This window comes from Streptomyces sp. W1SF4 (assembly GCF_003950035.1).
Taxonomy (GTDB): domain Bacteria; phylum Actinomycetota; class Actinomycetes; order Streptomycetales; family Streptomycetaceae; genus Streptomyces; species Streptomyces racemochromogenes.
In genome coordinates, this window is record NZ_CP034350.1 from 5,907,843 (window position 1) to 5,964,170 (window position 56,328).

Annotated in this window: 52 protein-coding genes, 1 tRNA gene and 1 pseudogene (2 of these 54 running past the window's edge); 23 read left to right on the plus strand and 31 right to left on the minus strand. The window is 75.0% G+C overall.

All coding sequences use genetic code 11. The annotated features are described in order from the left end of the window. Positions 1–137: the final stretch of a hypothetical protein gene (locus D1J60_RS27595; RefSeq protein ID WP_125822900.1), read on the plus strand. The gene continues 991 nt to the left of window position 1, outside the view; 137 of the gene's 1,128 nt are visible here — the last part of the coding sequence; the start codon falls outside the window, past its left edge; its stop codon occupies positions 135–137. On the opposite strand, the gene D1J60_RS27600 is transcribed toward D1J60_RS27595, so the two are convergent. From D1J60_RS27600 to D1J60_RS27615, 4 genes and pseudogenes are all read right to left on the minus strand, one after another. Continuing rightward, positions 111–1,175, minus strand: a complete 1,065-nt coding sequence (locus tag D1J60_RS27600; RefSeq protein ID WP_125822901.1) for a hypothetical protein — start codon at positions 1,173–1,175, stop codon at positions 111–113. The genes D1J60_RS27595 and D1J60_RS27600 overlap by 27 nt on opposite strands. After that, a complete protein-coding gene (locus D1J60_RS27605; protein ID WP_125822902.1) occupies positions 1,172–2,089 on the minus strand; it encodes an N-acetylneuraminate synthase family protein in 918 nt (305 codons plus the stop codon). The genes D1J60_RS27600 and D1J60_RS27605 overlap by 4 nt, the downstream gene beginning before the upstream one ends. An 84-nt stretch (positions 2,090–2,173) precedes the next feature. Beyond that, positions 2,174–2,866: pseudogene (locus D1J60_RS27610) on the minus strand (acylneuraminate cytidylyltransferase family protein); the annotation flags it as partial. A 37-nt stretch (positions 2,867–2,903) separates the two neighbouring features. Further along, positions 2,904–4,181, minus strand: a complete 1,278-nt coding sequence (locus D1J60_RS27615; protein ID WP_125822904.1) for a DUF6716 putative glycosyltransferase — start codon at positions 4,179–4,181, stop codon at positions 2,904–2,906. Between the two features lie 273 nt (positions 4,182–4,454). On the opposite strand from D1J60_RS27615, the gene D1J60_RS27620 reads away from it, so the two are divergent. Beyond that, on the plus strand, positions 4,455–5,429 hold the full coding sequence (locus D1J60_RS27620) for a glycosyltransferase family 2 protein (protein ID WP_241253413.1): 975 nt from the start codon (positions 4,455–4,457) through the stop codon (positions 5,427–5,429). Then, complete coding sequence (locus D1J60_RS27625) at positions 5,426–7,165, plus strand: polysialyltransferase family glycosyltransferase (protein WP_125822905.1); 1,740 nt, start codon at positions 5,426–5,428, stop codon at positions 7,163–7,165. The genes D1J60_RS27620 and D1J60_RS27625 overlap by 4 nt, the downstream gene beginning before the upstream one ends. 104 nt (positions 7,166–7,269) lie before the next feature. Here D1J60_RS27625 and D1J60_RS27630 read toward each other — a convergent pair whose 3' ends face one another. From D1J60_RS27630 to D1J60_RS27650, 5 genes are all read right to left on the minus strand, one after another. Then, positions 7,270–9,408, minus strand: a complete 2,139-nt coding sequence (locus tag D1J60_RS27630) for a 3-hydroxyacyl-CoA dehydrogenase NAD-binding domain-containing protein (protein WP_125822906.1) — start codon at positions 9,406–9,408, stop codon at positions 7,270–7,272. Then, complete coding sequence (locus D1J60_RS27635) at positions 9,405–10,631, minus strand: acetyl-CoA C-acyltransferase (RefSeq protein WP_125822907.1); 1,227 nt, start codon at positions 10,629–10,631, stop codon at positions 9,405–9,407. Before D1J60_RS27635 ends, D1J60_RS27630 begins: the two co-directional genes overlap by 4 nt. Before the next feature lie 230 nt (positions 10,632–10,861). After that, positions 10,862–12,148, minus strand: a complete 1,287-nt coding sequence (locus D1J60_RS27640; protein WP_125822908.1) for a ribonuclease D — start codon at positions 12,146–12,148, stop codon at positions 10,862–10,864. A gap of 125 nt (positions 12,149–12,273) precedes the next feature. After that, a complete protein-coding gene (locus D1J60_RS27645; RefSeq protein WP_007267191.1) occupies positions 12,274–12,936 on the minus strand; it encodes a response regulator transcription factor in 663 nt (220 codons plus the stop codon). A 287-nt stretch (positions 12,937–13,223) separates the two neighbouring features. After that, positions 13,224–13,880 (minus strand): DUF3000 domain-containing protein, encoded by a 657-nt coding sequence (locus tag D1J60_RS27650; RefSeq protein WP_125822909.1) that lies wholly within the window; start codon positions 13,878–13,880, stop codon positions 13,224–13,226. Between the two features lie 91 nt (positions 13,881–13,971). Here D1J60_RS27650 and hemE point away from each other — a divergent pair, with 91 nt between their 5' ends. Beyond that, entirely contained in the window at positions 13,972–15,036 is a 1,065-nt protein-coding gene (hemE, locus tag D1J60_RS27655) for a uroporphyrinogen decarboxylase (protein WP_125604838.1), read from the plus strand. A 223-nt stretch (positions 15,037–15,259) separates the two neighbouring features. Here the strand turns inward: hemE and D1J60_RS27660 are convergent, their stop codons facing one another. Then, positions 15,260–16,642 carry an FAD-dependent oxidoreductase gene (locus D1J60_RS27660; protein ID WP_125822910.1) on the minus strand — a complete coding sequence of 461 codons (1,383 nt, stop codon included), beginning with the start codon at positions 16,640–16,642 and terminating at the stop codon, positions 15,260–15,262. Between the two features lie 62 nt (positions 16,643–16,704). Further along, entirely contained in the window at positions 16,705–17,712 is a 1,008-nt protein-coding gene (locus D1J60_RS27665; RefSeq protein WP_125822911.1) for a DUF4349 domain-containing protein, read from the minus strand. Between the two features lie 139 nt (positions 17,713–17,851). Between D1J60_RS27665 and hemG the strand changes: the two genes are divergently transcribed. Next, entirely contained in the window at positions 17,852–19,330 is a 1,479-nt protein-coding gene (gene hemG / locus D1J60_RS27670; protein ID WP_125822912.1) for a protoporphyrinogen oxidase, read from the plus strand. A 23-nt stretch (positions 19,331–19,353) separates the two neighbouring features. Next, entirely contained in the window at positions 19,354–20,067 is a 714-nt protein-coding gene (hemQ, locus tag D1J60_RS27675) for a hydrogen peroxide-dependent heme synthase (protein WP_125822913.1), read from the plus strand. 111 nt (positions 20,068–20,178) lie between these two features. Here hemQ and D1J60_RS27680 read toward each other — a convergent pair whose 3' ends face one another. From D1J60_RS27680 to D1J60_RS27700, 5 genes are all read right to left on the minus strand, one after another. Continuing rightward, positions 20,179–21,912 carry an alpha/beta hydrolase gene (locus D1J60_RS27680; protein ID WP_241253414.1) on the minus strand — a complete coding sequence of 578 codons (1,734 nt, stop codon included), beginning with the start codon at positions 21,910–21,912 and terminating at the stop codon, positions 20,179–20,181. Between the two features lie 113 nt (positions 21,913–22,025). Continuing rightward, positions 22,026–22,766, minus strand: a complete 741-nt coding sequence (locus tag D1J60_RS27685) for a TIGR04222 domain-containing membrane protein (RefSeq protein WP_125822914.1) — start codon at positions 22,764–22,766, stop codon at positions 22,026–22,028. 84 nt (positions 22,767–22,850) lie between these two features. After that, a complete protein-coding gene (locus tag D1J60_RS27690) occupies positions 22,851–23,882 on the minus strand; it encodes a TIGR04222 domain-containing membrane protein (protein ID WP_206436580.1) in 1,032 nt (343 codons plus the stop codon). Beyond that, entirely contained in the window at positions 23,879–25,159 is a 1,281-nt protein-coding gene (locus tag D1J60_RS27695; protein ID WP_125824213.1) for a DUF692 domain-containing protein, read from the minus strand. Before D1J60_RS27695 ends, D1J60_RS27690 begins: the two co-directional genes overlap by 4 nt. A gap of 165 nt (positions 25,160–25,324) precedes the next feature. Then, the gene (locus D1J60_RS27700) at positions 25,325–26,074 is read right to left on the minus strand and encodes a peptidyl-tRNA hydrolase (protein WP_206436581.1); all 750 of its coding nucleotides are present in this window, start codon (positions 26,072–26,074) and stop codon (positions 25,325–25,327) included. 71 nt (positions 26,075–26,145) lie between these two features. Between D1J60_RS27700 and D1J60_RS27705 the strand changes: the two genes are divergently transcribed. The 3 genes from D1J60_RS27705 to D1J60_RS27715 are packed head-to-tail and all read left to right on the plus strand — an operon-like array spanning position 26,146 to position 28,300. Continuing rightward, on the plus strand, positions 26,146–26,820 hold the full coding sequence (locus tag D1J60_RS27705; RefSeq protein WP_125822916.1) for an AIM24 family protein: 675 nt from the start codon (positions 26,146–26,148) through the stop codon (positions 26,818–26,820). Beyond that, positions 26,817–27,647 carry an ATP-binding cassette domain-containing protein gene (locus D1J60_RS27710; protein WP_125822917.1) on the plus strand — a complete coding sequence of 277 codons (831 nt, stop codon included), beginning with the start codon at positions 26,817–26,819 and terminating at the stop codon, positions 27,645–27,647. Before D1J60_RS27705 ends, D1J60_RS27710 begins: the two co-directional genes overlap by 4 nt. Then, positions 27,644–28,300, plus strand: coding sequence for an ABC transporter (locus D1J60_RS27715; protein ID WP_125822918.1), 657 nt, complete (start codon positions 27,644–27,646; stop codon positions 28,298–28,300). Before D1J60_RS27710 ends, D1J60_RS27715 begins: the two co-directional genes overlap by 4 nt. A 25-nt stretch (positions 28,301–28,325) precedes the next feature. Here the strand turns inward: D1J60_RS27715 and D1J60_RS27720 are convergent, their stop codons facing one another. The 4 genes from D1J60_RS27720 to zapE form a co-directional block, all read right to left on the minus strand. Continuing rightward, positions 28,326–29,231, minus strand: a complete 906-nt coding sequence (locus D1J60_RS27720; protein WP_241253415.1) for a polysaccharide deacetylase family protein — start codon at positions 29,229–29,231, stop codon at positions 28,326–28,328. Positions 29,232–29,303: 72 nt separating this feature from the next. Continuing rightward, the gene (locus tag D1J60_RS27725) at positions 29,304–30,644 is read right to left on the minus strand and encodes an alkaline phosphatase PhoX (RefSeq protein ID WP_125822919.1); all 1,341 of its coding nucleotides are present in this window, start codon (positions 30,642–30,644) and stop codon (positions 29,304–29,306) included. A gap of 158 nt (positions 30,645–30,802) precedes the next feature. Continuing rightward, positions 30,803–31,228, minus strand: coding sequence for an OsmC family protein (locus D1J60_RS27730; RefSeq protein ID WP_125604412.1), 426 nt, complete (start codon positions 31,226–31,228; stop codon positions 30,803–30,805). 62 nt (positions 31,229–31,290) lie between these two features. After that, the gene (zapE, locus tag D1J60_RS27735; RefSeq protein ID WP_125822920.1) at positions 31,291–32,397 is read right to left on the minus strand and encodes a cell division protein ZapE; all 1,107 of its coding nucleotides are present in this window, start codon (positions 32,395–32,397) and stop codon (positions 31,291–31,293) included. Positions 32,398–32,433: 36 nt separating this feature from the next. Here zapE and D1J60_RS27740 point away from each other — a divergent pair, with 36 nt between their 5' ends. The 4 genes from D1J60_RS27740 to msrB all read left to right on the plus strand — a co-directional run bounded on the left by D1J60_RS27740 (position 32,434) and on the right by msrB (position 35,757). After that, complete coding sequence (locus tag D1J60_RS27740; RefSeq protein ID WP_125822921.1) at positions 32,434–33,237, plus strand: pyrimidine reductase family protein; 804 nt, start codon at positions 32,434–32,436, stop codon at positions 33,235–33,237. Between the two features lie 144 nt (positions 33,238–33,381). Next, positions 33,382–33,849, plus strand: coding sequence for an indole-3-glycerol phosphate synthase (locus D1J60_RS27745; RefSeq protein ID WP_125604418.1), 468 nt, complete (start codon positions 33,382–33,384; stop codon positions 33,847–33,849). 90 nt (positions 33,850–33,939) lie between these two features. Continuing rightward, the gene (gene murC / locus D1J60_RS27750) at positions 33,940–35,334 is read left to right on the plus strand and encodes a UDP-N-acetylmuramate--L-alanine ligase (RefSeq protein WP_125822922.1); all 1,395 of its coding nucleotides are present in this window, start codon (positions 33,940–33,942) and stop codon (positions 35,332–35,334) included. A gap of 15 nt (positions 35,335–35,349) precedes the next feature. Beyond that, positions 35,350–35,757 carry a peptide-methionine (R)-S-oxide reductase MsrB gene (gene msrB / locus D1J60_RS27755; RefSeq protein WP_125822923.1) on the plus strand — a complete coding sequence of 136 codons (408 nt, stop codon included), beginning with the start codon at positions 35,350–35,352 and terminating at the stop codon, positions 35,755–35,757. On the opposite strand, the gene D1J60_RS27760 is transcribed toward msrB, so the two are convergent. The 6 genes from D1J60_RS27760 to D1J60_RS27785 form a co-directional block, all read right to left on the minus strand. Beyond that, complete coding sequence (locus D1J60_RS27760) at positions 35,738–36,643, minus strand: NAD-dependent epimerase/dehydratase family protein (RefSeq protein WP_125822924.1); 906 nt, start codon at positions 36,641–36,643, stop codon at positions 35,738–35,740. The genes msrB and D1J60_RS27760 overlap by 20 nt on opposite strands. Then, positions 36,640–37,347: a hypothetical protein gene (locus tag D1J60_RS37735; protein ID WP_206436582.1), complete on the minus strand. Its 708-nt coding sequence runs from the start codon at positions 37,345–37,347 to the stop codon at positions 36,640–36,642. The genes D1J60_RS27760 and D1J60_RS37735 overlap by 4 nt, the downstream gene beginning before the upstream one ends. A 378-nt stretch (positions 37,348–37,725) precedes the next feature. Next, a complete protein-coding gene (locus D1J60_RS27770) occupies positions 37,726–37,995 on the minus strand; it encodes a hypothetical protein (RefSeq protein WP_125822925.1) in 270 nt (89 codons plus the stop codon). Next, the gene (locus D1J60_RS27775; RefSeq protein WP_125822926.1) at positions 37,992–39,470 is read right to left on the minus strand and encodes a class I adenylate-forming enzyme family protein; all 1,479 of its coding nucleotides are present in this window, start codon (positions 39,468–39,470) and stop codon (positions 37,992–37,994) included. The genes D1J60_RS27770 and D1J60_RS27775 overlap by 4 nt, the downstream gene beginning before the upstream one ends. Beyond that, positions 39,470–40,216 (minus strand): glycosyltransferase family 2 protein, encoded by a 747-nt coding sequence (locus D1J60_RS27780; protein ID WP_241253416.1) that lies wholly within the window; start codon positions 40,214–40,216, stop codon positions 39,470–39,472. The genes D1J60_RS27775 and D1J60_RS27780 overlap by 1 nt, the downstream gene beginning before the upstream one ends. Next, positions 40,213–41,235, minus strand: a complete 1,023-nt coding sequence (locus D1J60_RS27785) for a ketoacyl-ACP synthase III (RefSeq protein ID WP_125822927.1) — start codon at positions 41,233–41,235, stop codon at positions 40,213–40,215. The genes D1J60_RS27780 and D1J60_RS27785 overlap by 4 nt, the downstream gene beginning before the upstream one ends. 179 nt (positions 41,236–41,414) lie before the next feature. Here D1J60_RS27785 and D1J60_RS37450 point away from each other — a divergent pair, with 179 nt between their 5' ends. Further along, complete coding sequence (locus tag D1J60_RS37450) at positions 41,415–42,947, plus strand: hypothetical protein (RefSeq protein ID WP_164720977.1); 1,533 nt, start codon at positions 41,415–41,417, stop codon at positions 42,945–42,947. 34 nt (positions 42,948–42,981) lie between these two features. Beyond that, on the plus strand, positions 42,982–43,311 hold the full coding sequence (locus D1J60_RS27800; RefSeq protein ID WP_125822930.1) for a hypothetical protein: 330 nt from the start codon (positions 42,982–42,984) through the stop codon (positions 43,309–43,311). Here D1J60_RS27800 and D1J60_RS27805 read toward each other — a convergent pair. Continuing rightward, complete coding sequence (locus tag D1J60_RS27805) at positions 43,289–45,796, minus strand: GTPase-associated protein 1-related protein (protein WP_125822931.1); 2,508 nt, start codon at positions 45,794–45,796, stop codon at positions 43,289–43,291. The two genes, D1J60_RS27800 and D1J60_RS27805, sit on opposite strands and share 23 nt — an antisense overlap. Positions 45,797–46,127: 331 nt before the next feature. On the opposite strand from D1J60_RS27805, the gene D1J60_RS27810 reads away from it, so the two are divergent. From D1J60_RS27810 to D1J60_RS27825, 4 genes are all read left to right on the plus strand, one after another. Further along, entirely contained in the window at positions 46,128–48,188 is a 2,061-nt protein-coding gene (locus tag D1J60_RS27810) for a phospholipase C, phosphocholine-specific (RefSeq protein WP_125822932.1), read from the plus strand. Positions 48,189–48,248: 60 nt separating this feature from the next. After that, positions 48,249–48,380 (plus strand): hypothetical protein, encoded by a 132-nt coding sequence (locus tag D1J60_RS38725; protein WP_277607517.1) that lies wholly within the window; start codon positions 48,249–48,251, stop codon positions 48,378–48,380. After that, a complete protein-coding gene (locus D1J60_RS27820) occupies positions 48,377–48,715 on the plus strand; it encodes an XRE family transcriptional regulator (protein WP_125822933.1) in 339 nt (112 codons plus the stop codon). Before D1J60_RS38725 ends, D1J60_RS27820 begins: the two co-directional genes overlap by 4 nt. Before the next feature lie 87 nt (positions 48,716–48,802). Continuing rightward, a complete protein-coding gene (locus tag D1J60_RS27825) occupies positions 48,803–49,558 on the plus strand; it encodes an alpha/beta hydrolase (RefSeq protein ID WP_125822934.1) in 756 nt (251 codons plus the stop codon). A 63-nt stretch (positions 49,559–49,621) separates the two neighbouring features. On the opposite strand, the gene D1J60_RS27830 is transcribed toward D1J60_RS27825, so the two are convergent. Both D1J60_RS27830 and D1J60_RS27835 read right to left on the minus strand, forming a co-directional pair. After that, positions 49,622–49,694: transfer RNA gene (locus D1J60_RS27830), tRNA-His, on the minus strand. A 74-nt stretch (positions 49,695–49,768) separates the two neighbouring features. Next, positions 49,769–50,509, minus strand: a complete 741-nt coding sequence (locus D1J60_RS27835; RefSeq protein WP_125824217.1) for a hypothetical protein — start codon at positions 50,507–50,509, stop codon at positions 49,769–49,771. A 177-nt stretch (positions 50,510–50,686) separates the two neighbouring features. Between D1J60_RS27835 and D1J60_RS27840 the strand changes: the two genes are divergently transcribed. After that, a complete protein-coding gene (locus D1J60_RS27840) occupies positions 50,687–51,535 on the plus strand; it encodes a LysR family transcriptional regulator (RefSeq protein WP_125822935.1) in 849 nt (282 codons plus the stop codon). Continuing rightward, the gene (locus tag D1J60_RS27845; protein WP_125822936.1) at positions 51,532–52,683 is read left to right on the plus strand and encodes an aminopeptidase P family protein; all 1,152 of its coding nucleotides are present in this window, start codon (positions 51,532–51,534) and stop codon (positions 52,681–52,683) included. The genes D1J60_RS27840 and D1J60_RS27845 overlap by 4 nt, the downstream gene beginning before the upstream one ends. Before the next feature lie 22 nt (positions 52,684–52,705). On the opposite strand, the gene treZ is transcribed toward D1J60_RS27845, so the two are convergent. Continuing rightward, complete coding sequence (treZ, locus tag D1J60_RS27850) at positions 52,706–54,457, minus strand: malto-oligosyltrehalose trehalohydrolase (protein WP_125822937.1); 1,752 nt, start codon at positions 54,455–54,457, stop codon at positions 52,706–52,708. A 135-nt stretch (positions 54,458–54,592) separates the two neighbouring features. Between treZ and D1J60_RS27855 the strand changes: the two genes are divergently transcribed. After that, on the plus strand, positions 54,593–55,165 hold the full coding sequence (locus D1J60_RS27855) for a DUF1707 and FHA domain-containing protein (protein ID WP_125604699.1): 573 nt from the start codon (positions 54,593–54,595) through the stop codon (positions 55,163–55,165). 96 nt (positions 55,166–55,261) lie between these two features. Then, entirely contained in the window at positions 55,262–55,720 is a 459-nt protein-coding gene (locus D1J60_RS27860; RefSeq protein WP_306463798.1) for a GNAT family N-acetyltransferase, read from the plus strand. Here D1J60_RS27860 and D1J60_RS27865 read toward each other — a convergent pair. Beyond that, on the minus strand, positions 55,702–56,328 hold the 3' portion of the coding sequence (locus tag D1J60_RS27865; protein ID WP_125822938.1) for a M14 family zinc carboxypeptidase. 597 nt of this gene lie beyond the right edge of the window; the window shows 627 of its 1,224 coding nt (coding positions 598–1,224); its start codon lies beyond the right edge, outside the window; it ends in the stop codon at positions 55,702–55,704. The two genes, D1J60_RS27860 and D1J60_RS27865, sit on opposite strands and share 19 nt — an antisense overlap.

A 56,328-nucleotide genomic window follows, 5' to 3' on the forward strand; every position in this document is an offset into this window, starting at 1 on the left:
GGCCGGGCTCCCCGGCGCTCGCCCTCGACGCCCGCGGGCTGCTCGTCATCGCCTGCGTCAGCGCCCGGGGGGAGCTGCTGGTCAGCCGGCAGAAGGACAACTCCGGGCTGTCACTGGGCCGCTGGCAGCGCCTGTGACGGCTCGGGCCGCCGCTGGCCCTGCGGCGGGATCCTCGTCAGGTTGTGCCGGTCCACCGCCAGCGCCGATATCCGCCGCAGGAAGTCCACCGACCGCTCCGCGGTGTCCGGGGTGATCCAGGCGTCGTCGATGTCGCACAGCTCCACCCGCACGGGCGAGCCGCCCAGCACGATGGGCAGGGTGTAGGCGATGGTGGACGCGAAGGTCAGCAGGGACCGGCCGATGGGCTCGGTGAGCGCGGTCAGTTCGAGCGGCAGCTCGGGGTGCACGATCTCCATGCCGGTGAGTGCGGCGATCCGCTCCAGCTTGGGACCGCTCTCCCTGCGGTGCGCGAAGTAGCGGCCGGCCGCCCGGTGGCGGGCGATCCAGCCGACCGCGTCGACGTACCGGTCCTCGTCGACGACCCCGGTCTCCACCAGGGAGCTGCCCGCCAGGTCGGCCCCGGAGCGTACCCGCACCGGACCGAACGTGGCGCGGCTCCAGGCGTAGTCGTTGGGCCGGACCTCGGTGCCGGGCGGCGCGGTGACCGGCATGCAGGTGAAGAAGACGGCGCGCTCCAGCTCCTCCCGGGCCAGCCAGCGGTTGACCGGGCCGCCCTTGGCGGAGGGCTTGAGCTCGCCCTGGTGCCAGCGGGTCAGCTGCCCGCCGTTGGTCAGCAGGCTGACCAGCTCGGTGGTGGCGGTGCCGTCGTCCACGACGACCACCTCGCGGGCCTTGGAGCGGGGCAGCAGCAGCTGGATCGTCCGGGAGAACAGGTCGCCGATCACCAGCCGCCGGGCGGCCGCGACCGCGCGGCCGAGGCGGACGAGTTCCCCGGCCCGCCCCAGATAGCCGGCGCGGACCTCGTAGCGCCGCCAGACCACCTTGGACTGGGAGGCGAACCGGCACAGCCGGCGGACCTGCGCGCGCGAACGCGGGTCCACCGGCTGGAGGACGGCGATGGTGAGGGACGCTGCCTCGCCCGGGTGGACGTACGCCCACTCCAGGACGTTCAGTAGTTGAGCCGGGCTCTCCACCAGGGCGAGGGTTTCGCTCATGCCGAGGCCGTCACGCCCTCGGCGGGGAGGGTGCCCTGGATGCGGCGGAGCTTCTTCATCGGCCCGAGCTCGGAGGCGTAGACGCGCTTGACGCCGTCGCCGAGGGCGGTCTCGATGGTGCGGATGTCGCGGACCAGGCGGGCCAGGCCCCCCGGCTCGACGGAGGCGGCCTGGTCGGAGCCCCACATGGCGCGGTCCAGGGTGATGTGCCGTTCCACGGCGCAGGCGCCGAGGGCGACGGCGGCGACGGTGGTCTGCAGGCCCGTCTCGTGGCCGGAGTAGCCGATGGGGACGTTGGGGTACTCCTCCTGGAGCGTGTTGATGACGCGCAGGTTGAGCTCCTCGGCCTTGGCCGGGTACGTCGAGGTGGCGTGCAGCAGGACGACGTTCGCGCTGCCCAGCACCTCCACGGCGTGCCGGATCTGCTGCGGGGTGGACATGCCGGTGGACAGGATGACCGTCTTGCCGGTGGCGCGCAGGGCGAGCAGCAGCTCGTCGTCGGTCAGCGAGGCGGAGGCCACCTTGTGGGCCGGGACGTCGAACTTCTCCAGGAAGGTCACGGCCTCGGTGTCCCACGGGGAGGCGAACCAGGCGATGCCGCGCTCGGCGCAGTGCTCGCCGATGGCCCGGTACTCGTCCTCGCCGAACTCGACGCGGTGGCGGTAGTCGATGTACGTCATCCGGCCCCAGGGGGTGTCCCGCTCGATGCCCCACTGGTCGCGCGGCGTGCATATCTCGGGGGTGCGCTTTTGGAACTTGACGGCGTCGCAGCCCGCGTCGGCGGCCGCGTCGATCAGCGCGAGGGCGTTGGCGAGCTCACCGTTGTGGTTGATCCCGATCTCGCCGATCACGTAGGTGGGCCGGCCGGGGCCGACCTCCTTGTTCCCGATCCGGCGGATTCGGCTGCTGTGCACCACTGTTCAGAGTTCCTTTCCGGGGTACTGCGAGGGGTTTCGCGAGGGGACCGGCGACGGCGTGGCCGCCGGGGTCCGCGGGGCGTCGAGGAGGGGGGCCAGGGCCCGGGCCCGGGCGAGGTCGCCGGGCTCGTCGATCTCGACGGCCCGCTCGGGGGCGGTGGGGACGAGCTGGGTCCGGCCGAAGAAGCGGTGGCCGTGCCGGCGGAAGCCTTCGGCGCGCATGGCGTAGACGGCGCCCGACTCCAGGTACTCGGGGGTGCGGTCCTGGCGGCGCAGGCGTACGGAGCTGTCGTGGTTGATCCCGTGCGCGTGGTGGCCGGGCTGTGCCCCGGCGGGCCCGGTGCCCCAGAGGAAGCCGTGGAAGGGCACGGCGGTGAAGGCCGAGTCGGCGCCGTCGCGCAGCACGGCCAGGACGGTCTCCTCGACCTCCTCCGGGGTGGTGAAGGGGCTCGTGCACTGCACGAAGACGAGGACGTCCACCGGCTCGCAGTGACGTTCCTCCAGCACGTCCAGGGCGTGCAGCAGAGCGGACTCGCTGGACGCCCGGTCCGAGCCCAGCTCCGCCGGCCGGTCGACGACCTCCGCGCCCGCCGCGACGGCGGCGCGGGCGATCGACGCGTCGTCAGTGGAGACCACCACCCGGCCGACGTGGGCGGCGCCCCGGCAGGCGAGCACGGCCCGGGCGACGAGGGGTACCCCGCCGACCTCGGCGGTGTTCTTGCCGGGGATGCCCTTGGAGCCGCCCCGGGCGGGTATGACGGCGGTGACGTTCACGAGGCTTCCCCCTGGGGTGCCGGTACGACGGGGGCGGTCACACGCCGCCCCACTGCTGGATCTTCGGGGCCACGCGCTGGACCCCGAACTGGTAGGCGACCTTGAGCACGCGGCGGGAGGTGCGCCGCATGGGGCCGCTCGGGCGTCGGGCGGCGGCCGCCGCGCCGGGGGAGCCGTCCGGGTTCAGCCCCCGGCGGCGCAGCAGCGCCCCCACGTATTCGGGTGCGCTGTCGGCCGTGTAGTACGGGGATATCGGCGGCAGCGCGGTGCCGCGCAACTGCTCGATGCGGCGGCGCAGTTCCCCGTACGGATTCACCGCGCGGATTCCCTGGTCGGCCGTCCAGGATTCGTCCGCGAGCGGGGCGGCGCCCTCGTCTATCGCGGTCCAGTCGGTGACGCATCCGGAACCGGTGAAATAGTGGTTTCCGTGGACTTCCCGGACTCCGAGGTCGCTGAGGATCGCGGTCGGCATTCCCCGGTGCATCGATTCCAGGGCGGCCGTGGAACTGACCGTCACGAGCAGGTCCGTGCGGTCGAGAGTGTCCGACATGTTCCCGTAGACGAAATGCAGATTCGGCGGCAGCGGCTCTTCCAGCTGTTCCGCGAGCACCTGGTAGTGGAAGGCCTCCACATGGGTGGTCGCCTCACCGGGCCTGCTGCGGAGTTTGACCAGTACGTCGCGTCCCGGGCGCAGCCGCGCATGGGATATCGCGCGGCGCAGCAGGTAAAGGCGGCCGCCGCGGTCGGCGGGCACCGACGGCTGGACGGCGAAGCACACCGTATAGGGGTGGGCCGCGTGCGTGCGGTTCGCGTCGTAAGGCCTCTGGTCGAGGAAGGGGAGCGCCGTCTGGACGATGCAGGAAACGGGAATTCCGAGCGGCTCGTACACCTCGGTGAATCGGCGCCGGTCGAACGGACTGTTGGCGAGGACGATGTCGGCGCCGGCCCGCAGCAGGAGGCCGTCGGCCATCTTCTCGTAGACGACGCCCACGTAACCCGTCATCAGTACCGGCCGCCGCGGCGCCCCGGCGAACCGGCGGGCGAGCGCGTGCAGGGCGGCGTGGGTGGCGCCGCCGACCGTGCCCAGGATGATCAGATCCGCTCCGTCGAGTTCCGGTGCCGCCGCGAAACCGGCGAGCGTGGCCTCGGTGATCGAGGCGGGGGTGATGCCGACCTCCGCCAGCTGGCGCGCCGTCGGCGTGCTGCGGCCGCGCAGCATGTGGGCGTGCACCTCGCTGCCCGGTGCCAGGCCCACGGCCAGCCCCGCGCCCCATTTCCAGCGGGTGTCGGAGTCTGCGAGCACGTGGATGCGCACTTGGTGATTCCCGGTCGGTCGGCGGAGCCCAACTGCCGTCGGCGTGCCCGCGGCCGGCGCGGGCCAGGGGCGGGACTGCCGCCGGGCCCCATAGACCCTACATGCTCACCTGAGCCTTATGTGTCACGGAAAGGCTTCGACGGCCGGGGGAGTTGTACGTCACACCCGGAGGATCCGGGTGCCTCTCCGGGCGCTCCTATCATGATGTCCGGTCCGTCCGTGCGGCTCCGGCGGACGTGTGTGGGCAAGGGGGAGAAGGTGAGTGCTCCGGTGGTGACCCTTTCGGTAATCGTCGCGATGTGTGACGTCCGGGAGTTCTGCCGGACGGCGCTCAAGTCCTTGGCGCTCAATGCCCGGGAGGACTTCGAGTTCATCGTCGTGGACGACTGCTCCGTCGACGGCACGTCGGAGATACTGCGGGAGATGGTCCCCGGGATTCCCGGCGCCGTACTGATCCGCAACGAGCGGAACCTCGGCATTTCGGCCACCCGCAACATCGGCCTGGCCGCCGCCCGCGGCCGTTTCTTCACCTTCCTCGACGGCGACGACTGGTACGCCCCCGGATATCTCGCGCAACTGGTCGGCTGGATGAGCGAGTCCGGTGTGGATTTCCTGCGCACCGGCCACGTCCGCGTGTACGGAAGAAAGCGGAAGATCGTCATGGCGCCGCTCGCGCCGAGGGCCCTCCCGCTCGATCCCGCCGACTACATAGGCCCCGTCGACGCCTCCACCTTCATGGACTACCCGCAGTCCTGGGCCGGCATCTACGACCGTGAACGGCTGCGGCAGGCCGACGCCCTCTTCTTCGACGAGAGCCTGCGCACCGCCGAGGACCGCCCCTGGTTCTACAAGCTGCACCTGCGGATGCGGTCCTTCGGAGTGGTCGACCTCCACGGCGTCTTCTACCGCCGCGACGTGTCCACTTCCCTCACCAAGGTCCCCGACGAACGGCAGCTGGACTTCCTCCCCGCCTTCCGGATGATTTTCGACGAGCTCTCCCACCACCCGCGCGGATACGAACTGTCCTTCAAGGCCATGCGGACCCTGTGCGCGCTCATCGTCATCCACCTGGGCCGCGAGGAGCAGTACGAGGAACTCACCCGGGACCTGCTGCGCGCACGCGGCGCGCAGATCCTCTTCGACCTCCCCCAGGACATCCTGGAAGGAACCCTGGCGGGAATGGACTCCGCACGCGTGACCAAGCTCAGGGAACTCATGTCGCAGCACCAGGGCGCCGCCGCCCGATGACCCGGATATTCGCCGCCTCCACCCTCTACGGCGCCATGACGGTGGCCGCCGCCATCGACGCCGGGCAGTTCGGCCGGGACGACCGCGAGCGGGTCCTGCTCGTCTGCAACAACGTCGACATCCCCGAAGTCGCCACCCCGCTGCACCACATGCCCGGCGCCGCCGCCGTCCTCAGGCGCTTCCACCGGGTCGTCTACTGGAACGACCTCATCTACCCCTTCCACCCCGCGGTGTGGGCCCCCCGCGACGAGGACGCCCCCCTGTGGCGCACCGTCATGGCGGAGAAGATGGCCATCCGGCCCGGGCCCCTGGAACTCGTCGTCGAGTCGATCCAGGTCAAGCCCGCCCAGACGCTCTGCAAGATCTTCTCCGACGCCACCCTCGCCGTGTACGCCGACGGCGTCATGAGCTACGGCCCCACCCGCGACGACCTGCCCCGTCCCCTGCACGGGCGGATCGCCCAGGTCCTCTACCTCGACCTCGTCCCGGCCCTGCTGCCCATGCTCCTCACCGAGTACGGGATCCCCTCGCGGCCCGTGCACACCGGCGCCGTGCTCGAACTGCTGGCGGAGCTCACCGAGGAGTGCCGTCCGATCCTCGACCGGGCGATCCCACGGCAGCTCGCCCGGGGAGGCCCGGGGACCGCGCTCCTCCTCGGCCAGTACCTCTCCCCGCTCGGCATCCTCACCGAGGAGGAGGAAGAGGACCTGCACCGGCGCATGTTCGAGCACGCCGTACGGCTCGGCCACACCGCCGTCGTCTTCAAACCCCACCCCTCCGCCCCCTCCGCCCTCTCCGACGCCCTCGCCGGCGCGGCCCGCGAGGCAGGCGTCCCCTTCCTCGTGCTGGACGTCCCGGTCCTCGCCGAGACCGTCTTCGCGTACCTGCGCCCCGGCCGGGTGATCGGCTGCTTCTCCACCGGCCTGTTCACCGCCCGCGCCCTGTACGGGATCCCCGTCGCCCAGACCGGCGCCCTGGAGGTCGTCCGGCGCATGCGGCCCTACGCCAACAGCAACCGGATCCCCGCCACCCTCACCCACGCCCTGGTCCCCGACCTGGAGGACCCGGCGGCCGCCCCGGTGGACCGGATCCTCGACGCCGAACACGTCCGGACCGAGGTCACCCCGTACGTCCAGGCCGTGGGCTACTGCATGCAGCCCAAGCGGTTCGGCTTCCTGCGCCCGGTGGCCGAGGCGTACATCGCCGCGGCCGTCGACCGGTGGGAGGAGCGCCCCGAGCTGGCCATGCACTTCAACGAACGCACCCGCACCCGCCTGGAACTGCCCGGCCCGCGCACCTGGAAGTGGCGGCGCGGCCTGGGCTGGACCCTGCGCAGCACCGGGGAGCGTCGCGAGCCGGAGGAGGCGCCCGTCACCGACGTCTCGATGAGCGGCTTCGCCTCGCTCGTCGAGGCCAAGGACGACCAGGGCGTCCTGGAGGTCGGCGCGCGCCTGCTCGCCGAGCAGGAGAACCTGGAACTGCTCCTCGGCATGGCCCAGGCCCACATCCGCCGCAAGGAGACCGACCGGGCCAGGCAGCTGATCGAGCGGGCCGCCGAGGTCTGCGCCGACAGCGGGCGCGCCATGGTGTGGCTGCGGATCGCGGAGACCGCCGCCAAGCTGGGCAAGCGCGGCGACGACCTGCGCCTGACGGCGGGGCGGCGGGCGCTCGGCATCAACCCGGACTCGCCGGCGGCCCAGCGCCTGGTCAAGACCGGCCGGCTCGGCCGCCGGTAGCTGGGAGCCGTAGCCGCCACGCGGCGGGCATACGGGGAAGGCATACGGGAAAGGGCCCGTCCGCACCAGGTGCGGACGGGCCCTTCGCGTTGCTGCCCGCGGTGTTACGCCGGGACGCTGGCGACGCCCGGGGCGAGGAACTTCTTGCCGTTCACCCGCTCCGAGACGCCCTCACGGTCCAGGTACGGGGTGATGCCGCCCAGGTGGAAGGGCCAGCCCGCACCGGTGATGAGGCAGAGGTCGATGTCCTGGGCCTCGGCCACGACACCCTCCTCCAGCATCAGGCCGATCTCCTGCGCCACCGCGTCCAGGACGCGGTCGCGGACCTGCTCCTCGGTGAGGACGGAGTCGCCCTGCACCAGGAGGGCGGCGACCTCGGGGTCCAGCTCCGGCTTGAACCCGTTCTCGGCGGAGTAGACGTAGAAGCCGCGCTTGCCGGCCTCGACCACGCGCTTGAGGTTCGGGGAGACGGTGAAGCGCTCCGGGAAGGAACGGTTCAGCGTCTCGGAGACGTGCAGGCCGATCGCCGGGCCGACGAGCTCCAGCAGCACCAGCGGGGACATCGGCAGGCCGAGCGGCTCGATGGCCTTCTCCGCCGTGGCGACCGGGGTGCCCTCGTCGATGACGTTCTGGATCTCGCCCATGAAGCGGGTCAGGATGCGGTTCACGACGAACGCCGGGGCGTCCTTCGTCAGGACCGCGGTCTTCTTCAGCTTCTTGGCGACGCCGAAGGCCGTGGCCAGGGAGGCGTCGTCCGTCTGCTCACCGCGGACGATCTCCAGCAGCGGGAGGATCGCGACCGGGTTGAAGAAGTGGAAGCCGACCACGCGCTCCGGGTGCCGGAGCTTGGAGGCCATCTCCGACACCGACAGCGAGGAGGTGTTGGTGGCGAGGATCGCGTGCGCCGGGGCGACCGCCTCGACCTCCGCGAACACCTTCTGCTTGACGGACATCTCCTCGAACACGGCCTCGATGATGAAGTCCGCGTCCGCGAAGCCCTCGGCCTTGTCCAGGACACCGGTCACCAGGGCGGTCAGGCGGTTGGCCTTGTCCTGGTTGATGCGGCCCTTGCCGAGCAGCTTCTGGATCTCGGCGTGGACGTAGCCCACGCCCTTGTCCACGCGCTCCTGGTCGATGTCGGTGAGGACCACCGGCACCTCCAGGCGGCGCAGGAACAGCAGCGCCAGCTGCGAGGCCATCAGGCCCGCGCCGACGACGCCGACCTTGGTGACCGGACGCGCCAGGGACTTGTCCGGGGCACCGGCCGGGCGCTTGCCGCGCTTCTGGACCAGGTTGAAGGCGTAGATGCCCGAGCGCAGCTCGCCGCCCATGATGAGGTCGGCCAGAGCCTTGTCCTCGGCGTCGAAGCCGGCCTGGAGGTCGCCGTCCTTGGCCGCGGCGATGATCTCCAGCGCGCGGTAGGCGGCCGGAGCGGCGCCGTGCACCTTGGAGTCCGCGATGGAGCGGCCCTTGGCGACGGCCGCGTCCCAGGCCTCGCCGCGGTCGACCTCGGCGCGTACGACCTCGGTCTCGCCCTTGAGGACCTTCGCGGTCCAGATGAGGGACTGCTCCAGGAAGTCGGCGCCCTCGAAGATCGCGTCGGCGATGCCGAGCTCGAAGACCTGCTTGCCCTTCAGCTGTCGGTTCTGGTTGAGCGAGTTCTCGATGATGACCGAGACCGCGCGCTCCGCGCCGATCAGGTTCGGGAGGATGGCGCAGCCGCCCCAGCCCGGAACCAGGCCGAGGAAGACCTCGGGCAGCGAGAAGGCCGGGATGGCCTTCGAGACGGTGCGGTACGAGCAGTGCAGGCCGACCTCGACACCGCCGCCCATCGCCGCGCCGTTGTAGTACGCGAAGGTGGGGACGGCCAGCGCGGAGAGGCGCTTGAAGACGTCGTGGCCGCCCTTGCCGATGGCGAGCGCCTCGTCGTGCTTCTTCAGCAGCTCGACGCCCTTGAGGTCGGCGCCGACCGCGAAGATGAACGGCTTGCCGGTGATGCCCGCGCCGACGATGGAGCCGGCCGCGGCCTCCTGCTCGACCTGGTCGATCGCCGCGTTCAGGTTGGCGAGGGACTGGGGGCCGAAGGTGGTCGGCTTGGTGTGGTCGAAGCCGTTGTCCAGCGTGATGAGGGCGAAGCGCCCGGCGCCGAACGGCAGGTCCAGGTGGCGGACGTGCGCGGACGTGACGACCTCGTCCGGGAACAGCTCGGCCGCACCCTTCAGGAGCTCAGCGGTGGTGCTCACTTGGAGTCTCCCTCGGCGTTGAAGTTCGGGTTCTCCCAGATGACCGTGGCGCCCATGCCGAAGCCGACGCACATGGTGGTCAGGCCGTAGCGGACGTGCGGCTGCTCCTCGAACTGGCGGGCCAGCTGCGTCATCAGGCGGACGCCGGAGGAGGCCAGCGGGTGACCGAAGGCGATGGCGCCGCCGTACTGGTTCACACGGGCGTCGTCGTCGGCGATGCCGTAGTGCTCCAGGAAGGCCAGCACCTGCACGGCGAAGGCCTCGTTGACCTCGAACAGACCGATGTCGTCGATCGTCAGGCCGGCCTGGGCCAGGGCCTTCTCGGTCGCCGGGATCGGGCCGTAACCCATGACCTCCGGCTCCACGCCCGCGAAGGAGTAGGAGACGAGGCGCATCTTGACCGGGAGGTTGTTCTCGCGGGCGAAGTCCTCGGACGCGATGATCGCGGCGGTGGCACCGTCGTTGAGACCGGCGGCGTTGCCCGCGGTGACCCGGCCGTGCGTACGGAAGGGGGTCTTCAGGTTCGCCAGGTTCTCCAGCGTGGTGCCCGGGCGCATCGGCTCGTCGGAGGTGACCAGGCCCCAGCCCGTCTCACCGACCTCCGCGTTGGTGTTGCGCACCGAGATCGGGACCAGGTCCTGCTGGATCTTGCCGTCGGCGTACGCCTTGGCGGCCTTCTCCTGCGAGCGCACGGCGTACTCGTCGGCGCGGAGCTTGGTGATCGTCGGGTACCGGTCGTGCAGGTTCTCGGCGGTCATGCCCATGAACAGGGCGGACTCGTCGACCAGCTTCTCGGAGACGAAGCGCGGGTTCGGGTCGACGCCCTCGCCCATGGGGTGGCGGCCCATGTGCTCGACACCGCCGGCGAGGGCGACGTCGTACGCACCGAAGGCCACACCGCCCGCGACGGCGGTCACGGCGGTCAGCGCGCCGGCGCACATGCGGTCGATGGAGTAGCCCGGGACGGACTGGGGGAGGCCCGCGAGGATGCCGGCCGTGCGGCCCAGCGTCAGGCCCTGGTCGCCGATCTGCGTGGTCGCGGCGATGGCGACCTCGTCGATCTTCTTGGGGTCCAGGTCCGGGTTGCGGCGCAGCAGCTCCCGGATCGCCTTCACGACGAGGTCGTCGGCGCGGGTCTCGTGGTAGATGCCCTTCGGGCCCGCCTTGCCGAACGGGGTGCGGACGCCGTCGACGAAGACGACGTCCCTGACGGTACGAGGCACGTTGGCTCTCCTCCAGGTACGGGATGGCGCTGCTGCGCGGGGGCGACCCGGCCGGTATGGCTGAGCGCCCGCTCACCCGGCCCATGCTACTTGCGGGTAACCAATGTGCACACCCCCTCCCCGAGGAGCGGCGAAGGTCACACTCCCGCGGGGCGCGCGGGGACAGCGCGAAAGCCCCCGGCCGGGGGCCGGGGGCTTTCGGGGGTGCCGGGGTTTTCGTGGTGCCGGGGTCAGGCGGTCGCGGCCAGGGCCGTGACCAGCACCGGGGTCACCTGCTCGATCTGCCAGGGGCGGGCGCCGTGGCCGGCCAGGGCCTGCGCCACCGTGTCCGCGTCGAGCCGCTTGGGGGGCTCCCAGCACAGCCGGCGCACGGTGTCCGGAGTGATCAGGTTCTCCTGCGGCAGGTTCAGCCGCTCGGCCAGCGTCGAGACGGCGGTGCGGGCCGCCGCGAGCCGGGCCGCGGCGGCCGGGTCCTTGTCCGCCCAGGAACGCGGCGGGGGCGGGCCGGAGGGGGAGGCCCCGGGCTGCGGCAGCTCGCTCTCGGGCAGGGCCTTCGCCCGGTCCACGGCCGCCATCCACTGGTCCAGCTGGCGCCGGCCCATCCGCTGCCCGTACCCGGGCAGGGAGGACAGGGCGTGCACGTTCGCGGGGAGGGCCAGGGCCGCCTCCACGATCGCGGCGTCGCCCAGCACCTTGCCGGGGGAGACGTCCCGGCGCTGCGCGATGCGGTCGCGGGACTCCCACAGCTCCCGGACGACCGCCATCTGCCGGCGGCGGCGCACCTTGTGCATGCCGGACGTGCGGCGCCAGGGGTCCTTGCGGGGAGGGGCGGGCGGGGCCGAGGCGATGGCGTCGAACTCCTGGCGGGCCCACTCCAGCTTGCCCTGCCGCTCCAGTTCCTTCTCCAGCGCGTCCCGCAGGTCCACCAGCAGCTCCACGTCGAGCGCCGCGTAGCGCAGCCAGGGCTCGGGGAGCGGCCGGGTGGACCAGTCGACGGCGGAGTGCCCCTTCTCCAGGGCGTAGCCGAGCACGCTCTCCACCATCGCGCCGAGTCCGACCCGGGGGAAGCCCGCCAGGCGGCCGGCCAGCTCGGTGTCGAAGAGCGAGGTGGGCACCATGCCTATTTCCCGCAGGCACGGCAGGTCCTGGGTGGCGGCGTGCAGGATCCATTCGGTACCGGACAGCGCCTCGCCCAGCGCGGACAGGTCCGGACAGCCCACCGGGTCCACGAGCGCGGAGCCCGCGCCCTCGCGGCGCAGCTGTACGAGGTAGGCGCGCTGGCCGTACCGGTAGCCGGAGGCGCGCTCGGCGTCGACGGCCACGGGCCCGGTGCCGGCGGCGAAGGCCGCGACGACCCGGGCGAGGGCGTCGGCGTCGGCGACGACCGGCGGAATGCCCTCACGGGGCTCCAGCAAGGGGATCGGCGTCGGCTGCCCATCGGACGGAACCTCGGCGTCCGGGGGGCCGCCCCCGGTGGTGGTGCGCAGGTGTGCTGCGGTCTCTTGGGCGTCGGTCACCGGTCAAGGGTATCCGTGTATGTGACGCGCCCGTCGCCGGAACGTTCCGTCGACGGGCGCGAGGGGGAGAACGGCGGCCGGTTCCCGGGGCCTCCCGGCGGTTCGCCCGGGAGCCTCGGGGCGGATCAGTGGATGATCCCCGTCCGCAGTGCGACGGCGACCATCCCGGCCCGGTCGCCGGTGCCCAGCTTGCGGGCGATCCGGGCGAGGTGGGACTTGACGGTCAGGGCGGACAGACCCATCGAGACGCCGATGGCCTTGTTGGACTGGCCCTCCGCGACGAGGCGCAGGACCTCGACCTCGCGGCCGGAGAGCTCTCGGTAGCCGCCCGGGTGGCTCGGGGCACCCGGGGGGCGGCGGTGCATGCGTGCGGCGGCGGCACCGATGGGGGCGGCGCCGGGCCGGGTGGGGAGCCCGATGTTGGTCCGCGTACCGGTGACGACGTAGCCCTTCACTCCGCCCGCGAGGGCGTTGCGCACGGCACCGATGTCATCGGCGGCGGACAGGGCCAGGCCGTTCGGCCAGCCCGCGGCGCGGGTCTCGGAGAGCAGGGTGAGACCGGAACCGTCGGGCAGGTGTACGTCGGCCACGCAGATGTCGCGCGGGCTGCCGACGCGGGGGCGGGCCTCCGCGATGGACGACGCCTCGATCACGTCACGGACTCCGAGGGCCCACAGATGGCGGGTCACGGTGGAACGGACGCGCGGGTCGGCCACGACGACCATGGCCGTCGGCTTGTTCGGGCGGTAGGCGACCAGGCTTGCGGGCTGCTCGAGAAGAACGGACACCTAGGCCTCCTGGGGGAGTGGCGGGACGGCCGGCTCGGGGAAGGAAGCCGGTTCGCACCGTGCGGATGGTCACTGACTCCTTCGGCACGTCACCCACCCGGCTTTAGGGAATGATCACGATTTGGTGAGTAACAATTCGGGCAATTCGGACGCACGATCGATCAAGGGATGATCAGAAGGCCGCCCGGCCCGCGTCGTTCTGACGCGCCGTTATGACAACGAGCGGTCGTCACGGGTACGCACGCGGGCAGCGGAACGCGCCCGTACGGCCCCCTCGGAACGCCCGGCTACGGGTGGTGCGGACCGCGCCGCTGTGGCAGGGACACCACGCCCGTGACGTTGTCCGTCGGCCCCACCGGCGGCAGCCCCGCGATCTGGCACAGCAGCTCGCACCAGGCCGCCAGGTGCGCGGTCGTGTCCGGCACCCCGCCCGCCCCCTCGCGCGGCGTCCACGAGGCCCGGATCTCGATCTGCGTCGCCGGACGCCGCTCCGAAAGCCCGCCGAAGTAGTGCGAGGCCGCCATCGTGACGGTGCCGCTCGCCTCCCCGTACCCCAGCCCGCGCGCCTCCAGCGCACCCGTCAGCCAGGACCAGCACACCTCGGCCAGCAGCGGGTCCGCCGCCATCTCCGGCTCCAGCTCCGCCCGCACCAGCGTCACCAGCCGGAACGCTCCCTGCCAGGCGTCGTGCCCGGCCGGATCGTGGAGCAGGATCAGCCGGCCGTCGGCCAGGTCGTCCTCCCCGTCCACGATCGCGGCCTCCAGCGCGTACGCGTACGGCGCCAGCCGCTGGGGCGGCTTCACCGGCTCGATCTCGATCCCGGGCCGCAGCCGCGCCTTGCGCAAGCCGTCGACCGCCCGCCGGAACGGGAGCGGGACCGAACTCTCCTTCGCGCTGTCCGTACCCTCGGCGCCATCTGAAAATCGTCCCTGAGCCGCAGCCATGCCGGGAAGACTAGGCGGAACGAGCGTCCGTACGGCGCAGGGACACCCGCGCCGGGCCGGGCACTTCTTCATACGTGCGAAGATTTGGGTCGTGAGCGCCAACGACCGCCCCCAGGGCCCGCCGAGCCAGACGTACGATTCCGCCTTCCTGAAGGCGTGCCGGCGGGAGCCGGTGCCCCACACGCCGGTGTGGTTCATGAGGCAGGCCGGCCGCTCACTCCCCGAGTACCGCAAGGTGCGCGAGGGCACGGCCATGCTGGAGTCCTGCATGCGCCCCGACCTGGTCACCGAGATCACCATGCAGCCCGTGCGGCGGCACGACGTGGACGCGGCGATCTTCTTCTCCGACATCGTGGTCCCGCTGAAGGCCATCGGCGTCGACCTGGACATCAAGCCGGGCATCGGCCCCGTCGTCGCCCAGCCGATCCGCCGCCGCGAGGACCTCGCACAGCTGCGCGACCTCACCCCGGAGGACGTCGCGTACGTCACCGAGGCCATCGGCATGCTCACGGGTGAACTCGGCGGCACGCCGTTGATCGGCTTCGCCGGCGCGCCCTTCACCCTCGCGAGCTACCTCGTCGAGGGCGGCCCGTCCAAGAACCACGAGCACACCAAGGCCCTGATGTACGGGGACCCCGGGCTGTGGGCGGACCTGCTGGACCGCCTCGCCGAGATCACCTCGTCCTTCCTCAAGGTCCAGATCGAGGCCGGCGCCTCCGCGGTCCAGCTCTTCGACTCCTGGGTCGGCGCCCTGGCCCCGGCGGACTACCGCCGCTCGGTCATGCCGGCCTCCGCGAAGGTCCTGGAGTCCGTCGCCTCGTACGGCGTCCCGCGGATCCACTTCGGCGTGGGCACGGGCGAGCTGCTCGGCCTGATGGGCGAGGCCGGCGCGGACGTCGTGGGCGTCGACTACCGCGTCTCGCTGGACGAGGCCGCGCGCCGCGTCGGCCCCGGCAAGGCGCTCCAGGGCAACCTGGACCCCGCCGTCCTCTTCTCCACCCCGGAGGCCGTCCAGGCCAAGACGGACGAGGTCCTGGCGGCCGCCGCCGGCCTGGAGGGCCACGTCTTCAACCTCGGCCACGGTGTCCTGCCGACGACCGACCCGGACGCGCTGACCCGCCTGGTGGACTACGTCCACACCCGCACGCAGCGCTAGCCGTACGCGGCGGGCCGGGGGCGGTGCCTGCGGCGCCACTCCCCGCCCCGCCCTTCCTCCGTTCCTTGGGGCTCCGCCCCAAACCCCGCGCCTCAAACGCCGGCGGGGCTGGATCCTCCAGCCCCGCCGGCGTTTGAGGCGCGGGCGCGCAGCGCCCGTACGGGGTCCGGGGCAGAGCCCCGGGGAACGGTGGAAGGGCGGGTAGGGGACCGGCCCCGCAGGGCTACACCCCCGCGGAGCGGACGGCGGAGACGGCCTTGCGGGCCGCCACCAGCACCGGGTCCCACACGGGAGAGAACGGCGGGGCGTAGCCCAGGTCCAGCGCGACCACCTGCTCCACCGTCATCCCCGCCGTCAGCGCGACCGCCGCCACGTCCACCCGCTTCGCGGCCCCGGCACCGCCGACGATCTGCACGCCGAGCAGCCGGCCCGTGCGCCGCTCCGCCAGCATCTTGACCGTCATCTCCCGGGCCCCCGGGTAGTAGCCCGCCGTGTTCGTCGAGCGGATGGCGGCCGTCACGTACCGCAGGCCCGCCTCCCGCGCGTCCTTCTCGCGCAGCCCCGTACGGGCGATCTCCAGGTCGCAGACCTTGCTGACCGCCGTCCCGACGACACCCGGGAAGGTGGCGTAGCCGCCGCCCGCGTTCGAACCGATCACCTGGCCGTGCTTGTTGGCGTGCGTGCCCAGCGGGATGTGCCGCGTCCGGCCCGCCACCAGGTCCAGGACCTCCACGCAGTCGCCGCCGGCCCAGATGTCCTCGTGGCCCCGGACCCGCATCGACAGGTCCGTCAGCAGGCCCCCCGACTCGCCGAGCGGCAGCCCGGCGGCCCGGGCCAGCGCCGTGCGCGGCTCCACGCCGATGCCGAGCACGACCACGTCCGCCGGGTACTCGCGCCCGTCCGCGGTGGCCACCGCGCGGGCCCGGCCCTCCTCGTCCGTGAGGATCTTCGCCACGTCCGCGCCGGCGACCGTCACGATGCCCATGGCGTTCATCGCGGAGTGCACCAGACCGCCCATGTCCGGGTCCAGGGTGGACATCGGCTGCGGCCCCCGGTGCAGCACCGTGACCTCGAAGCCCCGGTTCACCAGGGCCTCGGCCATCTCCACGCCGATGTAGCCCGCGCCGGCCACCACCGCCCGGCGGCCCGGCGTCCGCTCCAGGTCGTCCATCAGGCGCTGGCCGTCGTCCAGCGACTGGACCCCGTGCACCCCGTGCGCGCCGATCCCCGGCAGCTTCGGCCGGACCGGGCGGGCACCGGTCGCCAGGACCAGCTTGTCGTAGCCCGTCCAGGACTCGGCGCCGCTCTCCAGGTCCCGGGAACGCACCCGGCGGCCCGCCACGTCGAGCTCCACCACCTCCGTGCGCGTGCGCAGGTCGATGCCCCGGGCGCGGTGCTCCTCGGGGGTGCGGGCGATCAGCTCGTCCCGGCCGCCGACCTGCCCGCCGACCCAGTACGGGATCCCGCACGCGGAGTACGAGGTGAAGTGCCCGCGCTCGAACGCGACGATCTCCAGCTCCGCCGGGCCCTTCAGCCGCCGCGCCTGTGACGCGGCGGACATCCCCGCCGCGTCACCGCCGACCACCACCAGTCGTTCCACCGCCATCGTCCGCCCCGCCTCCTGCCGCATCCTGCGCCTACGGGGACACGCTACGGGCGGACCCGCCGTCAGTCCTGGAGATCCGCTCCAGGGGCGTCGGACCGCCCGGGCGCCGCGGCGGGGGCCGCGGCCTGCGCGGGCGCCTGCCGGGGCACCAGGGTGCGGGCCGGGCCCGTCTTCGGCTTCGCCGGGCGGAGCCTGCGGTACGCCTTGAACCCGAGGACCAGCAGGGCCGCGGCGATCCCGAACGGCAGCACCGCCGCGAGCGCCAGCGCGAGGTAGCGCACCAGCGTCACGAACACGCCCCAGCCGCCGCCCAGCGCGTCACCGAGGCCCGGCTCCTCGTCCTCGCGCTCCACGGCGGCGGGCGCCGGCTCCGAGACGGACACCGTGACCGTGCCCATCGCCGTCTGGTCCTTCAGCGCGTTCTGCTGGGCCAGCAGCGACTCCAGGTCGGACTGACGCCGGCTCAGCTCGCCCTCCAGCATCACCACGTCGCTCAGCGCCGAGGCCTTCTCCATCATCTCCCGCACCCGGGCCACGCTGGCCTGCTGCGACTTCACCCGGCTGTCGACGTCGGCGACCTTCTCGGTCACGTCCTGCGCCTCGACCTTCCGGTGCAGCAGCTTCCCGCTGCCCTCCAGCGAGCCGATCACCGAGTCGAACTTGTCGCCCGGCACCCGCAGCGTCAGCGTCGAGGTCATCCGGCCGTCCCCGCCGCGCTCGGTGGACTCGTTGCCGACGTAGCCGCCCGCGCCCTCCGCCGCCGTACGGGCCGCCGCCAGGGCCTTCTGCGGCTCGGACGTCTCGATGCCCAGCTTCCCCGTACGGATGACGTGCGGCCGCACCGGCGCCTGCGTCCCGGCCTTGGCGTCCTGCGCCGCCGACGGGGGCGCGGCCGCCCCGGCCCCCGGCTTGCCCTGCGCGGCCCCGCCCTCCCGGGGCCCGGCGACCGCCGCCCGGTCCGAGGAGGGCTTCGCGCCGCCGTCGGCCCCGCAGCCCGTGAGCGCGAGGGCCCCCGCGAGCGAGAGGCCGGCCAGCGCCACGGCGCCGCGGTGTCTGTGGAGCGTGTACATCGTCAGTACCCCCGGAGGATCGGCTGATGTCCCCGTTTCGACGCCCGCGGACCCCCCGCGGGTTTCGCCCGCCAGGTCCCGAGCCGGTCCCGATGCGGTCACGTTCAGGCCTCACCACCCGGTCTGAGACGATGTGTTCATGCACGAAGCGGACACACGTACGGACCGGCCGGGCTCCCCGCGGCACGTCGTCGTCATCGGCGGCGGCATCTCCGGCCTCGCGGCCGCCCACCGGCTCCTCGGCGACGGGCTCCGCGTCACCCTCCTGGAGGCCGGCCCGCGCCTCGGCGGCAAGCTGCACGCCGGAGAGCTCGCGGGACTCCCCGTCGACCTCGGCGCCGAATCCGTGCTCGCCCGCCGCCCCGAGGCCCTGGAGCTGGCCCGGGCCGTCGGCCTCGGCGACGCCCTCCAGCCCCCGGCCACCGCCACCGCCCGGCTGTGGACCCGCGGCGCCCTGCGCGACATGCCCAAGGGGCACGTCATGGGCGTCCCCGGCGACACCGCCCCGCTCGCCGCCTCCGGCGTCCTGTCCGCCGAGGGCCTCGCCCGCATCGCCGCCGACACCGCGCTGCCGCCCACCGAGGTCGGCGAGGACGTCGCCGTCGGCGAGTACGTCGCCGCCCGCATGGGGCGCGAGGTCGTCGACCGGCTCGTCGAACCGCTGCTCGGAGGGGTCTACGCGGGCGACGCCTACCGCATCTCGATGCGCGCCGCCGTCCCCGCCCTCTACCAGGCCGTACGCACCCACCCCACGCTCACCGACAGCGTCCGCTCCCTCCAGAGCGGCGCCGCGGCCCGCGCGGCCGCCGAGCGGACCACCGTCACCGGCGCGGCCGCCACCGGCGCCTTCTTCGCCGGGATCGCCGGCGGCATCGGCCGGCTCCCGCTTGCCGTCGCCGACGCCTGCCGGGCGGCCGGGGCGCGGATCCTCACCGGCACCCCCGTGCGCGGGATCGCCCGTACGCCGGGCGGCTGGCGGATCACCGCCGACGGCGAGGTACTCGACGCCGACGCCGTCGTCCTCGCCACCCCCGCCGGACCCGCCGCCCGCCTGCTCGCCGGCCCCGCACCGGCGGCCGCGGCCGCGCTGCGCGAGGCCGAGTACGCCTCCATGGCCCTGGTCACCATGGCCTTCCGGCGCTCCGACCTGCCCGCCGCCGTCGCCGACGGCGGCGCCAGCGGGTTCCTCGTACCGCCCGTCGACGGCCGCACGATCAAGGCGTCCACCTTCTCCAGCAACAAGTGGGCCTGGGCCGGCGCCGACCCGGAACTCTTCCTGCTGCGCACCTCCATCGGCCGGCACGGCGACGAGGGCGACCTGGAACGGGAGGACTCCGAGCTGGTCGACGCCTCCCTCGGGGACCTCGGCGAGGCCGTCGGGCTGGCCGCCCGCCCGGTGGCCGCCACCGTCACCCGCTGGGAGGGCGGACTGCCCCAGTACCCCGTCGGCCACCTCGCCCGCGTCGAGCGGATCCGTACCGCCGTGGCCGCCCTCCCGGGCCTCGCGGTCTGCGGAGCCCTCTACGACGGGGTCGGCATCCCCGCCTGCGTCGCGAGCGCCGGGAAGGCGGCCGACGCGGTGCTCGCCGCTTCGGCCACCCCTGGGACAGACCACTGATCAGCACACGGGACAATGGACACATGACTGCACCAGAGAAGATTCCCAACGCGGGGAAGAAGGCGAAGGACCTCAACGAGGTCATCCGCTACACCCTGTGGTCCGTCTTCAAGCTGAAGGACGTCCTGCCCGAGGACCGCACCGGCTACGCCGACGAGGTCCAGGAGCTGTTCGACCAGCTGGCCGCCAAGGACATCACGGTCCGCGGCACCTACGACGTCTCCGGCCTGCGCGCCGACGCGGACATCATGATCTGGTGGCACGCCGAGACCGCCGACGAGCTGCAGACCGCCTACAACCTGTTCCGCCGCACCAAGCTGGGCCGCGCCCTGGAGCCGGTGTGGTCGAACATGGCCCTGCACCGCCCGGCCGAGTTCAACAAGTCGCACATCCCGGCCTTCCTGGCCGACGAGGTCGCCCGCGACTACGTCAGCGTCTACCCCTTCGTGCGCAGCTACGACTGGTACCTGCTGCCCGACGAGGACCGCCGCCGCATGCTCGCCGACCACGGCAAGATGGCCCGCGGCTACCCCGACGTGCGCGCCAACACCGTCGCCTCCTTCTCGCTGGGCGACTACGAGTGGCTGCTGGCCTTCGAGGCCGACGAGCTCTACCGCATCGTCGACCTCATGCGCCACCTGCGCGCCTCCGAGGCCCGCATGCACGTCCGCGAGGAGGTGCCCTTCTACACCGGGCGCCGCAAGTCCGTCGCCGATCTGGTCGCCGGGCTCGCCTGATACCTCCCCTGGGGGGAAGGACCGGAGGAACACCCGTGACACAAGGGTGGCCTCCGGGGATCGGGAGGCCCTGCCCCCGAAACGACGCAGCCGGAGATCCCGCCCGGAAGTTCAGACGGCCGGAGGCAGCAGCGCCCTGGAGGCGCCGGCTGCCCGGTCGTCCAGCGACACCGGTGCGGGCTCCGGATGCGGCGCACACGTGACGCGCCACCCCGGGGTGGCGCCCGTCAGCAGGTACCGCTCCACATGCCGGTCCACGCACGCGTTGCGTCCGCCGGCCACCCCGTGGGTGCCCGCCCGCCGCTCCGTGACCAGCGCGGCCCGGGCGCCGAGCCGCCCCTGCAGTTCCAGCGCGCCCGCTTGGGGCGTCGCCCCGTCCCGCTCCGCCGCGACGATCAGCGTCCCCGGCAGCCGGCCCGGCGCCGCCCCGACGGCCCCGACGTTGACGGGGTGCTGCCGCTCGGACACCGGCCAGGAGGCGCAGGGCAGGTTCAGGAAGGCGTTGGCCCAGGTCTCGAAGGGGGCCCGGCGGGCCAGCGCGGTGTTGTCGCGGTCCCAGGTCTCCCAGTCGCCGGGCCAGGGGGCGTCGTTGCACAGCACCGCCGTGTAGACGGCGGTCGCGTTGGCCGCCCGCCGCGCCGTGCCCGGGTCGCGGGCCGCCTGCCGGACGAGCGGGGCCTCGTCCCCGCGCAGGTACGCGGCGAGGGCCGCGGCCCGCTCGGGCCAGACGTCGTCGTAGTACGCGGTCTGCAGGTACGCCGCGTGCAGCTCGCCCGTCCCGACGAGCCCGCCCGCCGGGGTACGGGCCACGGCCGCGCGGACCTTCTCGTAGCTCTCCCGCACGGCCCCCGCCGTGGTGCCGAGCCCGTACACGGAGTGGTGGCGGGCCGCCCAGGCGCGGAAGTCGGCCCAGCGGCGCTCGAAGGCCGGGGCCTGGGCGAGGTTGTTCGCGTACCAGACGCGGCGCGGGTCCGGGTCGACCGCCGAGTCGAAGACCATGCGGCGCACCCGCTCGGGGTGGCGGGTGGCGTACACGGCCCCGAGGTAGGTGCCGTACGAGGCCCCCATGAAGGTCAGCCGCGGCTCGCCGAGGGCGGCCCGCAGCACGTCCAGGTCGCGGGCGTTGTTCAGGGTCGTGTAGTACCCGAGCGCGGGGCCGGCGTGCCGTGCGCACCCCCGGGCGTAGGCCCGGGCGGCGTCCAGCCGCTCCCGCTTGTACGCGGCGGAGGGCTCGGCCGGGACCTGCGTCGGCCCCTTCGGCCACTCGGCGGGGTCCTGGCAGGTCAGCGGGGCGGAACGGCCGACCCCGCGCGGGGCGTAGCCGACCAGGTCGTAGGCGGCCGCGACGCGGGCCCAGGCGGGCCGGCCGGCCAGCAGCGGGAAGGTCATCCCGGAGGCGCCCGGCCCGCCGGGGTTGAACACGAGCGCGCCCTGCCGGACGGCGCCGCCGCGGCCGGTGGCGGGGACCCGGCTGACGGTGAGGGAGATCTGCGGGCCGTCGGGGCGGGCGTAGTCGAGCGGGACCCGCAGGGTGGCGCACCGCACGGGGTCGGGCAGTTCCTCGACGGCGGGACACGGCCGGAACTCCAGCCCGGCGGCGGTGGGCCGGACCACGGGCCGGGTCCCCGCCGCCGGAGCCCCGCCCGCCGGCCGCGGCCCGGCGGCGGCAGCGGCGGCCCGTCGCACGACCAGCTCGGCCCCGGCATCCTCGGCGTCGACCCGCCCGCCCCCGCCCCCCGGCCCGGGCCCGCTCGCCCGGGCCGGCGCGGGGGCGCACAGGGCGAGGCAGAGCGCCGCCACGGCGACCCCCTGCCGCGTGAGCGTCGTCGTCCGGCTGGTCCGCATGGCGACCCCTTCATCTCATCGTCCCGTCCGATGAAATGCCAGCTCCGTGTGCGGCCCCGGGCGAACCGCCGGAACACCGGCCCCGGTACGCCCGCTTGACGGAGCGCCGGCCCTCAGGAGCGCCCCAGGGCCGCGCGCAGGTCCGGGTCGGGGAGGGCGCTCAGGCCGCGGACGGCCACGGCCGCCAGGGGGTCGCCGGGGGTGCGGTCGTGGTCCAGGGCGGCCAGGAGGCGTTGGCCCGCCGGGGAGGCCCAGGGGCCGCCCGGGCGGGCGATGGCCAGGCAGCACACCGCGAGCAGCATCGGCAGGGCGAACCAGTACAGCACCTTCGACACGTCCGCCCCGTCCGCCGGTACCGCCAGCGCGGCCCCCGCCATGGCCGCCACCAGCACGGCGGCCCACCGCACCGACCGGACCCCGTCCGCCACCGCGTCCCGCACCCCGCGCGGCACCGCCAGGCCCGCCTCGTCCAGCCGGTCCGCGAGGGCCCGTACGGCCGGGTGCGCGGCGGCGGCCTCCCGCAGGGCCGGCACCGGGCACTGGCCGTCGGGGCCGAACGCGGCCAGCACGGCCCGCTCGTGGGCGTCACGGGCGACCGGGTCGAGCACGGTGGCCCAGCCCGTGCGGGCCAGCAGCAGCCGCTGCCGGCGTTCCATCGACAGCAGGGTCAGCACGGCGACCCGCTCCGGGCCGCCGGCCAGGTACGCGGCCTCGTACAGGTTCAGCGCCCCCGGCCGCCGGGCCGAGGCGGGGCGCGGCGCCGGGTCGGCGGCCTCGGTGGCGGCCCGCAGCAGGCGGGCGGCCGAGGTCAGCACCCCGGCCCAGGCCAGCAGCAGGAACAAGATCCAGAACATGGCCGATTTCTACAGCCGCCGGAGCCCCTTTCAGGCGGCCGGTGCCCAAGCGTGAGCAGCTCGTGATGCGGTGGTGATGGTCGGTCAGGAACTGCTGGAGCAACTGGAACCGGAGGAACTGCTGCAACTCGAACCACTGGAGCAGCTCGAACCGGAGGAACCACCGCAGCTCGAACCGGAACCGCCCGAGCAGCCCGGACCGGAGCCGCCGGAACAGCTGCTTCCAGAGGATCCGCAGCCCCCGGACCCGGACGATCCGCCGCCGTCGCCGCCCGCGCACCACAGCACCGGGAGCAGCTCCTGCGACGCCGCCCCGAACACGTCCGACGACCCGCGCCCGTGCCCCCGCGACTGGGCCGCCGCCAGCCGGGTGCCGCGGGCCGCCGGCACCAGCTGCTCGCGCAGGTACGGGTCCCGCAGGCCCCGCAGCCCGAACAGCGCGGTCTGCACCCGCGGCGCCGGATCGGCCGCGTACCGCTGCCGGAAGCGGGCCAGCGCCCGCCGCCCCGCAGGGGTGATCCGCAGCCTCGCCCGCCGCGCGCACACCACGCCCGCGACCAGGCCGCCCACCAGCGCCGGGAGCACCGCCAGGACGAACGGCACCCCGGGATCCGCGTCCAGCGACCAGAACACGAAGGTGAGCGGCAGCGACACCGGCATCAGCGCCACGCACACCACCGCCTGCACCAGCCCCCAGCGCCGCGCCCCGCGCCCCGCCCCCGGCGCCGCGAGCAGCCCGCGGGCCGCCAGCGCGTCCCCGGTCTCCTGCACGGCCGGCTCGCGCATGGCGGCGTACCGCACCTGGTAGAGCCACCCGGACGGCGCCTGCGCGAGCGCCCGCAGCACGGCCCGCTCGGCGGGGTCCGCGCCCCGCGCCCCGGGCCGGGCCTGCACGATGCCCGGGCCGCCGACGGCCAGCCGGCCGTCCCCGAGCAGCGAGACCAGCGCGCTGTCGACCACGGTGCCGGGGCCGCCCGCGAGGAACGCGGCCTCCGCCAGGTCGTGCAGCTCCGGGGCGGGCCGGGTCACCGGCGGCCGGGCGCGGCGCACGGCCAGCAGCAGCAGGACGGTGGAGAGGGCGACGGCCGCCCAGACGGCGACGGCGAGCCCGTTCACCGCGTCCGCCCGACCAGGGCGCGGGCCCAGCGCGCGACACGGCCCCGCGGCCGCGCCCCGGCCCGCTCCCGCCACCAGGCGGTCAGCCGGCGCCGCGCGGCCGGGTCGGCCGGCAGGTCCCGTACGAGGAGGTGCTCGGCGAAGTCCAGCGCGTCGCGGCGGTACCCGGCCGTCATCGGGCGGCCGCGGGCGTACCCGAGGAACGCGGTGCGGTAGGCGGCCGGACCGCCCAGGATCCCGGGCAGTTCCGGCGCGACCTTCGCGACGACCGAGGCCCGCTTGGCGGCCAGCGCCCGCGCCTGCACCCCGACGCGCCGCCGGTCGAAACCCTCCGGCACGGGCGTACCGGCGACCAGCGCCGACAGCAGGGCCGCCTGCCCCAGCGCCAGCCGGGTCCGCGCGGCCTCACCGGCCGGCGCCAGGGGCTCCTCGCGCAGGACCACCCGCTGCCGCACGGTCCCCGGCGGCCCGCCCGCGTCCACCACCGCCCGGATCCGCGCCACTTCGGCGGCCAGCTCCGCCTCGGGCGGGAAGTCGTCGTCCCGCTCCAGCAGGACCCCGGGCGGGTCCACCCGCTCGCGCAGCCGGGCCAGCACGTCGAGCACCACCGGCGGCACGGGGTGCGCGTGGGTGTCGTGCCAGACGCCGTCGCGCTCCACGCCCCCGGCCACGTGCACGTACGCCAGCGCCTCCAGCGGGACCGCGTCCAGCACGGCGGCCGGGTCCTCGCCGCGGTTGACGCGGTTGGTGTGCAGGTTCGCCACGTCGATGAGCAGCCGCACCCCGGTCCGCTCGACCAGCTCCGTCAGGAACTGCCCCTCCGTCAGCTCCTCCCCGGGCCACGACACCAGGGCGGCGATGTTCTCCAGCGCCAGCGGCACGGGCAGCGCGTCCTGCGCGATCCGCACGTTCTCGCACAGCACGGCGAGCGCGTCCCGGGTCCGGGGCACCGGCAGCAGGTGCCCGGCCTCCAGCAGCGGCGAGGACGTGCGCACGAAGGCGATGTGCTCCGTGACCAGCGGCGCCCCCAGCTCCACCGCCCGCTCCCCGAGCGCCGCCAGCTTCGCCGGGTCGGGGCGGTCGGCCCCGCCCAGGCCCAGCGAGACCCCGTGCGGCACGACGCGGACCCCCCGCTCGCGCAACCGCACCAGGGACTCGGGCAGGTGGCCCGGGCAGACGTTCTCCGCCACCACCTCGACCCAGTCCAGGCCGTCCAGCCGCTCGACCGCGTCCGCGATCTCCGGCCGCCAGCCGATGCCCACCCCCAGGCGTTCCATGGGCTTCATGTCCCCCTCGCCCCCTTTACGCGGACCGTATGCCGAAGTGATGGCCCCGGCGCGGGCCGGCCAACCACCAGGGGGGGACGTTCAGAGCAACATTTGAGGTTCCCCGGCCGGGCACCGGCGTCTCACGCCCCACCAGGGCGGATCCGCCCCGCCGGTTCAGAGCCGCGCGCGCAGGGCAGGGTGGTCCGCGACCACCGTGCAGGAGCCCGGGGCGATCTCCGTGAAGCCGGCGTCGCGGACCACCGGCAGCCCGCCGCCGGCGAGCTCCGCCCACCGCTCGCGCGGGGCGGTGCGCGCCGCCAGCCGGAAGCCGGACGCCCGCCACAGGGCGCGCTCGGCCGCCGTCAGCTCCCACCAGGCCAGCTGCGCCGCGTGCCCCGCCTGGGCCATCGCCTTGCCCGCCGACATGTCGAGTTCCGGGTTGAGCCACAGCACCGGGATCCCCGGCTCAACCGGACCGGCCGGCTCCGGGTCGTCGAGGTCGGTGCCCGACACCTGGAGCTTGGCCAGCTCCTTGGGCCAGCCGTCCAGGGGGACCGGCGGGAAGACCCGGACCTCGCAGGCGCTCCCCTCCACCGTGACGCCGGGCAGGGTCCCGGCCTTGCGCCACTCCGCCCCCCGCGCCCGCCGGACCACCTTGCGGATCCGCGCGTCCTGCCAGTCGCGCACGGCCTCGGCCCACTCGCCCTCGCCGTGGGAACGCTCGTCCGTCAGCAGCACCAGCACCGCGCGGGCCGCCGTCTCCAGCGCGTCGGTCCGCGCCGGCGGCTCGGCCTTCTCGATCCGCACCACCAGCGGCAGGACGAACTGCGGGGCCTCGTCGCGCAGGGCGTGCTCGCGCCGGAAGGCGCTGTCCGCGCCGACCGCGGGTACGTCTGTGGTCTCGTTCACGTGCTGGCTGCTCATCCTCCCAAGGATGCCAGCCTCCGCCTTCAGGATGATGTCCCGGGTGGGCGGCGCGGGTGAGGATCGGCTCCATGAAGAGCGACCTTTTCGCGAGTGAGAACCTCGTCCAGCCCGCCACCGCACCGGGTATGACCCTGCAGAACGCCAAGTCCGTGAAGTACGCCGTGAACGGGGAGATGTTCGCCCGTCAGGGGTCGATGGTCGCCTTCCGCGGGAACCTCCAGTTCGAGCGCAAGGGCCAGGGCATAGGCGGCATGCTCAAGCGGGCCGTCACCGGCGAGGGGCTCGCGCTGATGTCCGTACGGGGCCAGGGCGAGGCCTGGTTCGCGCACCAGGCCGGCAACTGCTTCGTCATCGACTTCGAGCCCGGCGACGCCCTGACGATCAACGGGCGCAACGTGCTCTGCTTCGACCCGACGCTGTCCTACGAGATCAGGATGGTGAAGGGCGCCGGCATGACCGGCGGCGGCCTCTTCAACAGCCTCTTCACCGGCACCGGCAAGCTCGCCGTGGTCTGCGACGGCAACCCGATCATCATCCCCGTCACCGCCCAGGCGCCGGTGTACGTGGACACGGACGCGGTCGTCGGCTGGAGCGCGGCGCTGGAGACCGGGCTGCACCGCTCCCAGTCCGTCGGCTCCATGATCCGCGGCGGCTCAGGCGAGGCCGTCCAGCTGAAGCTGAGCGGCGAGGGCTTCGTCATCGTCCGGCCCAGCGAGCTCACCGAGACGGCGGCCGCGCACTGAACCTCACCGGCGTGGGCCGCCGCTACGGACGGCGCCGGCCCTGGATCCTGCGCGGGGTCACGGCCGAGCTGCCGGCCGGCGCCCTGGTCCGCGTCGAGGGCGGCAACGGCGGCGGCAAGTCCACCCTGCTGCGGATCGTCGCGGGCATCGACACGCCGACCGAGGGCCGGATCGAGGGCCGCCCGCCCCGCACCGCCTACGTCCCCGAACGCTTCCCGGCGGCCCTGCCGCTCACGGCCGGCGCCTACCTGACCCACCTGGGCCGCGTGCACGGCCTGACGGGCGCGCGGGCGGCCCGGCGCGCGGCCGAGGCCCTGGAACGGTTCGGTGCCGCCGCCTACGCCCGCACCCCGATGGCCGAACTGTCCAAGGGCACCAGCCAGAAGGTGGCCGTCGCCCAGGCCCTGCTCGCCGGGCCCGGCCTGCTCGTCCTCGACGAGGCCTGGACCGGGCTGGACGCGCCCGCCCGGGCGGAACTGGACCGGGCCGTCGCCGAACGCACCGCCGCCGGCGGCACCGTCGTCTTCGTCGACCACGATCCCGCCCGGCTGGCCGGCCTGCCCGACGTCCACTACCGGGTCCGCGGCGGCACCCTGGAGACCGCGGCCGCGGCGGCGCGCCCCGGCCCGCGCGCACCCGCCGTACGGATCCACGCGGCCGGCCCGCCCGGCGCCGCACCGCCCCCGGGCCTGGCAGCGGCGGCCGAACCCGCCCCCGACGGCGGGGTGCTGCTGACCGTGGACGCCGCCCGCTCCGACGCCGTGCTGCGCGAGCTGCTCACCGCCGGCCCGCCCTGGCACATCCGCTCCGTGGAGGAACTGCCGTGACCGTCCCCGCCCTGCTGCGCTACCAGGGCGCCCTGCTGCTGCGTTCCCAGCACTGGATCGGCCCGCTCGTCGTGTACGCGGCGTTCGTCGCGGTCGGCGTCCGCTCCGGCGACCCAGCGCTCGACGCCCTCGGCTACACGGCGGCCGGCCTGGTACCGCTGAGCGTCTGGCTGGTCCGGATCTGCGTCACCGCCGAACCCCCGGCGGCCCGTGCCGTCTCCGCCGCCGCGGCCGGTCCGGTACGCGTACACGCCGCGGCCCTGCTGACCGCGCTGGCCGGGACGCTGCTCGCCGGGGCCGCGGGAGCGGCCTACGCCCTGTCGGCCGGCGACCTCACGTACCAGCCCCCGGCCGGTACGGCCCTCGCCGGGGCGGTGGCGTGGGCGGTGTGCGCCCTGACGGGGACGGCCGTGGGCGCGGTGTGCAGCCGGCCGCTGCTCCGCGGCCGCGGCCACGCCGTCCTGGCCGGAGGCGTGGGCTCGCTGCTGGCCTGGGTGCTGCCCTTCTCCCCGGCCCGCAGCGCGGTGTCCGCCCTGGTCGGGGCGGCCCGCGCGGGCACCGCCCCGTTCCCGCTCGGGGCGCTGGCGGGGTCGGCGCTGCTGGCCGGGGCGGCGGGTGCGGTGGCCTGCCTGGTCAGCACGCGGCGCGCCTGACCCCGGGGTCGATGGGGAAGGAACGTTACTTCCCCATCAGCTCCGACACCTTGACGAAGCGGAATCCCCGCTTTCGCAGTTCGGGGACGATCTTCTGGATCGCCTGTTCGGTCACCGGGGCCGCGCTGCGCGTGCAGTGCATGACCACCACCGACCCGGGCTTGACCCCGGCCAGCACCTGCTCCGCCACCGCGTCGGGGTCCTTGGCGAAGGCGTCCCCGCTGACCACGTCCCACTGCACGGCCGTGACCTTCGCCGGGGCCAGGGCCTTCAGCGCCTGGTCGTCGTAGCAGCCGCCGGGGAAGCGGAAGTACGGGACGGTGTTGACCGCGCCCGCCTTCCCGAACGCCGCGAAGGCCCGCTCCACGTCGGCCCGCGCGGCCTCGTAGTCCAGTGCGGGGAGCCCGTAGCAGGGGGACTTGAAGGCGTGGTGGCTGTACGAGTGGTTGGCGATCTCGAAGTTCGGGTCCGTGCCGATGGACTTGGCCTGGTCGGGGTACTCCTCGGCCCAGCGGCCGGTCATGAAGACGGTCGAGGGCACCTTCAGCCGGCGCAGGGTGTCGATCAGGCCGGGGTTGTCGAAGCGCTCGCCCGAGGCGGCGCGCGGTCCCTGATCGGAGGTCATGTCGGCGTCGAAGGTGAGCGCCACCGTCTTCTCGGAGCGCTGCCGGGTCCGCTCGAAGACGGGGGTCAGGCCGTTCGCGCCGGGGGTCAGGACCGGCACCTTGGCGGGCGCGCCGGGCAGCGGGGAGGGGGATGCGGAGGGGGAGGGGGAGGCCTGGGTGGACGCGGTGGCCGGGCCGGAGGCCGCGGGGCCGGCCAGTCGGGCCTGCCCGGCACCCTGCCGGGGGCCCGAGGGGCCACCCCCGCATCCCGTGAGGGCGGCGCCGAGCACGGCCACGGCCGCAACTTTGCGTACAGAAAGGGTCACGTACGCAAAATATATGACTATGTGGCAAGCAGACGTTTACGGCACTCCCGGGCGTCGAAGTCGGCCGGCGGGTCACCGCCAGGGGCCGGTGACCGCGAAGGTGGTGCCCGGCGCGTAGGCGTTGACGTACATCGTCCGCGCGTCGGGGGAGAAGGTCACCCCCGCGAACTCCCCCCACTCGGGCGCCCCGGGCGTGCCGATGCCGTCCGCGTTGCGGGCCACCGGGTAGACCTCCCCGCCCGGGGTGACCCCGAAGACGTACTGCTCGCCGCCGCCGTCCTCGCACACCATCAGCCCCCCGTCGGGCGCCAGGCAGATGTTGTCGGGGGAGTCCCCGGGCAGGGCGGTGTCCGCCGCCGGGCCGAAGAGCACCTCCAGCCGGACCCGGCCGCTCACCGGGTCGTGGAACCACACCTGCCCGTGGTGGTCGGCGGCGGCCCCCTCGCGGCCGCGGGCGTAGCTGGAGACGAAGTACACCCCGGTGCCTCCCCAGTAGCAGCCCTCCAGCTTCTGCGCGTGGGTGATCCCGCGCGGCCCGAAGTCCTGGAAGCGGACCGGCGTCACGGCCGCGGCGGGATCCGGTACGGGGACCCACTCCACCGGGAACTCCGCCCCCGGCTCGTCCACCGCCGACAGGTCCGCCACCCCGGGCACCCGCATCGCCTCCAGCAGGCCGCCCGCCCGCAGGGAGCCGGGCCCGCCGAGCGGCCGCGCGGGCAGGAACCGGCAGAACAGCCCGAAGGGCTTCACGAACGCGTCCTCGGTCTCGTAGACCACCCCCCGGTACGGGTCCACGGCGACGGCCTCGTGCGCGAAGCGGCCCAGCGCGGTCAGCGGGACGGCGCCGAGCCGGTGCGGGTCGGCGGGGTCCACCTCGAAGACGTACCCGTGGTCCCGGGAGTACCCCGAGTCGCCGGCCCGGTCCTCGGTCTCCTCGCAGCTCAGCCAGGTGTTCCAGGGGGTGCGCCCGCCCACGCAGTTGACGGCGGTCCCGGCGAGGCCGACCCGCTCGGAGCGCACCGCGCCGGCCGGGTCCAGCTCCAGCACCGTGCAGCCGCCCAGCGCCCCGGGGTCGTACGTGAGCCCGTCCACGGCGGGGACCCGCAGTGCGGCGGTGGCGCGGTTCTCGTGGTTGCGGACCAGCCGGAGCCGGCCGCCGCCCGCGCCGAAGGCGGCCATGCCGTCGCAGTTGGCCGGCACCGTGCCCTCGCCCGAGCGCAGCGGGTCCCCGGCGCGCGAGAGGACCCGGTACGAGAACCCCGCGGGCAGGTCCAGCAGTCCGGCCGGGTCGGGCAGCAGGGGCCCGTACCCCCGGGCGGAGGCGCGGGCCCGGCCGGGGGCCCAGAGCGCTCCGAGGGCTCCGCTGAAGGCGACCGCGCCGGCCGCGAGCAGGCTGCGTCGGGTGACGGACATCGGCAACTCCCCGCTGGACCACTGGAGATGTGACCGGCCCGTGGTACCACGCCGGGCGGGCGCCCCCCGCGCGACGCGTGCGGGCACCCGCCCCCGTCACCCCACCGGGCCCCGGCGCGGCGTGCGCGCGGGGCCCGGCGGTGACGAGGGGGAGGGGATCAGACGAGCTCGGCGCTCAGGGTGATCGTCGTACCCGTCAGGGCCTGGCTGACCGGGCAGTTCTTCTTCGCGTCCTCGGCGGCGGCGGCGAAGCCCTGCGCGTCGAGGCCCGGGACCTCACCGCGCACCGTCAGGTGGATGCCGGTGATGCCCTCACCCGGCTGGAAGGTGACGTCGGCCTTGGTCTCCAGGCGGGTGGGAGGGTTGCCGGCGCCGGCGAGGCCGTGGGAGAGGGCCATCGAGAAGCAGCTGGAGTGGGCGGCCGCGATCAGCTCCTCGGGGCTGGTCTTGCCGTTGGCGGCCTCGGCGCGGGAGGGCCAGGAGACGTCGTACGAGCCGATGCCCGAGGAGTCGAGGGAGACGACGCCCTTGCCCTCCAGCAGGTTGCCTTCCCAGACGGTGTGCGCGTGACGCGTGGTGGCCATGGTGATCCCTTCGCGGAAGTGGAAACGGCCGGGCCGCGAGGAGCGACCCGGCCGTGCCAAACCTACTGGGAGACCAGGGGTTTCGCGTCGCGGGCGAGCGCGGTGAGCCGCGATATGGCTCGGAAGTACTTCTTCCGGTAACCGCCGTTGAGCATGTCGTCGCTGAACAGCCGGTCGAAGGGCACGCCGGAGGCCAGGACCGGGACCTCGCGGTCGTAGAGCCGGTCGGCCAGCACCACCAGGCGCAGCGCCGTCGACTGGTCCGGCACCGGGACGACGTCGGTCAGGCAGACCGCCGCTATCCCGTCCGTCAGCGCCCCGTAGCGGCTCGGGTGGACCTTCGCCAGGTGGTCCAGCAGGCCCGGGAAGTCGTCGAGGCTCGCGCCCGGGGTGGCGTACGCGGCCTTGGCGACCTGCTCGTCGGAGAAGGGCGCGGGGGCCTCGGGCAGGCCGCGGTGGCGGTAGTCCTGGCCGTCGATGCGCAGCGGCCGGAAGTGGGCGGAGAGGCCCTGGATCTCGCGCAGGAAGTCGGCGGCGGCGAAGCGGCCCTCGCCGAGCTTGCCGGGCAGCGTGTTGGAAGTGGCGGCCAGTGCCACGCCCTGCTCGACGAGGCGGCTGAGCAGGGAGGAGACCAGAACGGTGTCGCCCGGGTCGTCGAGCTCGAACTCGTCGATGCACAGCAGCCGGTGCCCGCCCAGGGTCTGGACGGTCTGCTGGAAGCCGAGCGCGCCCACCAGGTTCGTGAGCTCAACGAAGGTGCCGAAGGCCTTGAGCGCGGGCTCGGCGGGGGTGGCGTGCCAGAGGGAGGCGAGGAGGTGGGTCTTGCCGACGCCGTAGCCGCCGTCGAGGTAGACCCCGCGCGGGCCGGCGGCCGGGGCGGGTGCCTTCTTCTGGAACCACCTGCGCTTGCCGGCGCCGCTGGCGTGGGCGCCGCCCAGCCCGGCGGCGAAGCCGCTCAGCACCGTGACGGCCTCGGCCTGGCTCGGCTGGGCCGGGTCGGGGTTGTAGGTGTCGAAGCGCACCGAGTCGAAGCGGGGCGGCGGGACCATCTCGGCCACCAGCCGTTCGGCCGGCACGCGCGGCTCGCGGGCGCACAGGGCGAGGGGGCCCGCGTCGGCTATGGGGGGCTGCCCGGAGGCAGGGCCGGAGGTGGAGAGAGATGTCGACACAGCTCTCAACTCTACGGGGCGTGTCACACTGCACCGATGCGACGCCTGTTCCCTGTGACCGATCAGACATCCGCCGCTCCCGGGGGCCCTGCCGACGGTGCGTGGCCGTCCGCCGACCGGGAGTGGTCGCTGGACGAGCTCGCCGACGCCTACGCGTACCCGGAGCTGGCCCCCGACGCCCACTGGCTGCGCGCCAACATGGTGTCCACGCTGGACGGCGCGGCCCAGCACGACGGGCGCTCCCAGCCCATCTCGGGCGAGACCGACATGCGGATCTTCGGGACTCTGCGGGCACTGGCCGACGTGGTGGTCGTGGGGGCGGAAACGGTTCGCCAGGAGGGCTACCGCCCGGCGCGGGCCCGGGAGGCCTTCGCGGCCCGGCGTGCGGCCGCGGGGCAGGGTCCCGCCCCCGCCATCGCGGTGGTGACCGCGAGCCTGGACCTGGACTTCACCCTGCCCCTGTTCACCTCGCCGCTGGTCCCCACCCTGGTGGTCACCGGGGCCGGGGCCCCCTCCGACCGGGTGGCCGCGGCCGCCGCGGCCGGGGCCGAGGTCGTGGTGGCGGGCGAGGGGGCCGGGGCGGACCCGGAGCGGGCGGTGCGCGAGCTGGCCGCCCGGGGGCTGCGGCGGCAGCTGACCGAGGGCGGGCCCCGGCTGCTGGGGCAGTTCGTGGCGGCCGACGTCCTGGACGAGCTGTGCCTGACGATCTCGCCGACGCTCACGGCGGGCGGCGCCCAGCGGATCTCCGGCGGGCCCTCCGTGACGGTTCCGCACCGGCTGGCGCCCGCCTGCGTACTGGAGGAGGCCGGGTTCCTGTTCACCAGCTACCGTCGGATCTGACAAGGAGCGGAATTTCTCGTTCCGCTTAGCTTCCGACGGGCACATACCTGGGCACACATACTCGCGAGGCCCCGCGCGCAGGCGGGGCAGGATGGTTTCCGCAGGGGCCGGCCGACGGCCTCGGCCCATGAAGGAGAGGCGTCCGTGTTCACGAGCGTATTGATGATCGAGCAGCCGCTTACCACGGTGGACGTGGACTTCGTCACCACTCTGCACGGAGACGACCCGGTCTCCTTCTTCGTCCTCATGCAACCCAGGGGTGACCAGGACCGGCTGCTGCGCGCCATCGACGACGTGGCGCTCGGCGAACTGCCCGAGGCCCTCCACGAGGCCGACGTGCCCGAGGGCGAGGCCGCCCGGGGGCCCGCAGCACAGGCGCTCGCACACTCGCTCGCCGCCCTGCGCGCCAAGGGCGCAAAGGCCGTCGGCCAGATCGTCGAGGACCACCCGCTCGACAAACTGAAGGCCGTCGTCGACGAGACCGCGGCCGACGAGGTGATCGTCCTGACCGCCCCCCACCTGGTCGAGGAGTTCTTCCACCGGGACTGGGCCTCCCGCGCCCGGCACAAAGTGGAGGTTCCGGTGCTCAAGCTCTTCGCCCACAACGAATAGGCTGGGGCGGACACACCCCCGGGCCCACCCCCGGACACGTCCCCGGCCCCACCCCGGCGGGCCCCCGCACTCGATCCTGGAGCGACCTGAATGAAGCCCGGCCTGCCGACCGCGATGGAACGGCCCCACTTCATCGGCATCGGCGGCGCCGGCATGTCCGGCATCGCGAAGATCCTCGCCCAGCGCGGCGCGCAGGTGGCCGGCAGCGACTCCCGTGACTCCGAGACCGCCCAGGCGCTGCGCGCCCACGGGGCCACGGTCCACATCGGGCACGCCGCCGGCCACCTCGCCACCGACGCCACCTGCGTCGTCGTCTCCAGCGCCATCCGCGCCGACAACCCCGAGCTGGCCCGCGCCGCCGAGCTCGGCATCCCCGTCGTGCACCGCTCGGACGCCCTCGCCTCCGTCATGGACGGCCTGCGCCCGATCGCCGTCGCCGGCACCCACGGCAAGACCACCACCACCTCGATGCTGGCCGTCGCGCTCAGCGCCCTGGGCCTCGACCCCTCGTACGCCATCGGCGGCGACCTGGACGCCCCCGGCTCCAACGCCCACCACGGCGAGGGCGACGTCTTCGTCGCCGAGGCGGACGAGAGCGACCGCAGCTTCCACAAGTACACCCCGCAGGTCGCGATCATCCTCAACGCCGAGCTCGACCACCACGCGAACTACGCGTCGATGGACGAGATCTACGAGTCCTTCGAGACCTTCGTCGGCAAGATCGTCCCCGGTGGCACCCTCGTCGTCGCCCACGGCCAGGAAGGCGCCGCCGAGATCGCCCGCCGCGTCAGCGGCAACCCCGGCCTGACCGTCAAGACCTACGGCGAGGACGAGAACGCCGACGTCCGGATCCGCGAGATCACCCCCCGCGGCCTGACCAGCGAGGTCGCCGTCGTGATGGACGGCCGTGAGATCGTCTTCACCGTCTCCGTCCCCGGCCGCCACTACGCCCACAACGCCGTCGCCGCCCTCACCGCCGGCGTCGCCCTCGGCATCCCGGCCGACGACCTCGCCGCCGCCCTCGGCAAGTACACCGGCGTCAAGCGCCGCCTCCAGCTCAAGGGCGAAGCAGCCGGCGTCCAGGTCATCGACTCCTACGCGCACCACCCCACCGAGATGACCGCCGACCTGGAAGCCATCCGCGGCGCCGCCGGCGACTCCCGCATCCTGGTCGTCTTCCAGCCCCACCTCTTCTCCCGCACCCAGGAACTGGGCAAGGAGATGGGCCAGGCCCTCGCCCTGGCCGACGCCTCCGTGGTCCTCGACATCTACCCGGCCCGCGAGGACCCGATCCCCGGCGTCACCAGCGAGCTGATCATCTCCGCCGCCCGCACCGCCGGCGCCGACGTCGCCGCCGAGCACGACAAGGGCGCCGTCGCCGACGTGATCGCGGGAATGGCCAAGCCCGGCGATCTCGTTCTGACGATGGGCGCCGGCGACGTCACGGATCTGGGACCCCGGATCCTCGCCCGCCTGTCGAACTGAGGGAGCGGGAGCGTCATGGCGTACGAGGTCCAGAAGACGGACGAGCAGTGGCAGGCGGAGCTGACCCCGTCCGAGTACCAGGTGCTGCGCCTCGCCGGCACCGAGCCCGCCTTCCGCGGCGAGTACACCGACACCAAGACGGAGGGCGTCTACTCCTGCCGCGGCTGCGGCGCCGAGCTCTTCCGCTCCTCGGAGAAGTTCGAGTCGCACTGCGGCTGGCCGTCCTTCTACGACCCGAAGGACACCGACGCCGTCGAACTGCGCGCCGACACCTCGCACGGCATGGTCCGCACCGAGGTCCTCTGCGCGACGTGCGGCTCCCACCTCGGACACGTCTTCGAGGGCGAGGGCTACCCGACGCCCACCGACCAGCGGTACTGCATCAACAGCATCTCCCTGCGGCTCACGCCGGCCGGGAGCTGAGGTAGTCCTCCAGGGTCCGCCGCGGGATCCAGCCCCGCGCGCGGGCCCTGGCCAGGTCCAGCACCACCGGGTGCGCCAGCTGGTCCACCGCGTACCGGCTCAGCGCCGGCTCGGCGCCGGTCAGCCGGGACAGCGCCTGCGCCGCACGGGCCGCCGCCCCCGCCAGCGGGAGGGGCAGGTGCCTGATCCGCGCCCGGACCCCGTGGGCGCGCAGCACCGCCGTGACCGCCGCGTCCCGGGAGTACGGGGCCGCGTCCGCCACGTTGTACGCGCCCGGCGCCCAGCCCGGCGCCGCCAGGCAGGCGTCCGCCAGGTTCTCCACCGCCGTCAGGCTCAGCCGCACGTCCGGACCCGGCAGCAGCAGGGTGCCCGCCCGCACCCGCGACAGCAGGCGCGGCAGGAGCTGGGTGTCGCCCGGCCCGTAGACGGCCCTCGGACGCAGCACCACCGCCCCCGCCGCCAGGGCCAGGGCCTCGCCCTCCGCCTTCGTACGGCCGTAGGCGTTCAGCTGGTTCCCGCGCGGATGCTCCTCCGTGACCCGGGCCCGGTCCGGGCGCGGGTCGTAGACGCTCGCGCTGCTCACCCACACCACCGGCCGGCCGGCCGCCGCGTCCAGCAGCCGGGCCGTCCCGTCCACGTTGACGGCCCGCATCGCCGCCTCCGCCCGCGAGCCCGGCGCGGGATCGCCCACCGCCGCCGCGCAGTGGACGACCAGGTCCACCCCCGACAGGTCCGGCCCGGCCGCCGCCGCGTCCCAGAACCGGTTCCCGCCCACCGGCCCCCGCCGCCGCCCCAGACAGACGACCCGGTGCCCGGCCGCGGCCGCCGCACGGGCCACGTGCCCGCCGCAGAAGCCGCTCGCCCCCGTGACCGCGACCGTCGTCACGAGGCCGCCCTCACCGTCAGCACCCGCCAGCCCGGCAGGGCCGCGCGACGGTCCACCCGGCAACGCGCCACCACCGGCCGGTACCCGGCCAGCGCCTCCAGCACGTCCTCCAGCAGCACGGTCGCCAGCCGGGCCCCCGGGCACACGTGCGGCCCCGCCCCGAACACCAGCCGCGCCACCCCCGCCCCCGCCGGATCCCGCCCGTCCGGGTCGCGCCGGTGCGCCCCCGCCGCGTGCCGGGCCACCAGCAGCAGCCGGTCCCCGCCCCGCACCGGGCAGCCCCCCACCGTCCCCGCCCCCGCCGCGACCCGGGGCAGCACCGGCGAGGCCGCCGTGACCCGCAGCAGCTCACGCGCCAGCCGGGGCCGCAGCCCCGCGTCCGCGGCCTGCCCCCACAGCCCGGCGTCCGCGCACCAGGCGACCGCCCGGGGCACCGCCGCCACGGTGGTGTTCACCGCGGCCACCGCCACCATCGCGTCCAGGGCGTCCCCGCCGCCCAGCACCCCCCGCAGCCGCTCCGCCGCCCGGGCCGCCGCTGCCGCCGCCCCGGGCCGCGGCGGGCCCGGCAGGTGGCCGCGCACCGAGGCCGCCGCGGCCGCCGAAGCCGCCTGAGCCAGCACCAGCGGCCCGGCCGCACAGCCCAGCAGCGCCCGCCACCGACCCGGCCAGCTCCCGCGCCAGCGCCACCACGTCCACCTCCGCACCCCGGCCCAGCGGCGCCACCCCCCGCACCAGCAGCGGCCGCCACACCGCCCGCAGCTCCGCCACCCCGGCAGCGCCGAGCCCCTCCGCCAGCGAACGCCGGCCCGCCCGGTGCCCGCCGCCCTCCTGGTCGAACAGCACCCCGCCGGCCCCGCGCAGCGCCTCCCGCGCGGCCCCGCCCGTGGTCCCGGCCGCCGTCCGGTCCAGCGGGATCCCGGTCAGCGCCTCCCGGTAGGCGGCGGCGTCGTGCACCAGCACCGTGCCCCCGATCCGGCGCGCGGCCCGCCCCCGCGTGGCGGCGAGCAGCCCGAACAGCAGCGGGTGGCTGCGCAGGTAGACCCGGCGGTCGCGCCGGCGGGCCCGGGCCTGGGCGGAGCTGGTCATCGGACGTGAACCTCTTTCGTGTCGGCCGGCCGGTAACGCCGGTCCCCGTACCAGAGCGGGGTGCGCCGCGCACCCCGGGAACGCAGCCGCCGCAGGCTGCTCTGCACCACCAGGTGCTCGGGGGCCCGGTCGAGCGGGGTGACGTCCTCCGAGCCCCCTTCCAGCCGCTCCCGCGGCGCCCCTCCGCAGGTGTCCTCCCGCGCGGCCGGCGTCCCCCCGATGGAGGCCTCCTCGTCGTACGCGGGGACCACCACCCACAGGCTCACCGCACCCCCCTGCCCAGCCGGGCCGCCGCCAGCGCCGACACCGCCGCCCGGTCCGGTTTGCGCGAGCGCCCCGACAGCGGGATGTCCGCGAACAGCAGCGCGTCCGGCCGGGCCGTGCCCATCCGCCGCAGCGGCTCCGACAGCGCGGCCCGCAGGGCCGGTTCGGGGACACCGGGCTGCGGCTGGACCACCGCCACCAGCCGCTCGTCCCCGTCGCCCGCCGGGATCCCGACGAGCACGCCCAGCTCCACCCCCGGCACGTGCAGGGCCGACTCGTACAGGCCCGGGTAGATGTTCTCCGCCCGGCGCAGCACCATGTCCTTGCAGCGGCCCTCCAGCACGATCCGGCCGGACCCGTCCAGACGCGCCCGGTCCCCCGTCGCCACCCACGGATCCGGCTCCTCGCCCAGGTAGCGGTCCCGGGCCGCGGGCCCGGTCAGCAGCAGCTGGCCGTCCGCGTCCACCGCGGCCCGCACCCCGGGCAGCGGGGCGCCCACCAGGTCCCCCGCCCCCTCGAAGGCGGCCTTCTCCCGGGACTCCACCGCAGCCGCCGGGAACAGCTCGGTCAGCGCGTACACCCCCCACGCCTGGTCCGCGCCCGCCTCCCGGACCCGCCCCAGCAGGCCGGCGCCCGCCGGAGCCGACCCCGTCCAGACCCGGCCGCCGAACCTGGCCCCCGCGCCGAGCGCGTCCCGCAGCTGCGGCGGCGTCAGATAGGTGTCCCGCGGCGCCAGCCGCGCCAGCTGCCGGGCCAGCGTCGCGGGGGAGCGGGCCGGCAGCGCCACCGGCGCCCCGTGTGCCAGCGAGGGCACCAGGACGAAGAAGGTCCCGCCCAGCACGGGCCCCTCGCCGCCGCCGGCGAACAGCCGCGACACCGTCTCCATCCCGGCGGCCAGCCCCGCCCGGGTGTGCACCACGGCCCGGGGCCGCGAGGTGGTCCCGGAGGTGAACACGATCACCGCGTCTCCGTCCGCGTCGTACCCCGCCGGCACCCCCGCCCGGGACACCCCCCGCTCCAGCGCCGGCGCGCACCCCGGCAGCCGGGGCCCCACCGTGGCCACCGGCCCCAGCGAAGCCAGCTCCGGCAGCTCCAGCGCCGCCCGCCGGGCCAGCGGCCGGGCCCATCCCGCCACCGCCTGCGCGGCGCCGTCCGCCAGCACCAGCGCCGGCCGCGCCAGCGCCAGCCGGGCCCGCAGCACCTCCGCCCCCGCGCCCGGGTCCAGCACCGCACCGCGCAGCCCCAGCCGCCACAGCGCCAGCAGCACCGCCAGGGCGCGCGGCCCGGGCCGTACGGCCACTCCCACGGTGTCCCCGGCGCGCAGCCCCCGCGCGTGCAGCGCGGCGGCGAAGTCGTCGGCCAGTGCGGCGAGTTCACCCCGGGTGGCACGCACCCGGGTGCCGCCCGAACGGGTCGCGCAGAGCACGGCGGGCCGCTCGGGCCGGGCCCGCAGCGCCTTGTCGAGTCGGTCCAGCATCAGCGGGGGTCGTCCGTTCCGTGCGTGCCGCTGCCCTGGTCGAGGTACCAGCGGGCGGTCCCGGCGAGGCCGTACGCGCGCAGCCGGCGCGTGGAGTTCTCCACGACCATGCCCCGGCAGCGGGAGATCCGGTCGGTGTGGCGGCGGACCGCGTTCAGGAACAGCCGGTCCGTCGGCGAGGGCCGCCGCGGCATCCCGCCCACGGCCAGGTACAGCTCGGCGGTGATCGCCATGTTGTTCCCCGCGTGCATCCGGTACGGCGCCCGGAAGCCGTGCCGCCGGGCGTGCTCCGGCCGCAGCCGCCCGAACAGCGCGGCCACCCCCACCAGCCCGGCGAATCCGGCCCGCCCCAGCGGCCCGTGCTCGTCGCGCCGGGCCGTGACCCGCCCGCACACCAGCCCCGGCCGCACCCGCAGCGCGGCCCGCGCCGCACCCGTCCAGCCGGGCCGCGGCAGGCAGTCCGCGTCCGTCCGCGCCAGCAGCACCGCACCCCGCGCGATGGCGTACCGGAAGCCGGTGTCCACCGCCGAGCCGACCCCCTTCTCCGGTTCCTCGATCACCTCCACCGGGAACGGCGCCCGCGCCGCGAACTCCCGCGCGACGGCGCCCGTACCGTCCGCCGAGGCGTTGTCCACCACCAGCAGCGTGAAGTCCCGGTCCCGCTGCGCGGCCAGCGCCCGCAGGGTCCCGGCGAGCCGCGCCTCCTCCTCGTGCGCCGGCACCACCACCCACATCGGCGTGCTCACGACTTCTCCCAGACCATCGTCATGATGCTGATCCCGCCGCCCAGCCCCACGAACAGCACCCGCTCCCCGGCCGCCAGCCCCGGGAAGACCCGCTCCAGCTGCACCCCGATGCTCGCGCTCGCCACGTTCCCCAGCTCCGGCACCGTCACCACCAGCTTCCGCGCCGGCACCCCGGTCAGCTCCGCGAACCGCTCCAGGTACGGCACCGTCACCTGGTGCACCAGCACCTTCGCGAAACCGTCCCAGTCCATGCCCGTCCGGTGCAGCGTCCGGTCGATGACCGCCGTCCCCACCTTCTCGAACACGCCGCGCAGCTCGTGCCCGTCCCCCTGGAAATACGTGTACGCGTCCCCGCGCGGGTGCCGCGAGCCGCCGCCCGGGATGCCCCCGACCTCCCAGTGCTCGGAATGCGTCTCACTGTCCACGTCCAGGATCCCGCCGCGCCCCACCTCCTCCAGCAGGACGGCCGCGCCCGCGTCGCCGAACGTGTAGCCGGCGAAACCGCCGCGGAACTCCGCGTAGTCCGCCGGGTCCATGCGCACCGCCCGGCTCGGCGTCTCCCCGGTGACCACCAGCGCCCGCCGGGCCCGCCCGGCCAGGACCGCGCTGCGGGCCAGGTCGATCCCGTTGACGAAGCTGTTGCAGGCGTTGGTCACGTCCACCGCGTGCGCCCTGGAACCCAGTTCGGCCTGCACGATGTGCGCGGTCGCCGGCTCCACCAGGTCCCGCGAGGCCGAGGCGAAGACCAGCAGGTCCACGTCCAGCGGGCCGAGCCCGGCCGACTCCAGCGCCCGGCGCGCCGCACCCACCGCGAGCGTCGACGCGTACACCCCGGGGGCGGCGACCCTGCGCGAGACGATCCCGGTGGCCTGCGTCAGGAGCCGTGCGGGCAGCGCCAGGCCGCTGCGCCGGGCCACCTCCCGCTGGAGCTCGTCGGAGGACAGCACGCCCTCGGGCAGCAGGCTGCCGACGGCGGTTATGCCGACGCGCGGCTTCGGATCACCAGACTGTATGAGCATGCCCCCACGATCGCGCCCCGCCCGCGCCCCGGCCTGAGTACGGATGCTCAGTTCCCTTGCGGGGACGCTGAGTAGCACCCCCGTCCGGCTACCCGGGACAACGCGCCGTCCGAACCGGGGACACCGGGCACGGCTCCCCGTATCGTGGTCCGACCGGCCACACCCACGGGGGAGGGAACATGGCGGACGGCAGAGCCTTACCCGGACTCGTCACCTACGGGGACGACGCCACCAACCGGCTGCTGAGCGCGGCCGCGCACCTGGACGAGGCGTTCGCGCACGAGACGGCGGTGGAACTGACCGGGGACCGGCTGGTGGCCCTCGGCCCGGCCCTGGGCCTCGACCTGGTCGCCGTCGCCCGCCACGCCCGCGCCGCGACGCGCCGCGCCCTCCTGCGCGACGTCCTGCTGACGGGCCTCCTCGCCACGGTGGCGGGCGGCGTCGCACTGCGCGTCTGGGCGCGCTTCGTCGACCGGCCCGACCTGCTGCTGGGCCTCTCCCGCTTCGCGCTCGTGGGCGGGGTCCTCGGCGCCTGGCTGCTGGTGCTGGCCGCCGAGCACCGGGCGCGGACCATGGCCCTGCGGGTGATCGGCACCAAGGGCTACCCCGGCGGGCTGGTCCCGCCGCTCGACCCGGCGGTCGAGGACGCGCTGCGCGAACAGGAGCGGGCCAACGCCGTGCCGTACCACGAGGCCGCGGGGCACGACACCCCGTTCGTCGGCAGCGGCAAGGCCGTCGTGGAGCGGGTCTGGCAGCCCATCGACGTCGGCACGCCCGCGGCCGGCCCCGAGGGCGGGCCGCCGCCGGAGATCGTCCCCTTCGACGTGGTCGAGCTGCACGAGTTCGTCGCCGGGCAGATGGGCACCATCGCCGGCCTGGAGGGGCTGCGCACGCAGGACCGGTTGTACGTGCTCGGCACCCGGGTCGGCTACGCGGGCCCCGAACTGCTGCCCGACCGGCTGCGGGCGCCGCGGCCGGTCGTCCCGCAGGAGCTGGTGCGGGCGGCCCTGGCCCGGCCCGGCGCGGGCATGCGCACGTACCTCTGCATGGAACGCGCCGGCGAGGGCGGCCGGGTCATCGTCTCCATGCACCTGCGGGCCCGGCTCCAGCACCCGAGCCTCACCTGGGAGCTGGCCGCCTACGTCGTCCCGCCGCTGCGGGAGGAGTTCGAGGCCGTGCGCACGCTCCGGCTGGACCCCGTCGGCCGCTGGTCCACCCTCCTCGCCGCCGGCACCCGCCGCTTGCCGCCCCTGCTGTTCAAGGCCCCGGTCCGGCTGCTGCGCGGGGGCCGGCAGCGGGTCCTGCGCCGGGGCCGGCTGCGCTACTGGCGCTGGGTCATCGGCCGGAGACACACCGAGTTCGACTACGGGGCCACCGGCGGGATCCGCGAACGGGCCGGCGACTGGGAGCGGATGGGGTTCACCGAGCAGACCGACGCGGTGGACTTCTTCCAACGCCTCCAGCAGGGCGTGCTCATCGCGACCGAGCGGTTCCTGAAGGCCCACAACGTCGACACCAGCTCCTTCGAGGAAGCCCGGCAGGTCATCAACCACCACAACTACACCTTCCAGGGTCCCGTCAACGGGGCCGGCAACTTCGGGGCGGGCGGCACGGTGAACATCTCCGCCCCCGGCCCGCTGACGGGCCCGGCCAGGCCCGGCCCGTCCCCGGCCCCCGGCGGCGGCCCCGCCCCGGCGCCCGCCAAGCCCTGAACCCCTGCTTCCGACACTGGACGAGGAGCCCCGCATGGGCACGTACCACTTCCACGGGAACGTCAACGGCCCCGGGAACTACGGCGACCACGGCGTGATCAACATCGGGCCCGAGGACGACGCCGCCCGGGTCCTGCGGCTGGCCGCCGAACTCGCCCGGTGGCTCACCGACCGGGACGCCGGCCCCGAACGCCTCGACGCAGCGCACACCCTGCGCGGCGAACTGGAGGAGGCCGGCCGGGAGCGGCGCGCCCCCGAACCGGGACTGGTCCGGCGCAGCCTGGAGACCATCACCCTCGGCCTGGGCGCCGGCAGCGTCGGCCTGGCCCTCGCCCAGCAGATCAGCGCCCTGCTCGGGGGATGAGCCCCCGCAGGGCGCCGCGCAGCCGGCCGGCGGCGGACGGGCCCCGCCAGGCGTGGAACTCCCGGGCCCGGTGGGCGTCGTGGCGGGCCAGCTCCCGGCCGGCCGCCGCCAGGTGCGCCGCCGGCAGCTCCCGTACGAGCGGCCGCAGCACCCCTTCGAGCAGCTCCGTACGCGTTTCCCGCCACAGCGGCCCGGCCTGCGGCTGCGCCGACCAGGCGGCGTAGCAGGACGCGAGGTAGCCCGGGTCGCCCCGTAGCAGCTCGGCGACCGGGGCGGAGCGGGCGGCCTGCCGGTACGCGGCCAGCAGCGCGGGGTCCTCGCTGCCCGCCAGGGCCCTCAGGGCCGGCTCATCGGGCCCGTCCTGCGCGAGCAGCCGCCCTGCCACCGCCGCGTACGCGGCCTCCCGGGCGGCTTCCCCGGCGGCCAGGGCCCCCAGGTCCAGGGCGCGGCGCAGCCCCTCCCCGGCGGGGCCGCCCGCGCGCAGGTCCCGGACCAGTTCCCACAGCAGCAGCGCGGGCCGCTGCCCGTCCGGCAGCTCCGCCCCGAAGTGCCGCAGCAGCTCCGCCGCCAGGTCCGCCGCCGCCCCGTCCCCGGCGGGCGCCGCCGCCGCGGCGCGGGCGAGCAGCTCCCAGGTCCCGGCGTCCCGGTGCACGGCGGCACCCGTCGTCGCCAGCAGCAGCCCGGCCTCGGCCGCCTCGGGCGGCTGCCCGGCCCAGACCAGCCGCATCCCGGTGCGCAGCACGAGCGGCTCGGCGTACAGGGAGACCCCGGACTCCCGCAGCAGGGCCTCCAGTACGCGGACCCGGTCCGCGCCGGCGTCCGGACCCGCCTGCGCCGCCCGGGCGCACATCCGCAGGTGCGGCAGCGCCTCCGCCGCGCCCAGCCGCAGCCCGGTCCGCTCGAACAACCGGGCCCCAGCGGCGGGATCGCCCGCGGCGAGCGCGTCCAGCCGGTCGAGCACGAGCGCCCGCAGCGCGGGCACCTGCGCCAGCGACTCCCGCTCCCGCGGCCCGTACGCCCGCTCCGGATCGCTGACCAGCGCATGCGCCAGCCGCCGCGCCACCTCGGGCAGCCCCTCCCCACCGCCCGGGGTCGGCGCCCCCGCCCCGGGTGCCGGCCCGACTCGGGGCCCGGCGGCCTCCGCCGCGCAGGCCCCGGCATCGCCGGACGCCGGGGCGCACCCCGGCCCGGGCTCCGGCGCTACTGCCGTCCCGGCTCCGGTGGCCCCGGTACCCGTGGTGTCGCCGCGCCCCGCCGTGGGCCCCGCCGCGACTGCCGTCCCGGCTCCGGTGGCCCCGGTGCCGCCGGTACCCGTGGAGTCGGCGGGCTCCGCCGTGGGCCCCGCCGTGGGCTCCGGCGTGGGCCCCGCCGTGGGCTCCGGCGTGGGCTCCGGCGCGACTGCCGTCCCGGTGTGCTCCGGCGCGGCCCCGGCGCCGGGTCTGGGTGCCGGGGAGGTTGCCGCCGACTCGGGGGGCTGTGCCGCGGGGACCCCGGCGCCGGGTATCGGCACCGTCCTCGAGCCCGCGGGCCCGGCGTGCGTGCCGTCCCAGCCGGCGGCCGCCTCGCGGGCCGCGGGCTCCAGGGGGATTCCGGCGGCCAGGGCCAGCGCGGCCAGCGGGCCCGCCGCGTACGGCTCCGCCGGCAGCCGCCTGACCCGCGCGAACAGTTCGGGCCGCGCGGCCAGCCACACCGCCGCGGCGGTCCGCGCCCACAGGTCCCCGCACTCCCCGGGCGTGCCCGCCCCCGCACCCCCGTACACGCGCCACGGCCCCGGCTCCGCCGGCTCGTCGCCGGGCAGGACCCCGACCAGCCGCTGCGGGGCGAGCAGCGGCCGCCGGGCGTACGTGGTGAAGGTCAGCCACTGTCCCCGCTCGTGCGGCAGCACCCCGCAGGCCAGCATCACCCAGCGGGCCACGGCCGCGCTGTCCTCCTCCACCAGCAGCAGGCGCGGGGCGTCCGGCTCCTCCACGGCCCGCCGCACGTCGGCGAAGAACCCCGCCAGCCAAGGCCCCCGGGCGGCGACGAAGGCGGCCAGCGCCGCCCGGTCGTGCCGCCCCGGCGCGGGTATCCGCTCCAGCGGCGGGGGCGGCCCGCCCGCCGGGGTCCGCTCCTCCCACTGCGCGGAGCCCCAGGCGGTGACCGGCAGCGGCCGCGCCGGCCCCGCCCCGGCGGGCTCGGGCAGGTGCACGGCGTGCGCGTGGAAGCCGTCCCCGTCCCCGGCACCGGCCGCGGAGCCGCCCCCGTACCCGGAGTCGAAGTCGAAGCCCGCACCGGTGTGCACCGCGCGCGACAGCAGCCGGCTCCCGTCGGACAGCACGCTCAGCGACAGCGCCTCGGGGAACCCGGCGGACGGCGCCCGCAGCGGCGGCTCGTACCGCAGGAGCGGCTCCGCCTCGCGCAGCAGCTCCCCGCCCACCCCCGGGGTGACGGAGGTGAAGCCGGAGCCCTCGGGGCCGCCCGCGTAGTGCAGCTGGGGGAGGTTCACGCCCGGCCCCCCGCCCGGCCGGATCCCGCCCCGACCCGAACTGACGTGACGTCAGGGTCTGTTGTGCGGGCCGTGGTTGCCCGTACCGTACCGGCAGCGGAGCGCACGGCACGCCCCCTCACGTTCCCCGCCATCCCGCCGCGTCCCCCCGTCGCACTGTGTGGAGGCCATTCCAGCAGACAACGGGGCCGTCCGGGAGTTCCGTCCGCGGGGGCTTCCGTTCGCCCGCTGTACGGCCCGACGTCAGACGGGGATCTCCGGCCGGTACCCCGGGACCGCTGTCCTTGGGGCGCCCCTCGATCCCCCCTCACCCCCCTAGAGGTCGTCACCCATGGCTGAGCTCAACCGACGCAGGTTCCTCCAGATAGCCGGCGGCACGGCGGCCGCCGCGATGCTCAACGAGAGCATCGCCCGCGCCGCCGCCATCCCGGCGCAGGGCAGCACCGGAACCATCCAGGACATCGAGCACATCGTCGTCCTCATGCAGGAGAACCGGTCCTTCGACCAGTACTTCGGCACGATGAAGGGCGTCCGCGGCTTCGGAGACCCGCGGCCGGTGCTCCAGGACAACGGAAAGTCGGTCTTCCACCAGTCCAACGGGACGAAGGACATCCTCCCCTTCCACCCGCAGGTCAACGACCTGGGCATGCAGTTCGTCGAGGGCCTGAACCACGACTGGGCCGGCGGCCACCAGGCCTACAACAACGGCAAGTACGACAAGTGGGTCCCGGCGAAGACCGCCACCACCATGTCGTACATGACCCGGGACGACATCCCGTTCCACTACGCCCTCGCCGACGCCTTCACCGTCTGCGACGCCTACCACTGCTCGTTCATCGGGGCCACCGACCCCAACCGCTACTACATGTGGACGGGCCACACGGGCAACGACGGCACCGGCGGCGGCCCGGTCCTCGGCAACCAGGAGGCCGGCTACGGCTGGAAGACCTACCCGGAGCGGCTGGAGGCCGCCGGCGTCTCCTGGAAGATCTACCAGGACATAGGCGACGGCCTGAACGCGGCCGGCTCCTGGGGCTGGATCGGCGACGCCTTCCGCGGCAACTACGGCGACAACTCGCTGCTGTACTTCAACACCTACCGCAACGCCCAGCCGGGCAGCGCCCTCTACGAGAAGGCCCGTACGGGCACGAACGCGAAGGCCGGCGACGGCTACTTCGACCGGCTGCGCGCGGACGTGCTGAACGGCACCCTGCCCCAGGTCTCCTGGATCGCGGCGCCCGAGGCCTTCAGCGAGCACCCGAACTGGCCGGTGAACTTCGGCGCCTGGTACATCTCCCAGGTGCTGGACGCGCTGACCGCGAACCCGGCGGTGTGGGCGAAGACGGCCTTCTTCATCACCTACGACGAGAACGACGGCTTCTTCGACCACGTCGTGCCGCCGTACCCGCCGGCGTCCTCGGCCTGGGGCCTGTCCACGGCCGACGTCACCCGCGACCTGTACGCCGGGGGCGGCGGCTACGCGGCGGGCCCGTACGGCCTCGGGCCGCGCGTCCCGATGATCGTGGTCTCGCCGTGGAGCAAGGGCGGCTACGTCTGCTCCGAGACCTTCGACCACACCTCGGTGATCCGCTTCATGGAGAAGCGCTTCGGGGTGCAGGAGCCGAACATCTCGCCGTGGCGCCGCGCCGTCTGCGGTGACCTGACCTCCGCCTTCGACTTCACCCAGGCCGACGCCAGCCCGGCCGCGCTGCCGTCCACGGCCGGCTACCTCCCGCCCGACCACAACGCGCACCCCTCCTACCACCCGGTGCCGCCGGCGACCGGCACCCTGCCCAAGCAGGAGGCGGGCTCCAAGCCGGCCCGCGCGCTGGGCTACAGCCCGTACGTGGACGGCTCCCGCACCGTCTCCACCGGCAAGTTCACGCTGACCTTCGCCTCCGGCCCGAAGCTCGGCGCGCACTTCCACAGCACCTCGGGCAACCGGACGGACGGCCCCTGGCCCTACACGGTCGAGGCGGGCAAGACCCTCTCGGACACCTGGAGCACCAGCAGCTCCACCGGCAACAAGATCGACCTCACGGTCTGGGGCCCCAACGGCTTCCTGCGCACCTGGAAGGGCCCGGCGAAGAAGGCCGGCCCCGAGGTCACGGCCCGCCACGTGGACGCCACCGGCAACCTGGCCCTGACCCTGGTCAACGGGGGCGCCGCCGCGGTGAACCTCACGGTGACCAACTCCTACGGCGGCGCCGCCCAGACCTTCAAGGTCAACCCGGGCGCCACCGTCTCCCACACCGTCGACCTGCGCGCCTCGGGCCGCTGGTACGACGTCTCCGTGGTCTCGGACGCCGACGCGACCTTCCTGCGCCGCTTCGCGGGACACGTGGAGACGGGCGCACCGAGCGTCTCGGACCCGGCGCTCAAGACCGTCTGACTCCTGACCCCGTACGGGTGAACCCCCCTCGGTTCGACGCCCACGAAGTTAACGCTTGCGTTGACTTCGTGGGCGTGGCTGTCCGGCGACAAGACCGGAAACTGGCAGCGGTGGTACGAGGTCAACATCCCGCTCGCGGAGAAGCGCTACCAGGACCACATCGGGGAGCTGGACACGAGGGAGTACGAATGAGCGGTGTCGGTTGGGAGGAGGCCAAGCGCCAGGTGCGCGAGCGCCGGGCGGCGGCGGGCCTGCCGGTGCGGTCCCCGGCGGAGAAGCAGGCCGCCATGGACCGGCTCATGGCGGAGGTGCGGGCCTACCGGCTGGCCGAGATCCGCCAGGAGCAGGCCCTGACCCAGAAGGACGTCGCCGAGACGATGGGCGTTTCCGCCCCCAGGGTGTCGGCCATCGAGAACGGCGAGACCGACCGGACGGAGGTTGCCACCCTGCGCTCCTACGTGGAGGCGCTCGGAGGCGGTCTGAGGGTGGTGGCCGACTTCGGGGACACGGAGTACACCGTGGCCTGACACGGCGGCGGATGGCGGTGTGATCGTAGGCCGGATGGGCAGTACCTACGGCGTCGGTTTCCATCACCCCCGCCAGAGGGAGAACGCATGGCCATCGCCCACCGCCGGATCGGCACCGGACCCGTCCGCGTCATCGTGCTGCACGACTGGTTCGGGACCTCCGCCAACTGGGGCTCCGTGCTCGACCACCTCGACCCGCAGGGGTTCTCGTACGCCTTCCCCGACTACCGGGGCTACGGTGAGCGCCGGGACGTCCCCGGCCGCCACACCCTCCCCGAGATCGCCGACGACGTCCTCGCCCTCGCCGACGAGCTGGGCTGGGACACGTTCTCCCTGATCGGCCACTCCATGGGCGGCAAGGCCGCCCAGCAGGTCCTGGCCCGCGCCCCCGAGCGCGTCGAGAAGCTGATCGGGCTCGCCCCCGTCCCCGCCGGGCCGTACCCGATGGACGACGCCACCCACGCCCTCTTCTACGGCGCCGCCGAGGACCCGGACAAGCGGCGGACCATCCTCGACCTGGTCACCGGCAACCGCGTCAGCCGCCACTGGCTGGAGCGGATGGTCGCCCACTCCCTCGACGTCTCCAGCCCCGACGCCTTCGCCGCCTACCTCGCCGACTGGCAGACCCGCGACCTGTCCTCCGCGATCAAGGGCAGCACCGTGCCGGTGCTCGTCCTGGTCGGCGAGTACGACCTGGCCCTGACGGCCGAAGTGATGCGCGCCACCTGGCAGGCCTCGTACCCGAACTGCAGGATCGTCACGATCCCCGGCGCCGGCCACTACCCGCCCCACGAGACCCCGGTGGCCTTCGCCACGGCGGTGGAGGCCTTCCTGCGCGGCTGACCGGACCCCGGAAAGCCCGTAGGGGGTACGAGGCGAACCTCGTACCCCCTACGGGACCGAAAGGGTGAGTGACGGGACTTGAACCCGCGGCCACCTGGACCACAACCAGGTGCTCTACCAGCTGAGCTACACCCACCGCGAAGGGCGGCGGACCACCCGTTCGTTGTGCATGCACAGCATAGCCGATCCCCGGGGCGCTCCCGCGACGGGTCATCCGGCGGCCCGGGCACCGGCCGGACGCGCCGCGGCCCGCGCCACCGCCGCGACGGCCAGCGCCCGGATCACCGGATGCGGACGCGAGCCGTCCCCCGACAGCTCCGGCTGGAAGAGCGTGGCCAGGAAGAACGGGTGCCCCGGCAGCTCCGCCATCCGCACCGCGCCGTCCTCGTCGTGGCCCGACAGCCGCAGCCCGTGCGCGGCCAGCACCGGCAGGTGGCGGGCGACCGGGCCGTAGTGGCAGTGGTAGCGCTCCGTCGACCGGTCCGCCCCGAGCGCCGACTCCGCCAGCGAACCCGGCTCCGCCCGGACGAGCGCCTCGTGCCCCGCCAGCGAACAGGCCAGCGGCGCGATCAGCGGGTCGTCCGCCCCGGGGTCGTTCTCGGCGTGCGCCGCCCCCGCCAGCCCGCACACGTGGCGGGCGTACTCCAGCAGCGCGTGCTGGAAGCCGCCGCACGTCCCGAGGAAGGGGACGCCCTCCTCCCGGGCCACCCGGACCGCCGCCAGGGCCCCCGCCTCGCTCGCGTACGGGCTGCCCGGCAGCACCCACACGGCGTCGAACCCGGCCAGGGTCCCCGCGGCGGCCGCCGCCTCCGCCTCCGCGGTCGGGATCCAGCAGGCGTCCAGCACCAGACCCTCGCGCGAGGCCAGCGCGTCGAGGAGGAGCGGGATGCGGGAGTGCGACTCCACGTGCGGGGAGCGGTCGCCGACGAGGGCGATCCGGGCGACGGTCATCGGGGCTGCGGACGCGGTGTGGGGCGCCGGTGCGGTGGTCATGCCGATCATCCTGAGACCCCGTCCCGCTTCAGCGCCAACGATTGTTCCCGCACGCCCGATAAGCAGCGCTGATGGGCGGCGCTGCTTGGCGGCGCGGGGCCGGCGCCGCCGGGCGGCGCTGGCATCCTGCGGGGCATGGACCCGCACCTCCTGCGCACCTTCACCGCCGTCGCCCGCCTCGCCTCCTTCTCCGCCGCCGCACGCGAACTCGGCTACACCCAGTCCGCCGTCTCCCAGCACATCGCCGCCCTCGAAGCCGACCTGCGCACCGAACTGCTCACCCGGCGGCCCGTCGCCCCCACCCCGGCCGGCGCCCGCCTCCTGGAACACGCCCGGCCGCTGCTGCTGCGCCTCGACGCCGCCCGCGCCGACGTACTGCGCCTCGCCGCCGCCCCGCCCGGCCGGCTCACCCTCGCCGCCTCCCCGCTCGCCGCCGCCGGCCCCCGGCTGCTCGCCGCCCTGCCCGCCACCGGCGTCACCCTGCGCGTCCTGCCCCCGTCCCGGGTGCCCGCCGCCGTCGCCGCCGGCGACTGCGACCTCGGGCTCGTCGACGGGCTCGCCGCCCCGAGCGACCCGCTGCGGCTTCCCGACGTGGCCCCGCTGCGGGTCACCGGCGTCGCCGAGGAGGAGCTCGCCGTCCTCTTCCCGGCCGGGCACCCCTTCGCCGCACGGGACTCCGTCCGGCTCGACGACCTCGCCGACGCGCGCTGGCTCGACGCCCCGGACGTGGGGCTGCCGCTCACCACCGGACGCCGCGCCCTGCGCTACGACGGCACCGACCTGCACGCCCTGTGCGCCCTCGCCGCCGCCGGGCACGGCCTCGTCCTGCTGCCCCGCGCCGTCGCCGGGGCCGCCCGCGCCGGGACCGCCGTACCGCTCGCGGCACCCCGCCTCGTACACCGTACGGAGCTGGTCGCGCCCGCCGGACCGTCCGGCGCGGCCGCTGCCCTCGCCGCACGGCTCACGGCAGGATCCCCCTCATGACCACACCGACACCCGACCCGGCCGCCCACGCCGAGCCCGAGGCCTTCACCACCGCCGACTACGCCGCCCGGATGGCCGCCGCCGCACGCAGCGCCGCCGACGCCGGACTCGCCGGACTGCTCATCGCCCCCGGCCCCGACCTCACCCACCTCACCGGCTACCGCCCGACCGCCGAGACCGAGCGGCTCACCCTGCTCGTCCTCGCCGCCGGCCAGGACCCCGTCCTGGTCGTGCCCGCCCTGGAAGCCCCCGACGCCGCGGAGGCACCCGGCGCGGACGCCCTGACCCTGCGCGAGTGGACCGACGGCAAGGACCCCTACCGGGTGGCCGCCCCGCTCCTCGACGTCAGCGGCCGCTTCGGCGTCAGCGACAACACCTGGGCGCTGCACCTCCTCGGCCTGCAAAGGGAGTTGCCCGCCACCGCCTACAGCCCGCTCACCGACGCCCTGCCCATGCTCCGTGCCGTCAAGGACGAACGGGAACTGGCCCGCCTCGCGGCCGCCGCGGCCGCCGCCGACGCCGCCTACGCGCAGGTCCTCCACGTCCCCTTCGCCGGCCGCCGCGAGAGCGAGGTCGCCGCCGACCTGGCCGGGCTGCTGCGCGTCCACGGCCACTCCCAGGTCGACTTCACCGTCGTCGGCTCCGGCCCCAACGGCGCCAACCCGCACCACGAGGCCGGCGAACGCGTCATCCGGGACGGCGACATGGTCGTCCTCGACTTCGGCGGCCTCAAGCACGGCTACGGCTCCGACATCTCCCGCACCGTCCACGTCGGCGAGCCCACCCCCGAGGAACAGCGCGTCCACGACATCGTCCGCGAGGCCCAGCAGGCCGGCTTCGCGGCCGTCCGGCCCGGCGCGGCCTGCCAGGACGTCGACCGGGCGGCCCGCGCCGTGATCACCGAGTTCGGCTACGGCGAACGCTTCGTCCACCGCACCGGCCACGGCATCGGCGTCACCACCCACGAGCCGCCGTACATGGTCGAGGGCGAGGAGCAGCCCCTCGTCCCCGGCATGTGCTTCTCCGTGGAACCGGGCGTCTACCTGCCCGGCCGGTTCGGCGTCCGGATCGAGGACATCGTCACCGTCACCGGGGACGGGGGCCGCCGCCTGAACAACGCCCCGCGCGAGATGGCGATCGTCGGGTAGGCGGTGGTCCGGCAGGCACCGGCTACGGGCCGAGCACCACCGCCGACTCGCCCGGAACGTGGATCCGCCCGTCCGGACCCGGATGCTCCACCGGCTCCCAGGCCGCCAGCACCCGCACCCCGTTGCGGCCCAGCGCCACCGTCACCGACTCCGTCGACAGGTTCACCACCACCCGCACCTCCCCCCGGCGGAACGTCAGCCAGCGGCGCTCCTCGTCGTACGCCACCCGGACCGCGGCCAGGTCCGGGTCACGCAGGTCCGGGTGGGTGCGGCGCAGCCGGATCAGGGTCCGGTACCACTCCAGCAGCCAGGCGTGCGACTCCCGTTCCGGTTCCGCCCAGTCCAGGCAGGACCGGTCGCGGGTCGCCGGGTCCTGCGGGTCGGGGACCTCCTCCGCCTTCCAGCCGTGCGCCGCGAACTCCCGGCGCCGGCCGCTGCGCACCGCTTCGGCCAGCTCCGGGTCGGGGTGGTCGGTGAAGTACTGCCAGGGCGTGCCGGCCCCCCACTCCTCGCCCATGAACAGCATCGGCACGAACGGCCCCGTCAACGCCAGCGCCGCCGCGCACGCCAGCAGCCCGGGGGAGCAGGAGGCCGCCAGCCGGTCGCCCAGCGCCCGGTTGCCGACCTGGTCGTGGGTCTGGGTGTAGCCGAGGAAGCGGTGCGCGGGGGTGCGGCGGCGGTCCACCGGCCGGCCGTGGGTGCGGCCCCGGAAGGACGACCAGGTGCCGTCGTGGAAGAACGCCCGCGTCAGGGTCTTGGCGAGGGCGCCGAGCGGCGCCTCGGCGAAGTCGGCGTAGTAGCCCTGTGATTCACCGGTCAGCGCACAGTGCAGGGCGTGGTGGAAGTCGTCGTTCCACTGGGCGTGCATCCCCAGCCCGCCGGCCGCGCGCGGGGTCGTCAGCCGGGGGTCGCACTGGTCCGACTCGGCGATCAGGAACAGCGGCCGCGTCGTCTCCGCCGCCAGCCCGTCCACGGCGGCCGCCAGCTCCTCCAGGAATGACAGCGCCCGCCCGTCGGCCAGCGCGTGCACCGCGTCCAGCCGCAGCCCGTCGATCCGGTAGTCCCGCAGCCAGGCCAGCGCGCTCCCGATCAGGTACGCGCGGACCTCGTCGGAGCCGGGCGCGTCCAGGTTCACCGCCGCACCCCAGGGCGTGCGGTGCGTGTCGGTGAAGTACGGGCCGAAGGCCGGGAGGTGGTTGCCGGAGGGGCCGAGGTGGTTGAGGACCACGTCCAGCACCACCCCGAGCCCGGCCGCGTGCGCGGCCTCCACGAAGGCCGACAGACCCGCCGGGCCCCCGTACGGCTCGTGCACCGCCCACGGGGCCACCCCGTCGTACCCCCAGCCGTGCCGGCCCGGGAAGGGGCACACCGGCATCAGCTCCACGTGCGTCACGCCCAGCCCGGCCAGGTACCCCAGGCGGGCCGCCGCGGCCTCGAAGGTGCCCTCGGGGGTGAAGGTGCCGACGTGCAGCTCGTACAGGACCGCGTCCTGCAGCGGCACGTGCGGCGGGGGCACGCGGGGGGCGAGGGCCGCGAGGTCGACCACCGCCGACAGGCCCTCCGTACCGTCCGGCAGCCGCCGCCCGCGGGGATCGGGCCGCACGACCGGATCGTCGCCGAGCCGGAACCCGTACCGGTCGCCGTCGGCCGCCGGGGCCTCGACGACCCACCAGCCGCGGCGGCCGGGGTCCGGGTCCGGGGCCATGTCGTAGGTGGTGTCGTTCAGTCGCATGGCGACCCGGCCTGTCAGCGGTGCCCACACCTCGAACTGCACGGACGGTCCCCTCGTCTCCGGCGGTGGCCGGCATGCGTAGTCGTGCCGCGTAAGCGTGCCCGTATCGTGCCCATCATTCCGGGCCGGGCGGGGGAGTTCTGGACACTCCGCACCCGACGGGCCGACAATCACCCTGTGACGTCCAGTTTCGAGTTCCCCGCCTACCCCGCCCCGCGGCTCTCCGACGCGGAGCGGGACCGGGCGCTGGGCCAGCTCAGGGAGGGCGCGGCCCTCGGGAAGCTGTCGCACGACACCTTCCTGCGGCGCATGGAGCTCGCGCTGGTCGCCCGCCGCTCCGAGGACCTGGCCCCCCTCCTCGCTGACCTCCAGACGCGTCCGGGCCCGCTCGGCCCCGAAGCCCCCTGGACCAACCGGCTCTTCGGCTGGGTCGGCCGCGCGTCGGCCGTCTCCGCCGGAGTGCGCAGGGCCTGGCAGGTGGAACGCCTGCCCAGACTGCTCTTCCCGCACCCGGCCGCCGGCCCCCTGCGGATCGGCCGCGACCCGGGCAACGGGCTGCGCCTGAGCCACGAGACCGTTTCGCGGGCGCACGCCGAGCTGAGCATGCGGGACGGGATCTGGCTGCTGCGGGACCTCGGCTCGACCAACGGCACCACCGTCAACGGCCGCCGGGTGACGGGGGCGGCCGTCGTACGGCCGGGCGACCAGGTGGGGTTCGGCCGGATGAGCTTCCGGCTCTCGCAGGACTGACCGGCCCGGCGGGGCGGGGAGGCGCAATCGGGGCCGGGGCCGGTGCCGGGCGGGGGCCCCTGTGAGCCCGGCCAGGGGCCCGGCAGGATGCTCCTCATGGATCACACCGGCATCGTTCGCCCCGCCCGACCCGAAGACCTCCCGCGCCTCACCGAGCTCATCCACGAGCACGTCGCGTACGAGAAGTCCGCCGCCCGGCCGGCCGGCCTGGCGGACCGCCTCGGCCCCCGGCTGTTCGCCGAGGGCGCCCGGCTGTGGGTGCTGCTCGCCGAGACGCCCGACGGCACGGTGGCCGGATACGCCGCCTGCTCCGAGGAGTTCGCGTTCTGGGACGCCCGCCACCACCTCCACATGGACTGCCTCTACCTCGCCGAGGACGCCAGGGGCCACGGTCTCGGGGCCGCCCTGATGGACGCCGTGGCCGCCCTCGCCCGCGAGCTCGGCCTCGAACACGTCGAGTGGCAGACCCCCGACTGGAACGAGGGCGCGATCCGCTTCTACGACCGCCTCGGCGCCACCGGCCGCCCCAAGCGCCGCTACGCCTGGCCGGTCTGAAGAGCGTGGTACGCGGCCAGGACCGTCCGGGACTGGTGCTCCACCTGCGTGGCCACCGGCACCCAGCGCGCCCGGAAGCGGGCCGAGAACTCCTCGCACCACCCCGTCACCAGACGGTCCAGGCCGGGCGCCGCCGGATGGGCCTGGCACCGCAGTACGCGCAGCAGCATCGCCGCCGCGCGCAGCGTCAGGCGCCGCCCGAAGGCGTCGAGGCTGCCGAGGGAGGCGGTGGTGGCCCCGGTCGGCACCCCGGGTGCCGTCCACGCGGCGGCGACGTCGGGGATGAGCCCGAGCGTCCAGTCCACCGCCCGCAGCAGCGCGGCCGCGCCGGGCCCGTCGCCCGGGATCCCCTCCCGCAGCCCCGCCACCCGCGCCGCCTCACCGGTCAGCCGCTGCGCCAGCACCCGCAGGGTGCCCCGCGGGTCGGGGTGCGGGGCCGGGTCGTCCACCAGGTCGGAGGCCCACATGGGCACCTCCACGATCGCGGTGGTCCCGCGGGGGCGGTGGCACCAGGTGCTGCGCCGGGTGTCCTCGCTCCCGTCCCGCGGCATCACGAAGATCCCGGGCCCGGGGGAGCCCCAGCCCCCGGCGTCGGAGGCCCCGGTCTC

Bases quoted from the DNA above. Each gene is read 5' to 3' on its own strand.
- D1J60_RS27740 (WP_125822921.1), top strand. From the start codon at position 32,434: ATGCGACGCCTGTTCCCTGTGACCGATCAGACATCCGCCGCTCCCGGG.
- D1J60_RS27840 (WP_125822935.1), top strand. From the start codon at position 50,687: ATGGACCCGCACCTCCTGCGCACCTTCACCGCCGTCGCCCGCCTCGCC.
- D1J60_RS27705 (WP_125822916.1), top strand. From the start codon at position 26,146: ATGAAGAGCGACCTTTTCGCGAGTGAGAACCTCGTCCAGCCCGCCACC.
- D1J60_RS27775 (WP_125822926.1), bottom strand. From the start codon at position 39,470: ATGCTGGACCGACTCGACAAGGCGCTGCGGGCCCGGCCCGAGCGGCCC.
- D1J60_RS27810 (WP_125822932.1), top strand. From the start codon at position 46,128: ATGGCTGAGCTCAACCGACGCAGGTTCCTCCAGATAGCCGGCGGCACG.
- msrB (WP_125822923.1), top strand. From the start codon at position 35,350: ATGGCGTACGAGGTCCAGAAGACGGACGAGCAGTGGCAGGCGGAGCTG.
- hemQ (WP_125822913.1), top strand. From the start codon at position 19,354: ATGACTGCACCAGAGAAGATTCCCAACGCGGGGAAGAAGGCGAAGGAC.
- D1J60_RS27685 (WP_125822914.1), bottom strand. From the start codon at position 22,766: ATGTTCTGGATCTTGTTCCTGCTGCTGGCCTGGGCCGGGGTGCTGACC.
- D1J60_RS27665 (WP_125822911.1), bottom strand. From the start codon at position 17,712: ATGTACACGCTCCACAGACACCGCGGCGCCGTGGCGCTGGCCGGCCTC.
- hemG (WP_125822912.1), top strand. From the start codon at position 17,852: ATGCACGAAGCGGACACACGTACGGACCGGCCGGGCTCCCCGCGGCAC.
- D1J60_RS27725 (WP_125822919.1), bottom strand. From the start codon at position 30,644: ATGTCCGTCACCCGACGCAGCCTGCTCGCGGCCGGCGCGGTCGCCTTC.
- D1J60_RS27700 (WP_206436581.1), bottom strand. From the start codon at position 26,074: ATGAGCAGCCAGCACGTGAACGAGACCACAGACGTACCCGCGGTCGGC.
- D1J60_RS27800 (WP_125822930.1), top strand. From the start codon at position 42,982: ATGGGCACGTACCACTTCCACGGGAACGTCAACGGCCCCGGGAACTAC.
- D1J60_RS27825 (WP_125822934.1), top strand. From the start codon at position 48,803: ATGGCCATCGCCCACCGCCGGATCGGCACCGGACCCGTCCGCGTCATC.
- D1J60_RS27695 (WP_125824213.1), bottom strand. From the start codon at position 25,159: ATGGAACGCCTGGGGGTGGGCATCGGCTGGCGGCCGGAGATCGCGGAC.
- D1J60_RS27835 (WP_125824217.1), bottom strand. From the start codon at position 50,509: ATGACCGTCGCCCGGATCGCCCTCGTCGGCGACCGCTCCCCGCACGTG.
- D1J60_RS27785 (WP_125822927.1), bottom strand. From the start codon at position 41,235: ATGCTCATACAGTCTGGTGATCCGAAGCCGCGCGTCGGCATAACCGCC.
- D1J60_RS37450 (WP_164720977.1), top strand. From the start codon at position 41,415: ATGGCGGACGGCAGAGCCTTACCCGGACTCGTCACCTACGGGGACGAC.
- D1J60_RS27845 (WP_125822936.1), top strand. From the start codon at position 51,532: ATGACCACACCGACACCCGACCCGGCCGCCCACGCCGAGCCCGAGGCC.
- D1J60_RS27600 (WP_125822901.1), bottom strand. From the start codon at position 1,175: ATGAGCGAAACCCTCGCCCTGGTGGAGAGCCCGGCTCAACTACTGAAC.
- murC (WP_125822922.1), top strand. From the start codon at position 33,940: ATGAAGCCCGGCCTGCCGACCGCGATGGAACGGCCCCACTTCATCGGC.
- D1J60_RS27660 (WP_125822910.1), bottom strand. From the start codon at position 16,642: ATGGCGGTGGAACGACTGGTGGTGGTCGGCGGTGACGCGGCGGGGATG.
- D1J60_RS27680 (WP_241253414.1), bottom strand. From the start codon at position 21,912: ATGCGGACCAGCCGGACGACGACGCTCACGCGGCAGGGGGTCGCCGTG.
- D1J60_RS27625 (WP_125822905.1), top strand. From the start codon at position 5,426: ATGACCCGGATATTCGCCGCCTCCACCCTCTACGGCGCCATGACGGTG.
- D1J60_RS27650 (WP_125822909.1), bottom strand. From the start codon at position 13,880: ATGGCTGCGGCTCAGGGACGATTTTCAGATGGCGCCGAGGGTACGGAC.
- D1J60_RS27820 (WP_125822933.1), top strand. From the start codon at position 48,377: ATGAGCGGTGTCGGTTGGGAGGAGGCCAAGCGCCAGGTGCGCGAGCGC.
- D1J60_RS27730 (WP_125604412.1), bottom strand. From the start codon at position 31,228: ATGGCCACCACGCGTCACGCGCACACCGTCTGGGAAGGCAACCTGCTG.
- D1J60_RS27860 (WP_306463798.1), top strand. From the start codon at position 55,262: ATGGATCACACCGGCATCGTTCGCCCCGCCCGACCCGAAGACCTCCCG.